This window comes from Streptomyces sp. NPDC055506, from assembly GCF_053643595.1.
On sequence record NZ_JBSHKH010000053.1, the window covers coordinates 1 to 52,393 of the forward strand.

Below are 52,393 nucleotides of genomic sequence, written 5' to 3' on the forward strand. Positions count from 1 at the left end.
CTCTTATGGCTTCGGGCGCCGCTTCTCGTGGTGCGGTGTCAAGCGTGGGCGGAAGCGATGTAGCGCCGGGCGGTGACCAGGAGGCCGAAGGCCACGGCTAGGCCGGCCAGACAGGAGCCGCCGAGGACGGTCAGCATCGAAAGGGCCCTGCCTTCAGGTGCGTACACCGGGAAGCTCACCGCGGGACACGAACTCCGGATCCCGTTCAGCAGTTGCGGATCGACCCCGAACCGACATCGACGTTGCCGGAGTAGATCCAGCCATTCCGCCAAGTGGAGTCGGCCGGGTCGACGTAGTACCAGGTGTTGCCCGAATCGGGGTTGCGGTACTTGCACACAGCCCACAGTTGCGTGGGCACGCCCATGTCGCTCCACCCGATGAAACCGCAGCGCGCAGCCGGCCCATACCTCAGTCGAATCTCCTTGGTGGTCACAAGGCTCACGCTGCCGCCCGACCCGCTGGGGTCCCAGTTGCAGTTCACGGCTGCGGGAGCCTGGGGGGCGGAGACGGTGTCCGCCTGAGCGGTTGCTGACGCTGCCGGCAGCATCGCGAAGGCTGCCGCGGTCGCAGCGATGGTCACTCCGAGTCCTTTGAACAGTTGCAAGGTTCCTCCTTCATGGTCCTGCTGAGCGTCCGCTGAGCAGGACAAAACGGATGTCATCCACACGTCGCAGTTCGACGCTTGTAGTTCAGGAGCAGCTCGCTGTGCGGAGAGTGATTCATCGACGCAGCGGGCTGTGCCGTGGCGACCGTTCGGCCGGCCAGACACCACACAGGCTGCTGACCATCGACAGGTGAAGCAATGAGAGCCGGCTGTCCCGGACAGCTCGCCGACTGTCCGGACCGATCCGGGCCTTGTCCGGACCCTGTCCCGGACAGGGCTGCCGCAGTAAATGCCGGATCCACTCGGCAGGGCCTCGCCGTGATCATCGCGACCTGTGGCGGCCGATCCGGTCGGGGGGGGTGAGGCGTACGCACTTAGAACCCCTAACGAAATGATCTTCGAGGAGGTTGGATCACTCTGGGACTGATGAACCGGGGGTGCGGGGTGGCGCGGCCGAAGCCGTGGGAAGTCGACGACGAGCTGTGGGCGGTAATCAAGCCGCTGCTCCCCAAGGTCGAGCGTCGAACCCGACACCCGGGGCGCAAGCGGCATCCGGACCGGCTGGTCTTCCAGGGCATTCTGTTTGTCCTGCACACCGGGATCTCGTGGGAGCATCTGCCGCAGGAACTCGGCTTCGGGTCGGGCATGACCTGCTGGCGCCGCCTGGCCGAGTGGTTGGAGGCCGGGGTGTGGCTCCGGCTGCACGAGGTCCTCCTCAACCTCCGCAGCGCGAACGCCCTGGACTTCTCCCGAGCGTCCGTCAATGGCTCCCACATCCGGGCCTTGAAAGGGGGTTCCAAGACGGGCCGAAGTCCTGTTGACCGGGGCAGAACCGGTAGCAAGCACCGTTTGATCACCGACGCCACTGGCATCCCGCTTGCAGCGACGCTGAGTGGCGGCAACCGCAACGACGTTACCCAGCTCATCCCGCTACTCGAAGCGGTGCCGCCGGTGCGGGGCAAGCGCGGCCGACCTCGACGCCGCCCGGACGTGGTGCTGGGCGACCGCGGCTACGACCGTGACGAGTACCGCCGCCTCGTCTGGGGTCTCGGTGTTAAGCCGCTGATCGCCCGCCGGGCACCGAGCACGGCTCCGGACTGGGTGCCCAACGCTGAGTTGTTGAGCGCCATTCGCCCACCTGCATTGGTTCCGCCGCCTGCGGATCCGCTGGGAGATCCGCGACGACATCCACGAAGCCTTCCTCACCCTGGGATGCGCACTCATCCGCTGGCGACGTCTGCGCTCACGCTGTTGACCCGTCTAGCAAGTTGGATGAGGGGACTGCGATTCAGGAACGCATGCTGCTTCCTGGGCGGCCATAACCTCATCGCCGTGCTCGAAGGCCCAGGCGCCGACAGCGTCGATGGGCGCCAGCAAGGTCCGGCCCAGAGCGGTGAGCTGGTACTCGACCCGTGATGGTGCGTCGGGGCCTGCCAGCCGGTCGACGAGTCCGTTGAACTGCAGCCGGCGCAAAGTCTCGGTGAGGACTTTGGGGCTGATGCCCCCGATCCGCTCCCGTAGTTCGACCGGGCGCATGGGGCCATCGCGCAGTGCCCAGAGCACCACGGCGTTCCAGGTGTTGGAGAGCAGGTCGAAGGCCAGGCGGGCGCGGCAGTCGGCGAGGAAGGCGTCGGTCGGCACGTACCAAATGGTGCCCGAACCGCCTTCTAGCGTCGGTGTGAACCGCGAAGCCGGCACCGAGAGGGAACATGTGATGAGAATCGGCGTACTGGGAACGGGCAACATGGCCGACGCGCTCGCCACCCACTGGGTGCGGGCCGGGCACCAAGTGACCATCGGGGGACGGGACGCACACAGGGCGGAGCGGCTCGCGACGCGCATTGGAAGCCGCGTGAAGCCTGCCAGTCTGCGCGCCGCGGCCGAATTCGGTGAGGTGGTGTTGGCCGCGCTGCCCTTCGGGGCGGGAGCGGACGTGGCACGGGACCTGCACGCGGCCCTGGAGGGCAAGGTGCTGCTGGACTGCTCCAATCCGGTCGGCGCGGGCTTCCGGCTGCTGACAGAAGGAGGCCCCTCAGCCGCGCAGCGACTTGCCGCGGTGGCACCGGGAGCCCACGTGGTCAAGGCTTTCAACCTCTGCCACGAGGACGTGTGGCGCATGCGGCCGCCCGTCTTCGATGGACGGCCACTGGCCGTGCCGGTCTGCGGAGATGATGAGACGGCCCTCGCGTGTGTACGCGAGTTGGTGCGGGATGTGGGCTGTGACCCCGTGGCCGGTGGCGGTCTCGAGCGTGCGGGACTCCTGGAAGCGACCGCCGCGCTATTCATCGCCCTGTGGGTCGGTGAGGGGGCGGATGCGCAAGCAATCGCACCTCCGCTGGCCAATTCGGCCGGACCAAGCCACCTGGAAACGGAAGGTGGCACGGGGGCTCTCCGTTAGGAGTTCTTATTGCGGCAGGACCGGAAGGGCGGGACGGGTGTGGCGATCGAACCGGTCACCGAACTCGGGAGCGGGCGCGAAGCCGCCCGTTCTCCCTGCCGCCGCGATCGACGGCCCGGCGCTGCCGCCGGAAGTGTTGGCCGAGTTGGCGGCAACGCGCCGGGCGGACGAGATGGACGCCGACACCGTCAACGCGAACGGTGGCGTGGAGTGCCGGAGAGCGTTGAATTCTCCGGCACCCCGCTCGGTCTCACACCGAAGTCAGATCATGAGCAGCAGCCGAGTATGGGGGACGAGTTTCCGGTTGACGCTGGTGCTCTGCACAAAGATGGTGAAGTGATCGTTGTGATCCGGCTTGACGCGAACTTCCGTGTCGGGCAAGCCGAGCAGAGCCCGGGCTTCGGGTCCCGAATACACACGGTCCGTCTTCTTCTCCAGGACCGCGATCTTCTTCTGCGCCTGGATCTTCTCCGATTTGCTCAGCTGGTAGAACGCCCCACCGGTCCGGTAGGCGTGTCCGCATTCGATGACCCATTCCCTGATGGCCGCGTCGCGAGAGACCGGGATCAATTGGTATTTCGACGGATCGACCGGGGTGAGGCCGGCCGCCTTGATGGTGTTCTCATTGACCGCGTCCGCGCCGGTGGAGAACACCGCGCGCGATCCCCGAATGCCCTGGGCGCGGCCCATCATGAAGTTCTCCGTGGCCTGCCGGATGACCTGCCCGGCCTCCTCCAGGCCCTGGGTGCTGGTGGCGTCCCATATGGCGATGTTGTCCTTGGGGAAACCGCACTGCATGGCCTCGCGCTTGCCCATCTGGTCGGGCACCAGGACGGCCAGCGTCCAGTTGTCCTGCTGCGTCGCGATCATCTCGGCCACGGCCTGGACGAGTTGGCGTGGATCCTGGGCGGAGAAATCCCGGCAGCGGTGGCTTGCGTTCTCCTGGCCGTCGGTGAGTACAAACGTCAAAAAGCTGTGGTCGCCGTACAGTTGCGCGGTCTGCGCCAGCTCCCGCTGCGACTTCAGTGCGGCCGCCAGGAGCGCGGTCATTCCGCCGGTACGGTACAGCTGCTTCAGTGACGGCATGCGCAGCACGTCCTTGTCGTAGATGACGCACTCCACCTTGTCGGCGAAGACGTACACCGTGACGCGGGTTTCCTGGTCCAATTCCCTCGAACGGCGCGCGAGATAGGCGATCTGCTGGTCGGCGACCTCGACAACCTTTCGGCTCAGGTGCGACATGGACGAGCTGGCATCCAGCACTAGAGCAACGTGGTTGATGTAATTCTGGCTTCCGGTCATCACAGCTCCCCCTTGTTCCGACTTGATGCTCCGATCCTCTCACCCACCACTGACAATCGATCTTGGTCCGACCGGCCTCACGACAGCAGCATGCGCGTCCAGACCACGGCCAGCAGCGTGCAGACGAGGGTGAACAGGCTCTGCACGACGGCGGTGACGGGCATCCGCAGACGGGCGTGCACAACGGCGCCTGCCGCCGCCACGGCCGGAACGCCCCAGATGACGAGCCACGCCAGGACGGGGACGTCCCGGGAGCGGGCGGGCTGTACCGAGTGCGGCGGCTCCGCGCTCCCCATGCCGACCATGACGAACAGCAGCCCGGCGGCGACGACGATGACCGCGTCCGCGACCAGGAAGAGCAGGCCGACGGCGATGTCGATCAGCAGGGAAGGGCGTTCGCGTCCGGGAGGCGCACCGGAGTCCTGGTCGTCCGTGGACGGTGAGGCCATGTCCCGACTGCACCACGGAATGACGGGTTCAGTACCGCCCGGGGCCGTGAAGGAGCCCGACTGTGACCATCGGCCTCCTCGACTCTGCGCTGTACGGCGCACGACCGGGTGTGCGCGTACTGAACCTAGTAGCCGGGGTTGTCGCGACTGCCGGGTGAGCAGGTCGATGTCGAGGTCGATCATGGCGTCCCCCCCTGGCCCGTGCGAGCGCGTACCGTGCCGCGTCGACACCGACGGCCTCGACCAGGTCGTCCAGAGTGAGGACCGTGCCCGTCCGCTTGCTCATGCGGACCGGTGCCCCGTCCCTGACCAGGTTGACCAGTTGCCCGATGAGGATCTCCAGACGCGTGTCCGGGTCATCTCCGAAGCAGGCCGCCATGGCACGCAACCGGCCCACGTAGCCAGCGTGGTCGGCGCCGAGAATGATGACGACTCGCTCGAACCCCCGGACCCTCTTGTTGAGGTAGTACGCGCAGTCCGCGGTGAAGTAAGCCTGGTGATCACTTGCTGGTTGTTATCGATGGTCTCGGGCAGGAGTGTTTGGCCGGCGGGTGGTGACAGTAGCGGCGGCGGGCAATGGGTCTTCTCATGGTGGGGACGCCGTCCTCGAGGGGCCGCTGCGGGCTGGCTGCCTGCGCCGTTGGGTGTCGTGTGCGGTGGCGGCCGGCCGATCGCCCGCGCACTCTGTCGGGGCTGCGGAGAGGCTGAGGGGAAAACACGGCCCCTGTTGACTGTTGTCGACTTTCCATGGCTCTGGGATGCGACTTCCATCCATACCGTCCTTGCGTGTTGCTGACGCGGTGACAGCTGGTCAGGGTGTGCGGGGGTTGGGGTGCGGTTTCTCTCTGCCAAGCCGCGCCGCGAGGGATGGGGCCGTCACCCGAAGGTGAGTATCAGCGGTCTGGTCGCGGAGGGCTCGGGTTCTGGTCCTGTTTGCGGAGCGGCCGGGAGCTTGTGCGATGCGTGTGTGGTTGCTGTTGATGAGCATCGAGCATCGTTGTCCGGGCCGGCCCTGCGTGGTGACCATGAAGATCAGACGGCGGGGTGACCGTAGGAGGCGCCGTCCGGTCTGTACCCAGGGAACAGGCACCGGACCGTGAGCGCGTTGCCAGGTCGCCGGCGCGGCTAGTACAGCCGGTAGCGACACCAGTTTCATGGGCGTGCACGTCACTGTCGATGAGGAGACCGCCTACGGGGCAGTGCTGCCGGCCTGCGCCGACCGGTCCGTCCTGCCCGTCGGAGTCCCACTGCGCTGCGGAGCTGGGATGGGCACCCCCGTTGTTACTGCCCGTTTCAGTGAGTTACGGCTGTCAGCACATACGCCGGTCCGGGCCCGTCCAGTCGGAGAGCCGCGTGCGTGATTCGGGTGTGTAGCGCTGCGCCGGCGGTCGTCGGAGCGTGTTGGTGACGTGCTGGAAAAAGGGGACGCGGCTGCGGTGCCGGCTGTGCCAGGCTGGCGATCGCCCGGGATCAGTTCGGCACAGGAGCATCCGTTGACGGCACCCTCCCGCTTGTCTGCGTTACTGGAGCAGTTCGACTTCGCACGTGAGCGCCTCTCCTGCCGCATGGCGGGGCCCGTGATGGACAGCGGCGACGGTAGGGACACCCAAGTCGATCCCATGAGCGACGAGGAGTATCTCTGGGAGCCGGTGCCCGGCTGCTGGTCGGTCCGGCGGCGTGTGAACGGGCCGGGGCCGCGTGCGACTTTCCTTGCCGGCACGGGCGAATGGGGACGCGACGCCGCCGCCTACCCGCACCCCTGGCCCCCGCCCTTCACCACTCTCGCGTGGCGCCTGAGCCACCTCAGCGAGATGCTCACCCTGCGCGCCGACCACACTGCTGGCACCCACATGCTGACCCGCGACAACCATCCCGTCACCGGGGACGCCACAGGGGCCGTCACCGCCTTTGACGCCGGTGCCGCGGCTTGGCGCAACGCGCTGCTGAGCGCAGACGAGGCAGCGCTCGACACCGTGGGGTACTGCACCTACCCGCACGGCAGCGACCCGGGCGAGCCGTTCATCGACATTGTGTGGTGGGTCAACCAGGAACTGCTGCACCATGGAGCCGAGATCGCCCTGCTGCGCGACCTCTATCGCGCCCGGCATCACTGATTCCCGCCCCCAGTCGGCTCCTGTCCCACGGAAGACGCTGTGAGGCGGCGGACTTCCGTACCGGAGTGCCTCGACAAGTCCCGCGCGCACACCGGCCTTGGTGGGCGTACGCACGCGCAGACCATCCGACGGCGGTGTTCCGGGCGAGCCCTCAAAGGGCCGTACCGCGCGCGGGGCCAAGCATCAGTGATCAGCTGCTGGCGAGAGGCCCCCGTGAAGGAGCTGTGCTGTGAGTTCCATGCACCGTGTCCGGGCGGGGGAGAAGCCGTAGGGCATTTTGGTGACGGCTTCGAGGGCGCTCATCCGGGCGTCCTCCTCGCCGCTCGCCTCGGCGTCGTGGATCTCGAGGAGCTTGTCCTCGGCCGCGTCCAGTCCGGCCGCTTCCATGGCCTGGAGCAGGGCGTTGTGGTGGGCGCAGTGCTGGGCGGCGAGTGCGTCGACCTGCGGATCGTGGGGGTCGACGGTGTCGTCGAGGGCGGCGTCGGCCGCGTCGAGGCGGTCTGCCTCGGCCCGTAGGTCGGGGTGGGTGGCCAGGGTGATGAACACGCTGGCCTGAATTGCGGCTCCCAGCGGCCCGAAGATCCGTTCCGTGACCAGCAGGGTGTCCAGGTCGGAGGGTCGCAGTGCGCCGGGAGGCAGGTGGTTGAGCCGGTCTGTGACCATTGGGGAGAGCAGGCCCAGTGGGTTGCCCACGTCCCGCAGGCGCTGGACTGCCGCGCGCTGACGCTTGATGTCGGCCTCCTGGGCGGCCAGGGTCTCCTCCAGCCGGCCCAGGACGTCCTCGATGTCCCGGGCTTCGTCGAAGGCGGCCCGCATGTCGTCCAGGCTGATGCCGGCCTCGGACATCCTGCGGATCCACAGCAGGCGGATCATGTCGTCGTAGCCGTAGCGTCGGCGTCCGTCTCCGCCTCGCCCGGGCTCCGGCAGCAGACCGATCTGGTGGTAGTGGCGGATGGCGCGCGGGGTGGTCCCGGCGAAGGCGGCGGCATCACCGATCTTGACCTCGCGGGGAGGCGTGAGGGAGGGGTACATCGAAGACAGGGCCTTTCGTGCTGTGGTGCCCTCGACGACACCACATGCCGCTACGGCATGTGCAACTACACACCACCCCGATCCTGACGGAATATCGGACGGTCCCTCGCGATGGGTGCGTGCTCCGCCCCAGGGCAGGCCCGGAATTGGGTGGGGAGATCCGCCGAGCAGGTCTGATGGCGCCCCGAGCAGGGGTTGGGGATTCTCAGGGAGCCCCGTCACTTCACTTGCCGTGCTGCGCGCCGCTGCCTGGCCTTCCTCTTCGGCATCCACCGCCTGAAGGTTCCCATCGAGGGCGCGCTGGGGCGCGATTCGGGTCGTGCCCATGAGCATCGCAGCGTGCGGGGCGGGTGCCCGTTGGGGTGCGGGGCCCGGCGCTCTGCGGCTGCGCCGTCGTGGGGGCGAGTGACCGGAAGCGATGGCGCAGGCAGGCAGCGGCGGGGCCTGGGGGCCCCGGCTGCGTGCCCGCCGGGAGGGTGTGTCAGACCATGGCGAGCCGGTCCACCAGCAGCTCCACCCTCGGCTCGATGTACTGCGGCGGCAGCCGTCCCGCCCGGGTCAGGGTCGCCAGGCCGTGCAGGGACGCCCAGAACACCTCGGTGAACAGCCCCGGGCCGACGCCGTCCCCGGCGACCTCGCCCAGGTTCTCCAGCAGCGCGGCGAAGGCGTCCTTCAGGGGCTCTGGGGTGTCCTCGTGCGCGAACGCCAGGCCGCCGTCGAGCTGGAACAAGGCGTCGTAGACCGCGGGGTTGCGTGCGGCGAAGTCGAGGTAGGCACGGGCGAGGGCGGCGACCCGCTCGCGCGGGCTGTTCGCTCCGGAGGCCGCGGCACGCACCGCCACGGCCATCTCGGCGGCGCCCTCGAGAGCGACGGCGCCTATGATCTCGCGCTTGCCGCGGAAGTGGCTGTAGAGGACGGGCTGGCTGTACTCGATGCGCTCGGCGAGCCGGCGGGTGGTGACCGCGTCCCAGCCCTGCTGCTCGGCGAGTTCGCGGGCCGTCGCCACGATGAGGCGCTCGCGCTCCGCCCGCTCGCGCTCCTTGCGTTCCTGTACCGACATGTTCCGATCCTAGCATCGCTAGACAGGCGAGCAGCAGTAGAACTAGCGTTGCCTCAACAGCTAGCAACGCTAGATTCTGGAGGGGGCGTCATGCTCAACACACTCGAGGTCGTCACCACCGTCGTCGTCGGCGTAATGGTGGGAGTGGAGTTCTACGTCGCCTTCGTCCTCAACCCGATCCTCAACGCACTCCCCGAAGGCAGCAGCCAACGCGGCCACGCCCACGGGGGCCGGATGCTCGGCGCCCTGATGCCCTTCTGGTACATCGGCTCGCTGGCCCTCGTCGCGGTCTGGGCCATCGCCGGCTGGCACCACCACGGCACCGGCCTCGTCGTCACCGCCGGCGCGCTGCTGATCCTCAGCGTGATCATGTCGCTTCTGCTGCTCGTTCCGATCAACAACCGGAACAAGACGTGGACCCCTGACAACCGGCCCGCCGACTGGAAGCAGCAGCTGAACCGCTGGATGCGCTTCCACTACGTCCGCGTCGCCGTCATCATCGCCGCCTTCACCCTGCTCGTCGCCGCCCTCGCCTGAGTGTTCAGCAGCGAGGACAGCCGGGGCGAGCAGAGCGGTAAAGCCCTTGCAGCGCGCATGCGGCACCAGCAGCCGCGAAAGAAAAGAGGGGGGCGATGCCCCCGATCGCGGATGCGGCGGCGAAGCCGGCCCCGCGCCGAAGAGGAAGGCCTGCTCACGACCGAACAGGTCGGCCAGGCGCCCGCCCAGCAGGGCAGCCCGGCGAAGGCGAGCGCGTTCACCGCGATGACCTTCCCGGAGCCGCGGGAGAAGCCGAGGCCGCACTGGACGGAGGACGGGGCGATGTCCACCCTGGCAGCGCCCAGGACCACCATCAGCCAGGCCAGGCCAGGCCAGGCCAGGCCAGGCCAGGCCCAGCACGGCAAAGACACGCCCGCGACACGGCGGCGCGACCGGGCCCAGCGGCCGGATGCGGCGCTCCTGAAGTCCTCCAGAAACGAGGCAGGAACGAAAGACGAAGACGGCAGGCAACAGCGGAGACCGGCCGGCCTAGGGCCGGCGGGCGATCCAGACCGTCCGCGTTGCGCGGACGGTCAGGTCACCGCGGCGCACGATGCCGAGCGGATGGGGCTCGTCCAAGAGGGCATCGAAAACGGACCCCTGTCCGCCCAGGGGGAGCCGTACGAGGGCGAAAAACCCCGCCCACGCTGCCGTTGAGGACGTTCTCCGGCTGGTCAGCCGGCCACCGGATCAAGCCGCCTCGCACAGGGCGAACCACTCCGGACGCAGGGCCGGCCGGCCGCCATCCCCTGACGTGTAGGCGGATGCCGCCCGGCAGCAGCGCTCCCGCCTTCCCCAGACGGGCCAGGACGATGCCTTCCCACAAACGCACGGACGCTCCCCAGCCGCCCCGGTCGCATACATCGACAGACAACGGCGCCCCCGGTGCACGCCGAAGGGGGTTCGCTGCAAGCCATGACGGGAAAGCGGGACGAGTTTCAGGAACGTTTGTCGTTCAGCGCGGGCAACGCCGGGAGTTCGCGGGGAACAGTGTTGACGAATTCCAGCAACGCCTGGGGGGCTTGCGGTGGGAGCATGGGGGTGCTCCATACCGCTGGGGGCCGCCGATGACGTCGAAGTCGAGGACCGAGCTGTACGCGGCGATCCGCCGTGACCATCGTGCCGGGCTGGGCAAGCGTGCTCTGATGCGCAAGTACGGGGTGGGACATCCCACGGTGCAGAAGGCGTTGGAGTCCGTGTGGCCGCAGCCGCGCAAGATGCTCCCGCCCCGCTGATCCGGCTCGATCCGTTCAGTCGCTGGTGGACGGGATGCTGCGGGCGGTGTGCCGCGCAAGCAGCGGCACACCGCCAAGCGTGTCTTCGACCGGCTGGTCGACGAGCATCACGCGGACGGGATCTCCTATGGCATGGTCCGCGCTTATGTCGCGGTGCGCCCGGGTGAGATCCGGGCCGAGGCCGGACACGGCAGCGCGGAGGTGTTCGTGCCGCAGTCCCACCGTCCCGGGCAGGAAGCAGAGGTCGACTTCGGGGACGTCACCGTGCGCCTGGCCGGGCAGACCTACCCTGGTCTGCAGTCTGTTCAGCCTGCGCCTGTCCTGCTCCGGCACGGTGCACCGCGTCTTCGCCACCAGCGTGCAGGAGGCGTTTCTTGGAGGGGCACGTCCACGCCTGCAGCGTGCGCTGGGCGGGGTGCCCAGGGGCAAGGTCCGCTACGACAACTTGAAGGCCGCGGTCGCCAAGGTGATCGCGTCACGCCCGGGAACGCAAGGAGAGCGCACGATGGCTCGCCTTCCGTGAACACTATGGCGTCGACAGCTTCTGTTGCCGCCCGGGCCTGGCCGGCGCCCACGAGAAGGGCGAGGTCGAGGGCGACATCGGCCGCTTCCGCCGCAACCACTTCGTCCCCGTCCCGGAGGTCGGCTCGCTGGCCGAGCTGAACACGCTGGTCGAGCGGTGGGACGAGGAGGACGAGGCCCGCCGGATCCGGATGTGACCGCGCACGGTCGGGGAGTACTTCGCCGTCGAGCAGCCGCTGCTGGCGCCGGTGCCCACCGAGCCGTTCGACGCCGGACAGGTCATCGAGACCCGGGTGGACCGGCACAGCCGCGGCTGGGCGCGCGCCGGTTTCTACTCGGTGCCTGCCCGGTACATCGAGCCCAGGGTCCGCATCGTGCTGCACACCAACGAGCTGGCCGTCTACGACGGGGCCACCGAGATCGCCCGCCACGAGCGGCTGGTCGCCAAGGTCGGCGAGCGTCTCGAACTCGACCACTACCTGGAAACGCTGCTGCGCAAGCCTGGTGCCCTGCCCCGGGGCGACCGCGCTGGAACAGGCCCGCCAGACGGGCAGGTTCACCCCGATCCACGACGCGTGGTGGTCCGCGGCTCGCAAGGCCCGCGGGGACGAGGAGGGCACGAAGGCCCTGATCGAAGTGCTGCTGTTGCACCGTCGTATCCCGCACGAACACCTGATGGCTGGGCTCGCCGCGTCCTTACGCGTGGGTGCGCTGGCCGCGGACGCGGTCGCCCTGGAGGCCCGCAAGGCCGCCGAATCCGATGAAGGCGATCTCGACGACGGCCACCGGCCCGCCCCCCCCCGGGCGCGCCCACGATGGTGTCGACAGCCCGGCCCACTCGTGCGCCAGCGTCACCACGCGAGTCGGAGCAGCAAGGACTCGCCACGTCCCCGGCGGCGGCGGACATGGCCGCGCCAGCCCGCCAGTACCGCGATCAGCGTCCAGCCCACCGTGCCGGCGATCAGGCCCTCCAGCCGACCCGCGGCGTCCACACCGTCTGCTTGGTCCATGGGCACAACTCCCTCTGGATCAGACACGACGTCGAGCCGGTCACCCACAGAATCAGTGCCACGGCGAAGGCGAGGCACAGCACCTCCCCGACGGTGATGGGGATCCATGCCGACCTCGACGTCAGGTAGGCGAGGCCGGCAGTGCCAGCGGCGGTCGCCCAGCCGAAGAACACCACCGCGACGGTACGCCGCACCGACTTCCACGGTGGCACCCCCTCGACGGGCTGCTCCTCCGCCCTACCCGCCGCTGCAGTCATGCCGCCGTGTATGCCACCTGGCATTGTCGCTCCTGTGCTGCTGGTTCGGCTGCCTGATCCGATCGGCACGCACGCTACAGGCAGTCAGTGATCGTCACGGCCTCACGCGTAGGCGCTGCTCACGCCGCCCCTGGGCAGCGGCACTAGGCCTCCGCCAGGACCACGTCCGGCCTGGTGCGTGGACGACCACGTCGTCGGGGAGCGCGCAGGCGAGCCATGACTTCGGTGAAGGCGAGCCCTTTGCCGGCCTGCCCGGCTGAGCGGGGCGAGGCGTCAGGCGTGATCGGTGAGAACGGCCAGTCCGGCGACGAGTCCCACGAAGGCCACCACCGCGAGCAAGCAGAGGAACAACACCAGCCAGCCTGCCAGGAGGCTGGCCAAGGCCAGCCCGCAGCCTTCGCCGTCCATCCGGCGTCCCCGGAAGCGGCCTACGTGCCCGGCGGGGATGGCGATCAGAGCGCACAGCGTGGCCAGGCCGACGAAGATGCCAGGGTTTATCCAGGCGATGCCGGTAGCGAAGTTCGCCAGGAACGCGACTCCACCCACCGCGAAGAACGCACTGACCTTCGCCGCCCGGTTTCGTCCCGCGAGTGTCCGCGCCGGTGCTCCGGCTGCCGACCGCGTGCTGTTGGTGCCGCTCATGCCCAGTTCCCCGAGGTATCCGTGTCCTGCATGTGTACAGGGCAATGAATGTTATGGCCAGGCGGACTCCGGGAGACCCGCTCTTCCTCACCACGCTCGAAGTCTTCGCCACCAGCCGGTTCCCCATCTGGGAACCGGCCTTGACCACCCATACCGACGACACCGGCGTACCGCAGTTCACCGGGAGACTCCACAACACTTCACGGGACGCCCACGCTCCAAGAGCCACGTTTCAGCAGGTCAGCGAATTCCGTGGGTTGGCCTAGGTGCCGTCGTCGGTGAGACGTCCCAGGACCGCGCCGACCGGGCGGGCTGTGCGATGCGGTTCGAGTTCAGCCGCGAGGTCGGACAGCAGGGTGGTGCACCGGCCGGATTCGACTGTGGCGGCGATGTCCATTGCGGTGGTGGCGGTCTGTGCGGCGGCGTCGAGTTCGCGGCGGCGGGCTTGCGCCGTGGCGATCCATACGAGGTACAGGACTCTGTCGCGCTTGCGGCGGGATCCAGGGCGGCCACGCCGTCGGTGAGCAGTTCTACGGCGGTGGCCGGGCCGCCGAGGTCATCGCCGCTCAGGGCGCTGTGCCGGGCCTGCAGCTCTCCCACGCCGGCCGTAAAGCCTCCCGAAGCCGCCCGTGGGGTGAGGGCTCAGACGCCCCGCTCACCGAGGCCGACGGCGGCTGGAGTCCCTTGGGTCCCTCGCCGCTGCCATTCGCCGATGGCTACCGCGATCCCGCCAAGATGACGCACCAGCAGATCGCCGCCGCCGTCGGGCAGTTAACCGCGGCCGCCGCGCTGGCAGTCACCGCCGGATTCCGCGCCGTGGAACTCCACGCCGGCCACGGCCGCCTCCTGCACAGCTTCCTGTCGCCGATCGCCAACCAGCGCACCGACACCTACGGCAGCACCTACGGCGGCCGCACCCTTGGGGTGCCGCTGGCCGTGACCGGCTGGCTCGGCCACCACGAAAGCGATGGTGGCGAACGCTGGATCATCGACCCCACGTTCGCGGAAGGTCACGGCGCCACCGGCCACCGGCGGCTCATGGCGCTGCTCGCGGCACCCAACTGGGGCCTGCCCCTCACCCCTTTGGACAGCCACTGCAACTGCCATCTGCCGCCCGGCTACAGTGACCAGTGCACCACCATCACCGCCGGCGCGGCCCGGCAGCGAGGAGTGCTGGAAGTTCGCACCATCCACCGCAGCGGCGGGCGACTGAAATGGATCCAGCAGCACCGCCCGACGATCTACGCGGCCCAGCAGCAGCTTGCCCTCCCCGTGCCTGCCTGGGTCCACGGTTGGCTCGATCACGGTGGATTTCCTGCTCCGGACGTACCGGTCGACGCGACGAGGGCTGGCTCACCCGGGCATGTCCGGTGATCGCCTGCCCACCGGCTGCAGCCGAGAGGCGCTCACCATCTGTGAAGGGCAGCGAGGGAACAAGGCCGATGAGTGACTGCGCTGGCCCCAGGAATCACGCACCCCTCTCAGGCTGATCACCGCGGAGCAGCCGGCCCTCCTGCTCGAGCCCTGGCTGGTAGCACGGGGGGCATCGCCAAGAGGGCGTCGGCGTACCGTCCGGGTCCAAGCCGTACGGCCACAGCCAGCTCAGAATTTTCCCAGCTGACCTGTGAGCGCCGGTGTCGCCGTGGTCGGCGGCCTGCCGGCCAGAGTTTCGGCGCCCTCCCGGTCCCCGCATCGGCCAATGACGGCACGGTTTCCCCTGGTGAGACTGGCATGCGGCGGATCAGGACGGACGAGTACGGACAAGACACGTACGGATGCCCACACAGGGGGCCCACTCGGGGGTGCCGACGCCACCCGTCCAGCCACTTCGTTGTCCGTATGGCGGCGGATAATCACACAGCCGGCCACGGTGGGGTGCGGTGGTGAAGCCTCAGGGGGCTGTCGAACGCTCGGTGCGGGGTCACCTCGGTGACAGACGCCACTGTTGTGGCGCAATCCGTCCTGCACGACCGGTTCAACGACAGACCTTCCACCTCGGCAGCAGTCACCTGGGAGATGGTCAGGGCTCGGCCCAGGGGCGCTCTACGTCTCGCCCTCCTGCTCTTCCCGCACCTTCTTCTCCTCTCGCAGCCTCTGCCACCGCTGCCGCTGACGCTCGCCGTACGCCGCGTTGCGGACAGTCCCGTCGTCTTCGAGTCCGGATCCGAACGCACCCCCGACCATGCCCATGGAGCTGACGAACCAGGCGAGCCCGGCGTAGTCGTCGACCGTTGCCTTGTGCCCGACCACCTTGCCGAAGGCCGAGGGGGCCAGCGTGAGCTGGCAGACGCCGAAGAGGGCGAGGAACAGGACCACGTACAGGGAGAGCACACCGAAGGTGATCGTCACGCAGGTGACTGTGTTGTAGAGGCGGGAGAAGGGGCGGGAGAGTGAATCGTGAGGGCGTTCCCAGAGCTCGTGATCGATGATGATCCATGCGGTGAGGGCGGTGAGGGAGGCAAGAGAGCTCCCGATCAGGCGTCCCGCGTCCATGCCCGAGGAGATGATCCAGGCCGAGGTGTTGATCAGGCCGAAGGCGGCGGTGGCGAAGACACCGGCCAGTGCGCGGGAGAGGGTGGTGAAGAGCCGCCAGGGCCGGTTGGCCCGCACCATGCCGGTGACGAGACGCAGATGGCCGCGCAGGCCGGGCACGATGAAGCGTTCACGCCCGTCCTCGCCGGGCCCCGAAGCTTCGAGCCTGCCGGCTTCCTCCGGGGACGGAGCGAGATCGGCATGTTCCCGGGTGAGCATGCCGACGACGTCCGCGACGACGCGCCGGGCGCGCTGGCGCATCCGCCAGGAGCCGAGCGCCGGCAGGGACACCAGCGCGATGCCGTCCGCAGGGCTCACCTCAACGCTGACCGGCTCCAGGCCGGCTCGCCGAGGCAGATCGGTGAGGAAGACTCCGGCCTCCCAGTCGCCCTCGGGCAGGAATGGGCGTACGACGTCGGTCACGGAGGAGACCTCCAGTTGCTCGTCCGCGACCAGCGGTGCCGTGCGCGCCGTCACCTGCCAGTCGACGTCGGCGCGGACCCGCCGCCTCAGCTGCTGCGGCAGCTCTTCGGCCAGTCCCTGGGCGATCTCCGACGCCACTCCGGGGTCGGCGACCAGCACGATCCGTACCGCCGCAGCGGCAGGCAGGGAATCTGTCATGGTCTCGATCCGGTGGGGTGTGGGCAGGCGCGACGGGTTTCTCGCCCGAGGTCCCGTTGTAACGCCCCCCTATGTGGCGGTCGAGCGCGACAGGCGCCTTGGCGCCCGGCGTCCCCCGATCAGGCCCTGGGTAACCGGCGCGGCCCCAGGAGGGCATTCGGCGGGACCTGCCGGAGCGGTTCGGACCCTGGGGGACGGTTTGCAAACGGCATCGCCGTTGGTCAGCGGACGGAACGTGGAAGATGCTGCTGACTCGAATGCAGGCCGCTGACGACGCCGCGGGCCGAATCGACTGGGACGTGTTGGTGGAGTCGACCGCAGTGCGGGCCTACCAGTAAGCCGCCGGCGCCAGGAAGACGCCAGCATCCGCACATGATTCGAGAAACATCGCCCAGGGGCCTGGGTGCTGATGTCCAGCCGCCCGTCGCCGTCGAAGTCGCCGAAGACGACGTGCACACCTAGTGACCTGAGTCAGAGATTCATCGTTAAGGGCTGTCCCGTAACTGGGCTGCGCCTCCTTGCCGATCCCGGATCCCGCCATGTCAGTGGCTGGTGACAGGATCGAGAGGTGCTGATCAAGGGATACGACGTTGGCCCGCTGGTGCCGGGTGAGTCACTTCTGGTCCACCCGGGCTTCTGGTCGAACTACCTCATGGCGATGTGTAGCGACGGGGGGTGTGCCGAGCGCCCGGTTCCGGAGTGGTTCGGCGAGGACGGCGCCGATGCCGACGCCCTGTCCGAGGTCCTCTTCGATCCTGAACACTGGCCAGTGTTCAGGGTGCCGGTAGAAGACGGCCCCGGAGCCGTGGTGATCTACCGCAACCTGGACGGCGACTACGGCACCGACTACCTCCTCACCCATCCAGGCAGAAGCTACGTCGAGCAGATCGCCAGCTGGGACGGCGACTTCTCGGGCACGGGGCTGACGTGGCTCGAACTGATCCGGATCGCCGACAACCCAGCCTTGGCGGCCGAAGGCGTCCAGGACACAGTCACCCGCCTCCTGCTACTGCTTCCCCTCCTCACCGACCCGGACATGCCGGCAACAGCATCCGCAAGGCTTGTCGCCGCCCTGACCGTAGTCGGCGCGCCGCAAGACACTGCGTCCATCGCGGCGGAGCATCTGCTGGCCCACCTCACAAGGAGATCCCGACACGACCCCACGTGGGCATCTCCGCTGAGCGGCAGCTGACGGGCGGCCGAACCGTTGATCACACCCGTGGAACGATCTTGATATGGCTGGTGCGATCACGGCGTCGGAGTCTTCCTGGATAGCCCCGTCCTCCGGGCTGAGTCCTCGCGCCTTCGGGAAGCTGATGACGGTTCTGCGGCGCGAGGGTGCGGACGCGGTCCGCAACGGCCAGCCCTGGAGCCTTCCGCTGGAAGACCGGGCCCTGCTCGTCGTGGCCTACTGGCGCACCAACAAGTCACGCCACTGCACCCCGGTCCAGAATCCCGTCGATCACCTGCCGGTGATCCCGCCATCTGCCACAACGCCCGTTGCTGACCGGTAGGAACGGGCGAAGCCGCTCCCATTCGGCATCCGTCAGGTCACCTCGCCCCATGACCACGTGAACAATTCGGCAACGGAGTAGTCACATGATCAGCTGGACGGCGACAGCCTTGTCGGCCTCGCTGCCGAGGGCCGCGTGGTCATCGGTCGGAACAGCTGGCGGTCTTCAGTGCGCGGCCCGCGAGCCAGGCAGCGATCCGCTTCTGCAACTCCTTGTCGGCGCGGGGATAGTCCCAATGTGCGTACCATTCCAGGTCTTGCAGGATGTTCTCAGAGCGGGCCGGGTGGGCCACCACCCTCACGTCGACCCCGATCTCGCCCGTCGAGCAGCCCATGTACACGCTGCTGTCGAGCGCCATCATGCTGAAACCCGGGTGGCCCGCACGTATGCCGAGGAACGCCGATGCCGCACCCCGACCCATGATGTCCCAGCGATCAAGGAGCCGGACCCGGGTCCAGACCCGCGATGGGGCACGGCGGCCGTAGTGCAGGTTCTTCGGCAGGACGGCCTGGTGCGTGTAGGTGCCGTGAGGAAGCATGACGAGGAACTCGCGCCGGTGGCCGAAAAGACCCGAGGAGACCGCCAGGCCATGCCAGTCCTCGTTGAGACGCTCGACGAGCCGTGGGGTTTCGTACCGGTGGGAGAAGCCGCCGACGATGTCCTTGGGACCATATCCGGAGACCAACGGCATCGTGCCGTCCGGCACGGCGTCCGGGATCACCTCCAGGCCGGCCCGCCACAGCGGCCGGTACATCTTGCGTTCGCGCTCCTGAATACCCACGGGTCAGTGTTCTACCAGGTGCGGCGCGCCAAGAATCCCCGGCCCGGCGCGTCTCCCGTTCCCGGCCTCCCGGATCGGACCGGTGCTCGGATCAGATGCATGATCGGCCGGACAGGGCCTAGCCCTAGGACTTATCCGGACGATCATGTGTATAACGGGGATGACCGCGTTTTGCCGCGGTGGCGGTATCGAGGAACGCATGACCGCGTCTGCCATAACGGGAGTCGGCCCGGGCGCGGAGCCGAGCACCGCCCTGCCCCGTGTGCTGATCGGCGGAGACGGCATGATGGGGATCATGAAGTCTCTCGCCGTAGCCGGTCTGCGCATCGTGGAGGGCTGGACTGCGCCCGACGGGCTCCTTCCGCCCACCGTCACCAGCCAGGCACCGAGCGTCCCGTCTGAGGACGGGCGCGTCGAGGCCATGCTGGACTTCCTCGATCCGCAGCTGCACGAAAAGGCGAACGCCGACTGGTACCGGCTGTCGGTCGAAGGAGGACTCTTCTCCGAGACCGACTGCAGGTTCCTGATCGCGCTCCACCCCGGCCAGGACCGCCTCGCACGGTGGCACTGCGTCGAGCTGCAGAGCGAGTGGGACATCATGGGCAAGGGTGCTGACGGACTGCTAGGCAGTGCCCCCTACCGCCCCGAGTTCAGCATGCTTTCCCTCGACGGGAACGTGCTGTGCTTCGCCACGACGTGGGAGCACGCCATCAGCACCTCGGTGCTGAAGGCGCCGCATCGTTCGCAGGTCCTCCGCGAGTGGGCCGAGGATCTGACGGACGGCACCATGGACGACATGGGCGATCCGGACGAGGCACCGCTGAGCCTGGCGGCACATCGCTGGCTCGACAGCCACTAGCTAGGAGGGCCGCCGATCCTGTGACGCAGTGCGCTTGCTCTCGGGCTTCGGACAGGTCACACCTCCACCCACGACCTACGGTATGTGCATGAAGGAACGTTCAAGCGAAGTGTCGACCGACCTCTATCCAGAGTTGGCTGTGCCGGGCGGCTTGGGAGAAGCGTTGGCTCGCGAAGTGGCTCGCCGCGGGCGCGCTATCGGCCCCATGGAACCCGTTGAGGGGTTCGCCCCAGCGGTAGCCGCTTGCCGTGTTCGTGGAAAGGCGCGGTTCGCGGTCTATGCGACCAACGACGACGAACGCGAGTTCCGTATCGAGATCTCCGCGGACTCCGGATGGCTCTGGGGCGCCTTCGGCAGCACCGATAGCCTCGCGGTGGTGGCCGCCATCCTGCACGAATGGTGTGAGGGCGCATCGATCGGTCAGCTGCGCCGCGAGTGGACGCTCCTCGCGGATGACCCGTTGAAGGCGGCACCGCCTGGAAGGGTCGTGTCGACCGCCTGGCGACTGACCTTGGAACGCTCGCCGGTGATCAGGCTGGGCGACGCCGAACTTGCCGAGGCTCTGTATGCCCAGCCAGCCCTGCGTGTCTTCTTCCCGTGGCCGTCGCACGGCCAGTTCAGCCTGCTCAGCAGCACCGCTGCTCCGTTCCATGAGGAGCTTCCGCGTGTGATTCCGACAATAGACGGGCTGTGGGATGTGGTCGCAGAGCGATCTGCGCAGACACCGTCACGTGTGCTCGGTGCCCGCCTCAGCGCCGGCGAAGCCGCAGCGCTGGTGGCGGCGAACATTCCCGCAGGCAGCGGCCCGGCCGTCGAGGGTGGTTGGCCGGAGCGCGAGAGCACCGCCTGATCTTCGATCGTACGAACGCCTGGTTGGCCGCCATCTCGTCGGTGACCCCGGGCGCCGTGGCGTTCAGGTAGCGGCGGACTTTCGGGCTTTGCTCCGGGTGTGGGCGAGTCGGTAGGAGTCGGTGCCGGCCTCGATGATCGTGCCGTTGAAGGTGAGCCGGTCGACGATCGCGGTGCAGAGCCTGGGGTCGGTGAAGGTTTTGGTCCAGCCGCCGAAGGATTCGTTGGAGAGGCAGAGCGGCTGTGCCTTCTTCGCCCACTCGCAGGTGGCCAGGGTGTGGATCACGGCGGGGTCGATGTTGGGGTTGGCGTCAAAGTCGAACTCCCGCAGCGACTTCTGCCTCGAAAGCGCGGCGGCTTTGATCCGGCGCTCGGAGCGACGTCGTGCCCGGTCATCGCACTCGGCCAGCAGGAGTGGCGTTAACGGTCTGAACTGGCCCCACTTTTCCGGCCCGAACTGGCCCCACTTCGGGGCTGGTGCGGCGATTCTTCCGGCTTGAAGTGGCCCCGGCTTCCGGTCTGCACCGGGGGCCACCCGCCCAGCTTCGCCGGGACGTCTGTCCGGGTAACTCGCTGTGGGAGAGAATGCTGGGCATGACGACTTGAAGAGCACCGGCCGGGCGGCAGCACTGGCGCAAGGTCGGGACCTGGAACACGATCTCCGACGGGGACCGTCGGATCTGTGCCGCCTGCAGTACGCCCGTCCGCTCGTACCAGTACCGCTTCTATCCGCCCGAGTCCTCCATGTTCGAGCGGTGCATCGGACTCGCCTGGTGTTCCAGTTGCCGGATCTACTCCGGCAACATGGTGCACGTCCCGCGAAAGCGGGTCCTGGTCGACGCCCTCGCTTCGCTTCCTGGCGAACAACGGGAGAGGCTTGCACGTTCGGAAACACGGCTGATTGAGTTCCTGGACCGCCAGGCCCGAGGCAGCAGAGATTAAAGGCTGTCCCGTAAGTGATCTTGGGGGTCGACGGAGGATACGGGTGGCGGCGGTGCGACCTCGTCTATCCCCTGAGGGCGAGGTTGTGCAGGCGGGCGATGCCGAGCATCGCGTGGTGGACGCCGTCGCCTTTCAAGCGGCAGTCGCGGAGGATCTTCCAGCTCTTCATGCGGGCGAAGGTGTGCTCAACGCGGGCCCGCACTCTCTTGTGGGAGCGGTGGTGTTCCTCCTTCCCGGCCGGCAGTTCCTCACCCTTGGTGCGGCGGTGCGGGATGACGAGTCCGGTTCCCTGGTAACCGCCGTCAGCGGTGGTCATGGCGGAGCTGACGGCGTCCTTGGCTCCGGACTCCTCCCAGCCGCGTGAGTCGTGCCGGTTGCTGGGCAGGGGGCGGCCGACCACGACAACAAGGCGGGTGTCCGCGTCGATGACGACCTGATGCACCGTGGAATAGCGATAGTTCTTCGACTGCGCGGCGATCGAACGGTCGCGGGTGGGGACCAGAGTGCCGTCCACGATCAACACGGCGTCCTTCGCGAACCGCTTGCGTGGTTTGAGAGTGAGCTTCGGGCCGAGGTGGTCAATTACACGACTGGCCGCGGACTTCGACACACCGAACGGTGGCGCCAGTTGCCGCAACGTCAGGTTGGTCCGCCAATACGCGGCGACCAGCAGCACCCGGTCCACCAGCGGCAGCCTCCACGGCCGTCCGCGACTCGGAGCGTCGGCACCCTCCTGACGCAGTTGGGCCACCAACTTGCTCAAGGCGCGTGGGCCCAGCCCACTGAACGGGGCTATCCAACTCGGCTCCACTGCCGTGATCACACCAGCCACCTGGAGATCATTTCAGTTGCCGATGCCCCTTCTCGCGACTGATCCTGGGCACCGAGCGAGGGAGTCGAGATGGGACTGATGCTCTTCCCAGGCGACGACGACGTGGCGAGCCCTGACGTCTCCTGGTCCTACACCGGCTTCAGCATGTTCAGGATGTGGCTGGCCCAGGCCGAGGGGTTCACACTCGCCGAGATGGACGGCTTCGGCGGAGATCGTCAGTGGTGCAGCGTCTCGACCACGCTGGCGCCACTACTCAACCACCCAGATGACGATGGCCCCGACCTCACGCCGACTCAATGCGCGGCCATGTTGCCCCGGCTGGAAGCACTTCTCGACCAGCATCAGCCTGATGACAGCGACGCCGTCCTCCGACGGCGGATCGAAGACGTCAGCCAGTTGGTCACTGTCCTGCGGTTCTGCGTGGACAAGGGCGTTGAGCTCATCTTCGGCTAACCACCGGAACGCATAGCGACCTGCCACCTGAGGGAGCGGCCCGCGATGACGGGACATCCTTTAGACTGCCATATTGGCGCCGTGACAGATCCCGGTGTAACGCGGCGGCGCTGACACGACGCAGAACTATGCGGATACCGGCCACAAGCGGGGGCGAATCGCCGCCCAGGTCGCCGTGACCGAAAGGACAGCGTCAGGTCGGAAATTGTTGTGAACAACGTTGATCCTGCTTCCGGGTACCAGACGTACGACCAAGCCCCGCACCAGGTGCACGGCCAGTCCCCGCACCAGGTGCACGGCCGGCCCTCCGGGCCCGACCGCACCAGGCGCAATGAGGCCACTGCGCGGGGTGTCGCCGTAACGGTCTGCACGATCGCCGATGTTGCGGCAGGTTTGATCGGCTTGTGGATCGTGCTCTACCTGCTTGACGCGGACCAGGGGGAATCCCTTTGTTGTGTTCGTGCACGGAACAGCGGACTGGCTGTCCGGCTGGGCGCGAGACATTTTCACTATGGACACAGAAGGCCTGCGCGTTGTCCTCAATTACGGACTCCCGGCCGTCATCTATTTGCTGATCGGTCACGGAATCGCTGCCCGGATCAACAGGGCCTGACCACAGCGGAGGGACCAACGCAGTGATGCCCACTCCCAGCGAAAGCCATCACGTGCCGATCTATGAGGACTTGGTGCAGGAACGCGGTGACGTCGTGGCGGAGGCTCAGATAGCCGCCGAGCACACGCAGCACCAGGCAGCGGAACTGCTGGGCGGACAGCATGCCGACCCACCGCACCCCGTCGGGGGGTGACACGTTGCGTGTGTCTGGGCTGCCGAACTGTGCCGCCGCTGCCCGTCTCCCGGAGGCACCTGACCGTTTCGGTCACAGCACGGGCCCCGGGGGAGGAGAGGCATCCCCGGGGCCCGGCATATGGAGTCGTGCTGTTCCACGACGACGCGATCTGCACGTCAAGGGGCGTGCGCCCGTCTCCGCGTTCAGCCCGCCTCGGGCTGTGAAGGCTGCACCTGACGCAGGCAGTACACACACCTGGACGCCGAGTCGACGCGGCCCATGCACCGCCGGAAAGTGACTCTTCAGAGAGCGGTCGGCTCCCTCGCGTGTTGCTCCCGGCCGGGCACCAGGCGAGGAACCAGGAGGACATAGGCGACCATGCCGAGCATCTCGACCAGCGTCTGGGCGACCACGACGACCGCGGCCACGGCCAGGTCGCCGGGCAGGACAGGGGCCAGCGGCAGGACAACGAGAGAGTTACCGGTAGCCCCAGTGAAGACGACCGCTCGCCCCGCGGGCGCGTCCAGGCGGAACAGGCTGGTCACGGCCTTGCCTGCGCTCGCCATCACCACCAGGAACACCGTGTAGAACGGGACGACCGCGGCGACGTCGGCCAGGCTGTCGCCGAGCTTGGGCACTTGGGAAGCGGCCACGACCAGCAGCGTGGCCGCCATCAGCGGCACCATCGTGGTGGTCGCCGCGGCGGAGACCTTTTGGCCGGCCGGACGGCACGCGGCCCACGCCTGCGGGGCCCACGCCTGGGCGAGCGGGATGACGATCAGGACGACGAACGCCTCGATGAACGGGCTCACCTCGACGATGTCGGCGAGCCCTGAGCCCATGAGCAGGTACAGGAACCCCGGAAGGAGCGGCATCTGCGCGACCAGTTGGACCGGGGTGGCGGCCAGCAGGCGGCGGCTGGAGCCGCCGGCGAGCCCGCAGAAGACGATCATGTGGTCCACGCACGGGCCACGGGCACAGCAGCACACCGAGCCGCACCGCCTGGTCGGCCGGCAGGAACGCGAACATCGCGGCCACCACCAGAGGCACGACCACGTAGTTCACCACGACCGCGGCAGACAGGAACCGCCTTCGCGCAGCGAGCGCACCAGCTCGGCGGCGGGGACCTGGAGGAAGGTGACGAACAGCAGCCCCCCGAGCACCGGGTTGATCGCGTGCTCCAGCCCCGGCCCGAGGCCAGGGGCCTGTCCAGCCGAGCAGGCCGCCGGTGGCCATGGCCGCCAGGTAGATCGCGACCTGGTGGTGTTCCATCTGCTCGACCAGGCCCTGCGGTCCCTGCTGCGACACCCGAACTGCTCCCTCTGCTGTGCCGGTCGCCTCGTGGCAGCCGCGCGCTTCGATCCTCACAGGCCACCGTGCGCGGCCTGGCCTGCGGCTCCCGCTCAGTGAGAGGTCTTGTTGCCGTCCGGTTCCTGAGGTGGGCCGGGGATTGGCATGCCGAGGTCGGCCGGCGCCGCGACCGTACGGCAGGACGTCATCCGGCGTCGCCGCCGTACCACTAGAACGCCGGGTCCGGTGGCCTTGGTCGTTTTTGCTGGGGTGGGTGTCTGCGGGGCGTTGGTCGGGGGTGGGGTGCGGGTGGGGCTGAGGACGGCGAGGTGTGGGCCCGGGCAGTTCATTGTGCGTGACTGTGGTGGTCCTGGCGTCGAGCGTGCCTCGGGGCGGGGATGAATGGGAGGAGGAGGTGATGGGGTTGGTCCGAAGGGGTCGGCCGGTATCCCGGCGGGGGACTGGGGTGCTCTGACTTCCAGTTGGAGTGCGGTCGGGGTCAGGTGCGGTGGGCGGGGTTCATGGCGTAGGGACTGTGGAGCATGGTGGGTAGGGCGGTGGTCGCGGCCCTGGGCGGTGATCTTGCGTATGTCCTCGTTCTGGTTGGCGGTGACGTGCGTGGGGTGGGTCTTGTGGGCCTTGTGGGTGGAGTCGAGGAGGGCGTCGAAGGCGAGTCGCGTGAAGGAGCCTGTCGGATCCGGACCCGGGCGGGGTGGAGGCGTGGTGGGCTGTGGCTATGGGTGGAGGCGGGCCTTGCCTGTGATGCGGATGCCTGTTTCTTGACCCGGGTGGACGGTGGGGGGGCCTGCGGCGCGGATGTTGACTGGGGTGTGGTGGCCTTGGATGGTGACGGTGACCATGGTGTGGTGGCCGTAGTAGGAGACGTCGGTCACTGTGCCTGTGATGGAGTCTTCGGAGTCTGTGTCGGTCAGCAGGAGTTGTTCGGGGCGGAGCAGGACCGTGCCGGTGCGGAGTCCTTGGGGCGGGGCGGCGAGGGGTACGGTGCCGAGGGCGGTGTGGGCTGTGTGGTTGCCTTCGACGGTGGCGGGCAGGTGGACGGCGTCGCCGACGAAGTCGGCGATCCAGGGGTCGGCGGGGTGGCGGTAGAGGTTTTGCGGGGTGGTGCACTGGGTGATCTGTCCGTCTCGTACGACGGCGACGAGGTCGGCGGTGGACAGGGCCTCTTGTTGGTCGTGGGTGACCAGGACGGCTGTGGCGCCGGTTGCCCGCAGTGCGGATCGTACGTCCGCGCGCACACCGGTGCGCAGTGCGCTGTCGAGGGCGTTGAACGGCTCGTCGAGCAGGACAAGTTCGGGGCGCGGGGCGAGCGCGCGGGCGAGGGCGACGCGCTGTTGCTGGCCGCCGGACAGTTCGTGCGGCATGCGGTCGCCGTAGCCGGCCAGTCCGACCAGTTCGAGCATCTCCTGGGTGCGGCTGGGCCGTTCGGCTCGGTCGGCGCCGGTCAGCCCGAAGGCGACGTTGCGGGCTACGCTCAAGTGCGGGAAGAGGGCTCCTTCCTGGGGCACGATGCCGATGCGGCGCCGCTCCGGCGGGAGGTGGACGCCGGGTCCGTTCAGGAGCCGGTCGCCGAGGCGGACGGTGCCGGCGTCGGCGCGCAGGAATCCGGCGATGATCCGCAGCATGGTGGTCTTGCCGCAGCCGGAGGGGCCGAGGACCGCTGCCAACGCGCCTGGGGGGACGGTGAGTTCGAGGCTGTGCAGGACCGGCTCTCCGGCTTGGTAGGACTTGGTGAGTCCTTCGATGTGCAGTGCGTTCGTGTCGTTGGTGTCGTTCATGTCCGGTGCCTGCCTAGGAGGTAGGAGGGGACGGCGGCCAGCACGATCAGCGCGGCGGCGTAGGGGGCGGCGGCGGCGAAGGAGCCGGCACCGGTCTCGGTCCACAGCCGGGTGGCGAGGGTGTCCGTGCCGGTGGGGCGCAGGAGGAGGGTGGCGGGGAGTTCCTTCATGCAGACCACGAAGGTGAGTGCCGCCCCGGCCGCGACGCCCGGCGCGGCCAGCGGCACGGTGATCTCGCGCAGCACCTGCCACGGCCGTCGTCCGAGCGAGCGGGCCACGTCTTCCAGGACGGGCGGCGCCTGGAGCACGGCCGCGCGGGTGGCGGCCACCGCGACCGGCAGGAAGAGGACGGCGTAGGCGCAGACCAGCAGCGGGAGTTGCTGGTACAAGGGGTAGGCGTAGCGAACGGTGAAGAACACCAGCGCGAGCGCGACCGTGATGCCGGGCAGGGCGTGGCCGGCGTACGCCGCCTGTTCCAGCAGCCGTGCTCCGGGGCCCTTGTGCCGGGCGGCGATCACCCCGACCGGCAGGGCGAGGAGTGTGGTGAGGCTCGCGCCTGCCGCCGCCACTGCGAAGGTGGCCCAGGCGGTCTCCGCGAGCCCGCCGAGGTCCCAGGTGGCCGAGCTGCCGACGGCCAGCCAGTAGCCGAGGCTGCTCAGCGGGAAGGCGACGGCGATGGCCGTCACCGCCCCGCACCACAGCAGGGCGAGCGGCCGCCATCGGCCGAGGGTGAGCGCAGTGGCCGGGCGGGCGGTGCCCGTTCCGGTCCTGGCGTGGCTGGCCGGGCCGCGTGTGCGGGTTTCGGCGGCGACGAGCGCGATCGTCATGACCACCAGGACGACGCTGAGCGCGGCGGCCGGGGTGCGGTCGAAGGAGGCCCGGTAGGAGGTGTGGATGGCCCGGGTGAAGGTGTCGTAGCGCATCAGTGAGACCGCGCCGAAGTCGGAGAGCACGTACAGCGCGACGAGCAGTGCCCCGCCCGCGGCCGCCGGCCGCAGTTGCGGGAGCGTGACGCGGACGAAGGTCCGCAGCGGTCCGTGCCCGAGGGAACGTGCGACCTCCTCCTGTGCCGGGTCGATGCCGCGCAGTGCGGCGGCGACCGGCAGATGCACGTAGGGGAAGCTGACCAGTGTCAGGGCGAGGGCGGCGCCGCCGAAGCCGGTGAGGTCCGGCTCGGCCGACAGCCAGGCGAAGGCGGCGACGTAACTCGGTACGGCCAGCGGCATCGTGGCCAGCACCGACCAGACGCGGGCCCCTGGCAGTGCGGTGCGCACGGTCAGCCAGGCCAGGGAGACACCCAGCACCAGGCAGGCCGCCACGACCACGGCGGCCAGGCCAAGGCTGCGGCCGAGGAGGTCGAGCGTCCGCTCGTTGGCGATGACCTCCCAGGCGAAGGCAGGGCCGCGTTCCAGGGCGCGGATGGCGAGGTAGCCGAGGGGCAGCAGGGCGAAGAGGGCGGCGGCGCAGGCGGGGACCAGCAGGATCAGGGCTGGTCGGCGATCGGGTCTGCGGGCCTTGCCCGGCTGGCGCGATATCCTGAGCCGCGTGCGGATGGAGCGGACCGTGCCGCTTCCGCTTGCGGCGTGCACGCGCTCGCGCCCGGGTGGGGCCGGGTCTCCGGTCGGGCGCGAGGCGGAGGGTGAGATGCGCACGGTGGGTCAGACCAGTCCGACGTCCTGGAGCATGGCCAGCGTCTCCTGGAGGGACTCCAGCTTGCCGAGGTCGATGTCGGGGGACTCGAGCGAGTCGAACGCCGGCAGGCCTTCCACGGTGCTGGTGACTCCCGCGGCCAGCGGGTACTCCTTGGTGTTGTCCGCGAAGTGGGTCTGTGCCTCCTTCGACAGCAGGTAGTCCACGGCCTTCTGGGCGGTGTCGCTCTGCCCGCTGTCCTTGAGGATGCCGGCGCCGGCGACGTTGATCAGTGCGCCGGGGTCCTTGCCGGGCAGGAAGTTCAGCTTGGAGTTGACCTTGTCCTCGCCCTTCTCGGCGACCCGCTCGTACCAGTAGTAGTGGTTGACCAGGCCGAGTTCGGCCTCGCCGGCCTCGACGGCGTCCAGGGTGGCGAGGTTGTGGGCGTAGGTCTTGGCGCCGTTCGCCTTCAGGTCCTCAAGCCACTTGCGGGTGATGTCGTCGCCCTTGAGGACCCGCATGCCGGTGACGAAGGCCTGGAAGGAGGCGTTGGTGGGGGCGAAGCCGACCTTGCCCTTCCACTCGGGCTTGACGACGTCGAAGACGCTGTCCGGGACCTCGTCCTCGGCGACCTTGTCCGGGTTGTAGGCGATGACGCGGACGCGCCCTGAGAGGCCCACCCAGTCACCTTCGGAGCCGCGGTACGCCTTGTCGACCTTGTCGAGGGTGGCCGTGGGCAGCTTCCGCAGCATGCCCTGCCTGGACAGGGCGCCCAGCGCGCCGGCGTCCTGGGAGAAGAACAGCCCGGCCTTGGTGCGGTCGCCCTCCTCCAGGATCTGCGCGGCCAGTTCCGCGCTTTCGCCGTAGCGCACCTCGACCTTGGTGCCGACGGCCTTCTCCAGCTTGTCGAGGATCGGCTTGACCAGCTTCTCGTTGCGGCCGGAGTAGATGACGAGGCCGGAGTCGCCACCCGCGCCCGCGCTGTCCTTGTCGTCGGAGCCGCATGCCGCGAGGGCGGGGAGCAGCAGGCCGGCCGCGAGCAGCGCGGTGATCCGGCGAACCGAGGGGCGTCGCATGGTGTGTGCCTTCCTGCGGGGCTCGCCGTCACGCCGCCGGTCATGTCGGTGCAGAGCGAGGGGCGAAGCCATCCTGTGGCTTTGCTGTGGCTTGATTATGACCATGCTATGAATAAGGTAAAGCTTACCTAATCGTCAAGGCTTCTGTGTTAACAGCGGACGTTGCCGCGGAAAGGGAGCGCCCCGTGCTCCAGATCTCCGGATCCCTCCCGGCACCTGCCGCCCCCGACTCACCCTCAGCACCGTGGCCGAAAACCGTGCCCTTCACGCGCGGACTGGCGGCGTACGGCGACCGCGTCGCGCTCATCACGCCGGACGCCGAGCTGACGTATCGCCGGCTGGGTGAGCGCGTGGCCGCCACCGCCGAGCGCCTCGGGCCCGTACGGCGGCTGGTGCTGCTGGCCGGGGCCAACCGCTCCGACGCGCTCGTCACCTACCTGGCCGCCCTGTCCGCCGGTCACCCCGTCCTGCTCGTCCCCGGCGACAGCGAGAGCACGATCCGCTCGCTGACCGAGGCGTACGCCCCCGACGTCGTCGCCCGCCCGCACACGGACGGGACGTGGGCCCTCGACGAACGGCACCCCGAGAGCGCCCATACCCTCCACCCGGACCTCGCCCTGCTGCTGAGCACCTCCGGTTCGACCGGCTCGCCCAAGCTGGTGCGGCTCTCGCACGGGAACCTCCAGGCCAACGCCGAGTCCATCGCCACCTATCTGGGTATCGACGACACCGACCGGGCGGCCACCACGCTGCCCATGCACTACTGCTACGGCCTCTCCGTCATCCACAGCCACCTGCTGCGCGGCGCCGGGCTGATCCTCACCGAGCGGTCGGTGTCCGAGGCTGCCTTCTGGCAGGAGTTCCGTGCCGCGCGCGGCACCTCGCTCGCCGGGGTGCCGTACACCTTCGACCTGCTCGACCGGATCGGCTTCGAGCGGATGGACCTGCCGCACCTGCGCCGCGTCACCCAGGCCGGGGGTCGTCTGGCCTCCGAACGTATCGCACAGTACGCCGAGTTGGGGCGCCACTGCGACTGGGAGCTGTTCGTCATGTACGGCCAGACCGAGGCCACGGCCCGCATGGCCTACCTCCCGCCACACCTTGCCGCCGAACGCCCCGAGGCCATCGGCGTGCCGATACCCGGCGGCTCCTTCCGGCTGCAACCGGTCGACGGCCACGGTCCAGATGTCGGCGAGCTCGTCTACTCGGGGCCGAACGTGATGCTCGGCTACGCAGAGAGCCCGGCCGACCTCGCACTCGGCCGGACCGTGGAGGAACTGCACACCGGGGACCTCGCCCGGCGCGCATCCGACGGGCTGTACGAGATCGTGGGCCGCCGCAGCCGCTTCGCGAAGATCCTCGGACTGCGGATCGACCCGCAGCAGGTGGAGACGCTGCTGGAAGTTCACGGAGTCACCGCGTTCTGCGCGGGCGACGGGGAGGCACTCGCGGTGGCCGCGCTCGGCGGCGCCGGCGATGAGGCACGGATCCGGCGGCTGGTCGCGAAACAGTGCGGGCTCCCGGCCCGTGCGATAGGGGTCCGGGCCCTGTCCGAACTGCCCCGCCTGGCCACGGGAAAGCCCGACTACGAGGCCGTAAGACACTTGACGCGCCCAGCTCAGGACGAGGCGCCCGGCACTGGTGAGGATCTCCGCAACCTCTTTGCGGAGATCCTCGACCGCACCGACGCCACCGAGGACAGCAGCTTCGCCGGCCTGGGCGGCGACTCCCTGTGCTACGTCGAGATGTCCCTGCGCCTGGAGGAGGCACTGGGCCACCTGCCCACCGACTGGCACAGGTCGACCATCCGCGAACTGCGGGCCCTGGCAAAACCGGTGGCAAAGACGCCGGAGGGACAGGACGGGCGGACAGAGCCGCGGCGGGCCCGTCCGGTTCCGGGACTCGGCAAAGCCGCCTCCTGGGCCACCCCGCAGTCCTGGCGGACGCGCCGCACCCTGGAAACCGGCATCGCCCTGCGCGCGGTCGGGATCGTCCTCATCGTCGGCTCACACGTCCAGGTCTTCGACATCAAGGGCTTCGCCCACATCCTCATCGGCATCGCGGGCTACAACTTCGCCCGCTTCCAGCTGACCGACGCCGCGCGCCGCGAGCGCGTACGGCACCTGCGGCGCAGCATCGCCCGCATCGCGGTACCGAGCATGGTGTGGATCACCGGCGCAGTGGTCCTGACCGACTTCTACGACCCGGCCAACGCCCTGCTGCTCAACACCCTGCTCTCCCAGGGGAACGACCGCTTCGACTGGGCCTACTGGTTCGTCGAGGCCCTGGTCTACTACCTGGTCGTCCTCGCCGCCCTCATGGCCGTACCGCTGCTGGACCGGCTGGAGCGGCGGTACACGTTCGGCATGCCGCTGGCGCTCCTGGCCGTCGGTCTGGTCGGCCGCTACGACGTTCTGGGCCTGGCATCCGCCCGCCCCCAACTGAGCCCCTCGGTGGTCTTCTGGCTGTTCGCACTCGGGTGGGCGGCCGCACGGGCAGCCACCGCGCGGCAACGGGCCCTGCTCACGGCCGTCCTGCTGCTCACCGTGCCCGGCCTGTTCCAGGACCAGCCCCTGCGCACCGCCCTCGTGATCGCCGGGCTGGCGCTGATGATCTGGGTACCGACCCTGCCCAGCATCGGCCCGCTCAGCGCGCTCGCCGGCGTCCTGGCGAGCAGTTCCCTCTACATCTACCTGACGCACTACCAGGTCTACCCCTACCTCCAGGAGGACTTCCCCCTCACCGCCGTGCTCGCCTCCCTCGTGCTCGGCGTCGGCTACGCGGCGGTCGTGACGCGGGCCGCGCGGACGATCCGGTGGCTGTGACCGGAGCACGCAGGCACGAGCAGCCCGCTCTGGGACAGCTCATAGTGATAGCGCACGTCCGTTGTGCGGCGCGTCGTGGCCTGCACGTACTGTGAGGGCAGCCGGCTGGCGCCAAGGCGCGTGGGCTGGCCGGGAGCCGGGTCAGCCGAGGCGATGAAGCGGAAGGGCCGATCTGCGCACTGGCCGCCTGTGGCGCCGGTGGTGATCGTGACCTGTCCGGTTGTGGGTTCGACGATGTGGACGTTGTCCGTCAGGTACCGGTTGGCGCCGTCGATGCTCGCGACCACCGACGGTGTTTCCGCGAAGTCGCTGTTGAAGGTGATGAGGTACTTGCCGGTTGGCTTCGGCCCATTTGAAGCCGGCGCCGGCGGTCCGCTTGCCCTCAGCCGAGACGGTCCCCCGGATGATCTGCAGGGTTTCGGCCGTGATGAGCTCGTGAGGCACTTCCGTACTCCCTTGTTGGGTCCGCCCCAGTCGTCACGTGTGTGCCGAGCGGGCCGCGGGACGCGGAGCGGCCTGATCGCGGTCCGAGTGTGGTGGACGGCTGATGCAGCGGGGTCAGGGCAGGGGGGTGTAGGTGACGGGGGTGTGAGGGCAGCCGGCTGGCACGGCCCCGGGCTCCAGCCGGTCGGAGGGACGCTGCACGATGCGACGTTGGCCCTCTCTCGCAGCTACGAAGGCGCTGCGGTGCAGCAGGTTCGAAGGAGCGCTCTTGAGCGGCAGCTGGAGCTGCGTTGCGGGACGACGGAGACGGCGAGTAGGTGCGCAACGGTCAGTTGAATCATGCCCGGCCAGCGTTGACAACGCTCGTGATCAATACAGCTGGGGTCCTTGGCCGGGTGATCGACCACCGTGAAGGGCCCGGTGCAGACTGGTGCTCGCCAACCGGGTCGCCGGGCCGGCGACAGGCGTGGTGGGCTGCCGTTGTCGGCGCTTGTCAGCCCGACGGGGTTCGGGTGTGGCTGGTCGCCCATTCGAGCGCGTAATCGGCCACCTGTTCCCAGCCGGGCTCGACACCGGTGAAGTGTGAGCGGTCCGGGAACTCGTAGGTCTCGGTCACTGCCTCGGAGTTGCGGTACTTCTTCGCGTTCGAGCGGATCACCGAGGGCGGCATCAGGTGGTCCTTGCCACCCATGATGAACAGCAGCGGCGCCCGGTCGTCCAGGTCGTAGTCGACCCAGGTCTCCTGGTGGCCGGGCTTCCAGTTGGCTATCAGGCCGTAGGCCCATACCCAGCTGCCGGGCGCCGGGATGTGGAGGCGGTCGTAGGCCGCGTCGGACTCCTCCCGGCTGCACGTGTTGGCGAACGCGTAGTGGAACTGCTCCCTGGTGAAGCCCACCGCGCGGTGCCGGTTGGCCGGGTTGGCGAGGACCGGGAACAGGGACTTGATCTGGGACGGCGGGTTCACCCGCACACCCTCGGGCGGCGCCGAGTCGATCGTCACGGCGGAGGCGCCCAACCCTCGGTTGACCAGCAGTTGGGTGAAGGTCCCGCCGAAGGAGTGGCCCATGATGATCGGCGGACGGTCCAGGCTCTCGACCACGTCGCTGAGATGGCCGAGGGTCTCGGGGACGGATGCCGCGGCGATGATCTCGGGCTTCTCGCGCAGCGCCTCCACCTCGATCTCGAACCCTGGGTACGTCGGCACGACCACCTCGTAGCCCTTCGCCCGGTAGTACCGCGCCCAGCGATCCCAGCTTCTGGCGGTCATCCAAAGCCCGTGGATCAGCACGATCGGCGGGGCATCGGTCGTCGGCTCGCTCATGGTCCTCCTTCCGATTGCGGGTTGTAACAATCGTCGACCTCGAACATCGGCCGTACAACCGCAGCGATGAAGCGGCGGCCGACCGGCGCACGCTGTGCACCGCCGCCCCTCCGGGGGCGCCGATCGCTTCCGTGACTTCCTGGCCGTCCGGGATGAGGGGTGAAACCGAACCGATCCTGGGCCTCACGACGTGGACCTGGACCGTTGCCCCAAACAGTCGCTTCGACAACGGGGCCTACCCAGGCTGAGCCCGTGACGGAGGCAGATCCGCCGGAAGGGGCCGCCTGGCGAATGGTGGTCGGAAGACTCGCATCCGATGATCTGCCCGAGATCGCGACCGAGGGGCCTGACCCGATCTGGGCCCCGCAGCCGGCCCTCCACCTGCTTCGGCCTCGGCTCGGGCCGTACCAGCGCAGTGGCGGCACGGACCCCGGCCGCGCGGACGCACGGATGCGATCACGACACGGAGGGACGACGCTGGAGTCGTCGCAACGCTGCGCTGCCTGCCCAGTGGCGGGGCGCATCGACGCTCCCCGGTCAGGCCGCGCACGGGCCCTCAGCATCTCTCTCAGCCACGTGCACCACCCCCAGACCTCACGGAGATCGTCATGACCGCTCCCTCCGGCACCGTCGTTCCGGAGCCCGCAGCCCAGCAATTCGCGGATGCCACGTCCCAGCCGCCGTTCCTGTACGAACTGGGGCCCGACAAAGCCCGCAGGGTGCTGGACGACCTCCAGGCAGAACCGATCGAGAAGCTCGATGCCGACTCGGAGTGGATCACCGTTCCTGCCGAGGCCGGCGATGTACGCGTCCGCATCGTCCGGCCGCGCGGCTCCGCGCCACCTCTCCCCGTGGTCCTCTCCATGCATGACGGTGGCTGGATTCTGGGCAACGCCGACACCCATGACCGACTGGTGCGCGAGCTTGCGGACGGGGCGCAGGCCGCAGTCGTGTTCGTCGAGTACACCCGCTCTCCCGAGGCGCACTACCCGGTGGCGATCGAGCAGGGCTACGCCGCCGCTCAGCGGATCGTCCGAGAAGGCGCTGCCCTGGCCTCGATCCGGACCGCATGGCGGTGGCGGGCGACTCGGTCGGCGGAAAACATGACAGCTGCTCTCGCCCTGATGGCCAAGGAGCGCGGCGACGTCCGCTTCGTGCACCAGTCCATGTATGACCCGGTCACCGACGCCGAAATGAACACCAGGTCCTACGCCGATCTCGCCACCGGCTCCTTCCTCACCGCCCAGGACCATGGAGTGGTTCTGGAACGCCTACAAGCCCGACCGCGCGCAGCGCAGCGACATCACCGCCTCCCCCCCCCGAAAGCCAGCCTCGATCAGCTCGCCGATCTGCCACCCGCCTTCCTCCTTGTCGACGAGGCAGACGTCCTGCGCGACAAGGGCGAGGCGTACGCGGCCAAGCTCCGCGCCGCGGGCGTCGACATCACCACGGTCCGTTACGACGGCACCACCCACGACTTCATGATGCTCAACCCGCCCAGCGACACCAACGCCACCCGTGCGGCCCTCGCCCAGGCCGCCGCAGTGCTGCGCGACACCCTGAGAAGTGGTGTCGCTTCTCCTTGATCTGTGACGTTCCATGACTCGGCCGGTGCTTCGTAGGCCGACGGCCGTTCTCCAGGGGCCAACTGCCCCTTTTGACAGGCTCGGCATGGCATCCGATTCCATCTGGCGATCCGCAGCGCGGCAGTTGCCGCTCAGGCTCCCCGTCGGCACGTTCTTCCTGAACTCCGCGATGTCGAAACGCGGCGCGGACCAGGCCACAGCTGCGAGGGGCGTCCGCCCCAGCGGATGCCTTTCTCGCTGCGGATGCGGGCGCGTTCCTTGCGCTCGGCGGCCAGGACGCCGCGATGGCGGGCGTTGGCGTTGCGCCGGCGCAGGTAGGCGTGCAGGGCCCCGGTCTGCACGGTGTGGTCGGGGTGGTGGAGTTGGCGATGGTGAACTGCCGTAGCGCTCCGAAGCGGGATTCGATCGGGTTCGCCCAGGAGCCCTAGGTCGGCGTGAAGCACAGCTCGACCTTGTCCTTCTTCGCCCAGCGGCGGAGGTCGGTGCCTTTGTGGGCGGACAGGTTGTCCAGGATCACGTAGATCGGTGCGCCGTCGGGCCGGGCGGCGCGGATCGACTTCAGCGCGGCCAGCGTTCGCAGCCCCTTTCTTGCGGCAGTTGATGCCCCACAGGCGGTCATCGCCGAGCGAGTAGCAGCCGTGGAAGTAGCGCACCCCGTGAGCGCGGTGGTAGCTGGCCGGCACCCGATCGGGGGGCTTCCGTTCGGCCCAGCCCGAGCCCGCGATGGGCCGGATCCCGAGCGGGCCGACCTCGTCGAAGGCGAACACCCGGTCCGGGAAGCGGTCAATGACCTCCTCGATTCGGTCCAGCTTCGCCTCACGGCCGGGGTCGGGGGATTCCTTCCCTGTCTTGGTGCGCTGGAAGGTGACACCGCGGCGGGCGAGCCGGCCGCGTAATGCCTCGCGGCCGATGCGGATGATCCGGTCGTGGACCGTCCGCAGGTAGGCGACGAGCGAAGATCACCCCATCAGGAACCCTGCTCGACCTGCATGCTCCACGATCGGTTGAGATTCGGATTGGCAGAACGTCACAAACGGCGGCGAAGCCCGCTGACTGAACGGCCCCGGCTGCGCAGCCGGACCTTCTCTGCCGGCTCATCGGCGATCGGAGCGGATCAGGCCTCCGGCAGCCGCCACAACTGCGGGAACGCAAGCATGTCGTCGAAGAGGTTGAACGCCGGGTGTTCCATGGTCACGGTGGCGGCGTCGCCGGTGAAGAGTGCCGAGCACTCCGCGGACAGTCGTTCCATGGGCGGCACGTCGGATGCCAGCGGCTTGACCAGGCGGTAACCCTGCGTCGAGTGGAACTGGTAGGTCTCGAAGTTGGACGCCCTGATCTCCAGCAGAGCGCTCAGCTCGCGTCGGATCGTCCAGAGTGTGTTGAACGTGGCGTCGTCGGCGGGGGTGAGGTCCATCGTGAAGTTGGCGTCGAAGGGACGGTACCCCTTGACCTTCATCGTGATCGGCCCGACCGGGGTCAGCGTCGACTCCTGGAGGCGTGCGAGGATCCGCTGCGACACCTCGGAGACATCCGTGCAGTCGGCGAGCCAGGCCGGGAGCCGCTTGTTGCTGATGTCGTCCTTCGACGTGGCGTCGAAGACCGTCATGTGCATGCTCTGGTGCGGCAGGCAGACGTACTGCTCGGCGATGGAGGACCGCCGCATGATCTTCATCGCCTCGGTCTCGGCGTGGAAGAAGGCCGAGTCCTGGGGCACGGGACAGACAAACGTGTTGCCGCGGAAGCGCTGCGCGTTGCCGTCGAGGTCCCACTTCTTGCCGGGTCCGGCGGCGAGCGGCTCGCGCTGCTTGGGGCGCTGTGAGGCGGCAGCCGCGGTGGCCGGGACAATCGCGAGACCGGCAGCAGCGCCGGCAGCGCCGAAGAGGACGCCTCGACGGTCGGGGATAGACATGTCACTCCTGGTGAGTTGGTGGCCCAGACACGCGAAGGGTGCCGGGCCGACCTGAACGTCGAATGGACCCAGGGCTACGCCCATACGGATGCACCGGCCCCAAGGCACCGTCTGTACATGAGCCTCGAAGCGAGGCCGTAGCAGGCAGCAAACCACCACGATGTGCGCGGCGATCGGCGAGCGCTCCCGTGCCGGGAAACGATCTCCCCGAGCGCGGGAAATGATGTGCACCGGCTACGGAACCAGCGCTGGCCCTGGACTTCCGTCGGTGCCCCTAGGTCGTGTCCGCAAAGTGGCGGCGTCGTTGGTCTGTCCGTGGTGCGACGTCATGAGCTGACCGATGAGTCATGGACGGTGATCGAGCCGTTGCTGGCTCCGTCTCGGATGGGCCGTCCGGTCCGGGACCGCCGTCAGGTGGTCAACGGCATTCTCTGGAAGCTGTCCACCGGTGCGCCCTGGCGGGACCTGCCCGAACGCTACGGGCCGTGGAAGACGGTCTACGAACGCTTCCGCCGCTGGTCATCCGACGGCACCTGGGACCGGCTCCTGGCCCACGTCCAGCAGTCTTGCGACGCCGTCGGCGCCGTGGACTGGACGGTGGTGTGCGTGGACTCCACGACCGTGCGGGCTCACCAGCACGCGGCCGGGGCCCGAAAAGGGGGCCTGGCCGGGCGAGGCGATCGGCCGGTCCCGCGGCGGGCTGACCACGAAGATCCACCTTGCCTGCGACAGGCAGGGCCGACCGCTCGCCTTCACCATCACCGCCGGGAACGTCAACGACTGCACCCAGTTCGAGCAGGTCACGGCCCGCATCAGCGTCAGCCGCTGCGGACCCGGCCGGCCCAGGACCCGGCCCGAGCGGGTCGTCGCGGACAAGGGCTACTCGTCCACGAAGATCCGCTCCTACCTGCGCCAGCGGGGCATCAAAGCGGCGATCCCGGAACGCATCGACCAGATCAACGGCCGCATCCGCAGAGGCGAAAGCCACTGCCGGCTCGACCGGCCCGCCTACCGGCGCCGCAATGTCGTCGAGCGTTGCTTCAACAAGCTCAAGCACAACAAAGCCCTGGCCACCCGCTACGACAAACTCGCCCGCCACTACCAAGCCATGGTCACCCTCGCCTGCCTACAACTCTGGCTCCCGTGACATTGCAGACACGACCTAGGCCACCATTAGCCGAATCCGGTCCCGGCACGAGTCAGCGACCCGAGCCTAAGAGCCGAGAGCCCGGCGGCAGCACGCCCCAGCGCCTGCTGCTGCCAGGCGCGGGCAGGGCTGGTGCCAGCAGGCCACGTGGCCCCGCCTGGCCTGCCGGCACGCGGGCGAGGCTGAGCGGCCCGCCGACGGACCGACCCACGGCCTCCCTCAGGGCCCTGCGAATCCCGGGGCCGCCGGTCGCCGGCCGGTCAACCGGAGAAGGGCGCGGTCCGGCGGGAGCAGGCCCTGGACTGTGCACGCGTTGCCAGTGTCGCCGGTCCGACGAGCACAACCCCGCAACGACAGGAAGCCCTCCAGAGACACGCTCAAGGGATGGACGTCGGCCGCAACAGGGCCAGTTCGTGTCCTCACCCGTCACGGCGGTCACCTCCGGGCGTCATCCGAATGGCCTACACGGGTGGCCTCATGCAGTTGTCTTCATGAGGCTGGTCCAGGGGCTACCCGAATGGAGGCAACTATGGGTATCGGCGACAAGCTCGGTGACGCGGCCAAGAAAGCACGGGAGACCGGCGGCAACCTGATCGGGGTTCCGGTGACGCCTACTGCTGACGCCAAGGAGGAGGAGCCTGACTCGACGCAGACACAATCGGAGGACGACACCGATAAGGAATGACGCGAACATCAACGCATCATCCTTCCGGCCGCCAGCACCACGAAGCGCGCCTTCCGGCCATGAGCGGTGGAGAAGAAGCCCCACGCTCACCCATGCCTTACGGCCGGGAGATCACATGGAGTGCCCGACGGGCCTTTGAGGAGCGGCCAACGGCGAGCTTCCCGGCGTCCCAATGCCTACACGCACGCCAGTGCGATGCCGCTGGTCCGGGGCAGCGAAAGACCCCGGGCCGTACAGTGCGCCCGGGGTCCGCCCAACAGCGTCAGGATGCCGCCCACTCCAGCCCGAGGCCGGCGAGCGCAGCTGTCCAGGGGCGGTTTTTCTGATCAGTAGGTTGTGGGTTTGCCTGGGTTGATCAGTTTGCTGCCTGGTGGTGGTAGCGCTTCAAGCCCCGGTTGCTGCGGCTCGGCGACGGAGGGAATGGGGGCTTGGGCTGTGTGCTGAGCTGGCGCTTTGTCAGGTGGAGTGAGTGTTGGTCAGCTGTGGTCACTTTCTCCGCGTGGTGATCAGGCTCGTTGAGTGTTGGTATGCGCTGGTTGTGTTGTTGGTGGGGTGGTTGATCCAGTACAGGGCGGTGTCCATGTCTCGTGCGGTCCAGTTGTGGATCGGGGCTGGGGCGTCGGCCAGGAGCTGATCGATCGCTTCTATGTAACGGCTGTACCGGCCGGGTGCGTGGCTGAGGGTGATGCCGAGGGTCCGTAGTCCGCTGTGGGCTCGGCGGTCGTAGACGGCCATGCGGTCTGGTGCGGCTGCTGTGAGGACGGCGGAGGCGAGGGCGTCACCCGTGCGGAAGCCGGGTAGTGAGGCCAGGGCTGCTCGGCCGGCTTGTGCTGCCGAGCTGCGGCTGAGAGTGGTGTCCCGGGCGGCGGTCGTGGCCGCGGCGGTTGCGCGGCGTACGTCGGCGTCGGCGAGTGCCAGGAGGTCGGCGGCCCAGGGTGTATCGGCTCTGAGCCGTTTCCACATCAGCAGTGCTCCGATGTCGGCTTTGCCGATGTTCCCGCTGTCGCGTGCGCGTTGGGCCACGTGTTGCAGCGTTTCGTCGTAGTACGGGCTGACGGTGTCGGTGTAGGTCTGGCGGGCGGAGACGAGGCGCTGCCATTGCTCGGGTGCGAGGGCGAACGGTCTGTTTGTCACGGCTTGCTGCTCCGTCTTGTCCGGAGGGATGGGGCAGGGGGTGGTCAGCCGCTGACAGGGGTGTTGCCGCGGTGTTCGCGCAGTGCTTGGAGGATGCGGGCCCGGTGTTCTTCCGGGGAGTTGTCGGGGTCGGCCGCGGGGGTGTCGAGGAGTGGGCCGAGGCGGCTGTACAGCGCTTCGAGGCCGATGAGCGCGTCGAGGCTTTGCAGGGTGGCGTCGTCGATGACCGGAAGCGGGGCCCGGTCGGGCGGTAGGAGCGTGGCGAGGAGGTCAAGCGAGTTCCACCCCTGGTCGAAACGTTGGTTGATCCAGGTCCGGCAGATCTCGGAGTCGGTGTGACGCCACGCCCAGATGAGGGTGATCTCCTGTTCGGTGAGTCCGTGTACGGGCCGGCTCGCGGCGGGGGTGAGGTGCCGGGCGATCTCGTGGCTGATCAGTGAGCGGGCCTCACCTACCCAGTCGAGGGTGGCTGCTGCCTGTGGGCGGTCCGGGGTGTCGGAGTCGTTGCGGCTTGTGACGCGTTGGAGGGTGCGAGCAGCCAGGACGGCTCCGTCAGGGGTCTCGGCCATGGTCTTGAAGATTGCGGACCGGTCGGGATCGGCAAGGTCGGTCAGGAGGTCTTTCGCGAGGAAGTCCATGGCGCGGTCCGCAGTGAACAGGCCGAGGGCCCCTTGAGGGGCGGCGGTGAGGTGGCCGTAGTGCGGAGCTGCGGCTTTGAGGAGCGCGGCCGCCGGCAGGGGGGCACCGGCGTCGCGTTTGTAACCGATGCGGCGGGTGATGCGCTGGGTGTCGTCGCGCAGGCGCAGGAGGAGTTCGTCTGCTTCGGTGCCTGGGGTGTTGTCGGCCAGTTGCTGCAGGGCGGTGTCGAAGGTGTGCTCGGGAAGGTCGTCGTCGGGGACGCCGAAGACCATGTACCGGTCGAAGTAGTCGATGCTGCCGATGCCGCGCCGCCGCGCGATGGCCTGAAAGTTGATGCCATGGCCGAGAGCCTGCCGGACTGGTGCGAACAACATCCCCATCAGGCCGATCACGCCGTCCAGGTGCTGCTCGGCGACGCCCGCCTCCTGCAGCCTGGCACGCCAGCGCTCGATGCTCTGTTCGGGCCGCTCGTCGCGGCGCGAGGGCAGGTTCATGCTGGTGCCGGTGAGTTCGGCTCGGTGCTGCCACAGCAACTGGTAGGCACGGGGCTCGCTGGTGCGCAGGAAGGTGACGATCAGGAAGTCGACGATGTCGACGTTGCCGGTGAGCTGGCCGAGGGTGGCGTCCACCTGACCGAAGAACCGTTTGATGGCGCGCGGGGTGCGCAGCCGGGCCTGCAGGTGCCGGTAGTAGGCCTCGGAGAGCCGCTGCTGCTCGCCGGGCGTCAAGACCAGGCTGTGCGACGCGAGGACTGCGGCGAGGGAGCGGTCGACCAGGAGGTCGGCGTCGCGCTCGCGGAAGGCGGGAAGATCCAGCCGGACCTGGATGATCTTCTCCAAGAAGTCGCGTGCGCGCGGCTCGCTGTTACCGACGAGCTCACTGCGTTGCAGGACGTCCAGAAGGGTCCGTTCGTCGAAGCTGATCAGGTAGTACACATTGGGCAGATGCCCTACCAGGCGTACCAGCTTGAAGACGACGAGGAGCTCCTCGGGGGTGAGGCGGTCCAAGTCGTCCATGACGACGAGGACCGGGTGGCCCGCTTTGCGCAGGGCTTCCCCGGCTTTGTGTTTGGCGGCGGATGCGCTCGTGTCGCCGCTGATGCGGTTGCTGACCTCCTGGATCAGCCCCTCGGAGTCCAGGCCGAAGAGAGCAGTGACCTTCCCCAGAGGACTGATGGCCTTGCCGAATCCGCCGATCTTCTCTCGCGCCTCGGACCACCGCCCGTTATCTGGGAGGGCTTCGCGGATCTCGCTGAACAGCGCCAGCGTGAGCGACTCCAGATCGGAGTACAGCCACGGGTTGAGTTCCGCGACCAGCCAGCCGTCATCGCTGGCTGCGCCGTCCCGTAGGCGGCGTGTCACCTTGCCCAGGACGCTGGACTTGCCCGAGCCCCAGGGGCCGATCAGCGCGAGGACTCCGGTTTCGGTCTGGTTCCTTACCCGGTCCATCAGGTTGATGACATGTTGGGCGTACTGTCCGTGTCCGAGCAGGTCAGGTCCTTCCTCGTGGTCGAGGAAGGGCTCGTCGTTGAAGAAGCGCGCGTCGGCCATCTGCTCATTGTCGGGACAGGGCTCAGCTCGGGTACGGGCGTTAGCGAATCAGGTCGGGGGCGATGCCGATGCTGACCAGGAGGTGTTGTTGGTCGGGGTGGAGGAGTAGCCAGCCACGGCGCTGGCTGTGGACCCAGTTTCGGGCTGCCGGGTGGCGGGGGTGGGTGTGGGCGTGGTGGTAGGCGCGTTGCCACAGGATGGGCCAGGGCGGGTTCCACCAGGGGTCGATCGTGGCGAGTGCTTGCTGGGTGGGGGAGGGGCTGCTGCGTTTCTTCGCGAGTTCGCGCTGTCGGTTGAGCCATTCGCCGAGGGGGAAGCCGTCGTGGACGGTCTTGATCGGCGGACAGAGATGGCCGTGTTCGCTAGCCCAGGTACGGGCGTGAGTGAGGGCTTCGGCATGGGGCCGGGGGCGGGGGCTGGGCGGCCACTGTCCGGCGGTCTGAGCGGTGATGCCGATCGTGTTCAGCAGGTGCTGCTGGTCCGGGTGGAGCTGGTCGTACTGGAGGCATGCCCGGGTGATCCAGCTGCCCAGGACGGTGCTTGGGGCGGGGATGCGGGCTGCGGGGTCGAAGGGGCAGCCCGCTTTGACGTGGTCGCGGGCGCGGTAGTAGTTGCGCTGCCAGTGCAGATCCCAGGGTGGGTTCCACCAGGGGTCGATCGCGGTGAGCTCGGTCAGGTGGGGTGAGGGCGGCTGTCCTGCTCGGGCGCGTTGTTTGGCTCGGTTGCGTTGGCTGAACAGCCACCAGCCGAGCTGGAAGCCGTTGTAGAGGGTGTCGCGGGGGGCGGCGAGGTGGCCGTGTTCAGCGTGCCAGGCCCGGGCGTGGGCCAGGGCCGCCTCGAAGCCCGGCCTCAGATCGGGGCGGTGCCCCAGATGGCTGCGGGGCTCGCGGGGACGCTTCAACTCGGCGGCACGCCGAGCGTGACGCCGACCGGTCAGAGCCGCAGGGTCTGCAAGCCTTCTGACGCGGCTCGCCGTGTCTTCCATGTCCAAGACCCGATCCACAGCCGATGTCTTCGAGGTCGCGCGCGAGTGTTCCCGGGCCGCGCGGGCTACGCCGGCAGCGATGCCGATGTCGGTCAGGAGTTGCTGCTGTTCGGGGTGGAGCTCGTCGTACGTGGCGCACTGGCGCCATAGCCAGTCTGCGGTCCCAGAGTCGTTGAGGTCATCAAAGCCGTTCTCGGCCCGGAGGAAGCGACTGTCTACGGCGTCGCGGGCGCGGTAGTAGTGGCGCTGCCAGCGCAGGTTCCAAGGCGGACACCACCAGGGGTCGATGGCGTTGAGGTCTTGGGCGCGGCCGACGGGCAGGGGCCGGTTGCCGGTGCGCTGGTAGTTGCGTTGGTTGGCGAGCCACTGTCCCAGGCGGAAACCCTCGTGGACGGTTGCGGAGGTTACGGACGCCAGGCTGCCGTGTTCGGCGGCGTAGGAGCGGGCGTGGGCGAGGGCTTCTTCGGCTCCGGCCTTGAGGTTGCGTCGTCTGGGCCGGGCAGCGGCTGCCGTCGCGGCGTCGATACCGATCTCGGCCAGGAGCCGCTGCTGTTCGGGGTGAAGTGCGGGGTAGCGGGTGCACTGCAGATACAGCCATTCGCCCAGGCTGTAGCTGGTGGAGGGAAAGCCGCGGGCCGGCTTGAGCGGGCCATGGGTTTGGGTGTGGGTGCGGGCTTGGTGCCAGGTGCGCTGCCACAGGGTGCTCCAGGGTGCGTTCCACCATGGGTACAGCGCGTGGAGGGCGGCGGCTTGGTGGGCGGGCATGCGGGTGTGGCGGGTGCGCAGGTTGGACAGCCACGTGCCCAGCGGGTACTCCCCGAAAGCGTCTTCCTTGGGGACGGCCAGGTGCCCGTACTGCTGGTGGTAGACACGGGCGTGGGCAAGGCTTCTCTCGAAGGCACGTTCGGCTTGGAGGCTGTGGCCGCGCAGCCGTTTGACCGGCCGTGGCTCCGGCTGGCCGCTGTCGGCGGCTGATCGCGGTGGGGGCAGAAGGTCGCTGAGAGGGCGGGGCCGGTGTGCCGAGTGCACCCTCCACAGTGTCTTCTGCGCCGCGGGTGTGGGGGCGGCTCGGGTGCGTACGCAGGAGTGGGCCCAGGTGAACAGCGGTCCGTGGGCGACGTCGGCGAGGTGGTGGGCGAGCCAGGGCCGCTGGAGCTGGTCGGCGAGTTCAGCCAGCAGGGCGGGTAGCTCGCCGAGACGGTAGGGGAGATGCCCGCCCGATTCAGTAAGGATGCGTCGCTGCAGGGGGTGGCAGGCCAGCAGGCGTGCGAGGGCGACGGTTTCGGGATAGGTGATCAGGTCGCGGGCGGCCACCTTCCACCAGCCCGGATCGGCGTCGTCCGGTCGCGTGGCGTTGAGACGGGCCGGCCACGCCCGTTCCTCGACCGGCCAAGGCTGGTCCCACCAGGAGTTCGTGACGGCGCGGGCAACCTGGAAGGCCCGCGCTCCGGTGGGGGAGCGACGCAGCAGCCGAACATGCCACCGCTGAGCGTCGATCACCTCCGGGCACTGGCCGAGGGGCACGGGCAGGCCGCTGGTGTGGGGCAGGTACAGCAGCCAGTACCGGTGGCGCGCGCAGACCCGCTCCTCAGGTGCCAGGTACCGCCGGGCAGGTACGCGGCGTCCGGTGCGGGCGGCGGTGCAGGCGGGGCAGGCCGGTCCCCAGGCGGCGACGGCCTCCTCGCCGCGCATCAGCCGCCCGACCGGGCCGGCCCCGTACTTGCCGCACGGCTCTTCCCGCCTCCATGCGGGCAGGGCACGCTCGAGCACCCGCGGTGGAACGCGGCACAGCGTGGCAACGCGGTTACGGGCCTGGGCGTTGAGGTGGATCTCGCTGTCCGGGTACAGCATGCCGGTGAGGTTCTGCAGGCCGCCGAGGTCGGTGACGGCGGCGAGCAGGTCGCGGAGGGTGAGGTGGTAGCGGGCGGCGAGTCTGGTCAGGAACGACAGCGTCAGCTCTCCCCGCTGCGGGGCCACCCGTCCTGCCGCGCCGCCGACCATGGCAGGCACGACCGCGCCGGACGCTGCCGCCCTGCGCGCCGCACGCCCATCCCCGGGCACGCCGCTGGGTGCGGTATTGCTGCGCCGGTGTGCCATGCCGGATGCCCCTACTTCCGCCGTGTGGGCCGGGCCGGCCGGGCCTGGGCTTCAGCGGCGGCGTCGAGCTCGACCTCGCTCAGCAGCTGCTTCGTGATCCGCTCGGTGCCTTCGGTGAGGGCGATCAGGGCGGCTTCGCGGATGAGGTGGGAGAGGCTGCCGATCCGCCCTGCGGTGCGGGCATGGAGGTAGGCGGCGTGCTTGACCAGGGTCCCGGGCCGGTGCGCGCGCAGCCGCAGCAGGTCTTCCATGGCCCGCACGAGGTCGTCCCAGACCGCCCGGTCCTGCTCGGTCGCATACGCCAGCGGCCGGTGGCGGAAGAGCTTGAAGCGGCCGGCGATCTGCGCCCCGCGCACCCCGCTGAGCAGTGAGGAGGTCTCGATGTCGATGGCGGAGTAGACGAAGGTGGCCGGGATGCGTTCGCCGAGGTACTTGAGCTGGTCGGAGGTTTCCGCTCCGGCGCGCCGCTGGGTGTCCAGGAGGTGGACGTCGTCGACGAGGACCAGCTGGGTGCCCAGTTCGCACAGCAGGTCGCACACGGCGCCGGTGATCTGGGTCTGGTTGAGACGGTCGGTGACGGGCATGCCGAGGAACCGGGCGAATTCGCTGACGAGCATCTTCGGGGTGGCGGCCGGCGGCACGCTGATGAACAGCACAGGCCTGCGCTCGGCCTGTCCTGGGTGCTGGCGGGCGTCGGCCAGATGGAAGGAACGCCCGAGCGCCATCATCGTGGTGGTCTTACCCGTCGTGGCCGGGCCGGAGATGATCAGACCGCGTCGGGCACCGGCCTGTTGGCGGCGGTTGACCAGCAGCAGCCGGCGTACGGCGGTGAACACGCTGTCCATGGCGGGGGTGCGCATGACGGCGAGTTCGGAGTGGTAGTCCTCGCGCTCCGTCTGGGACCAGGCGGGATCGTCGGCGTCGCGCACGGGTGCCGGGGGACGGTGGACAAAGGCATTCCACCCCTGCCACACGGTCGGAGGGACCAGCGGGGCGAACCCCGCGGCGTCGTTCGAGAGCGGACTCACCATTGCAGGGATTCCTCGAAGGGGTCGTAGACCGTGACCTTGGCCCGACGCGGAACAGGTACGCCGGCTTCCTGCACTGGAGCCGCTGAGGAGTCGCTCGGCTGTGCGTGTTCAGCCGACCAGGTGCCCACGGCGTCGTCGGTCAGGGGCCCCTCGTCGTCCTCACTGTCGTCGAAGACGTCCTCGTCGGCAGGCTCGAGCGCCCCAGCCTCCGGCTGCTGGCCGTACAGGATCCCCCACACCGCACCGTCGGTTGCGGCGGTGCGGGCGCGGGCAGCGACGACCTTCTCCCGGCGGGTGCCCTGCCCGGCGGCGGCGCGCTCCAGCAGCTCGCGCAGGGCGAGCGCCAGGTCGTGTTCGTGCTGGGCGCGGTCTGCACGGCGGGCGACGGTGCGCTTGATGTGCTGCCACGTGAAGTCGGTGAACGGGGTGCTGATCAGGGTGTGGTGGATCCACGGCACGGCCTCCCACCCGTATCCGCGTGGCTGGTCAGGCTTCGGCAGGCGTACCCAGACCTGGCCGGGCGCGTGGGGGTTGTAGTGGATCTCCCACAGGCCGTCCGCCGCCGGCGAGGGCTCGCCGCGGTAGGGGTTGAGGACCTTGTGGTCGTAGGTGCGGTAGTCGATGCGGATGCCGTAGTCGTTGATCTTCTGCCGCTTGAGGGGCATCAGCTCGATGTAGTCCTCGCGCCCCAGCGGCACCGGCACGTACCCGCACACGGCGACCAGCGCCGCCCACATCTCGTTCGGCGTCAGGGCACAGCGGGGCATCATCGGGTGCCGCAGCCCGTCGTGCTCGCGCTCCTGCCACCCGCAGATGATCCACTCCTGCAGCAGGTCGTCCAGCTGGGCCAGCGTCCACACCGCCTCGCCTTCGGCGTCCTTGCCGCGCTCGCCGGTGTGTGAGCCTGTGTAGCCGGCCACGTGCTGTACGAACAGCGTGTTGATCGAGGAGAAGGTGCGCTCCACGTGTCCCTTGGCGGGCCCGTTGCCCGGCGGCGTGGGCTGCACGGAAATGCCCAGCGACTCGCAGGCGGCGATGAACGAGGAGGAGACGAACACATTGCCCTGGTCGACCACGATGGTCCGCGGGGTGATCACCGGCTGCGCCGCGGCGCCTTCCAGCCGGGCATCCACGCTCAGCAGCCGCTCGTAGGGCACCACCGAGTGTTCCATCGCCAGCGCTTCGGCCCAGCCGGGCCGCATCGGCGCCGGGACCATCATCTGAGCCAGCAGCTGCGCCGCGTCCACGCTGCGGGTCCCTTTCGCACGCAGCACGGCCGCGCAGATGGTGCGGGTGGCCACATCGAGCGCGAGGGTCAGCTCCGGACGCTCCACCACCCCGTCATCGAGCACCACGAAGGCGTCCAGCACGGTGCTGTCCATCATCACCAGCTCACCCGGCGCCATCACCGTCGTCGGCACGAACGGGGGAGCCGGCCGGGCTGAGCGCCAGCGGCGCTGCCGCGCACTGTCCAGCAGCCCGCGGCCGTCGGCGAGGGCGTGCACGAGCCGGTTGAACGTCGCACTCGACGGCAAGCGCACCACCCCGTCTCCGTACTGCTCGGCCAGCAGCCGCTCGGTGTACATCCGAAGCCGTCCCAGCGTCCCGCTGGAGCGCTCCCGCCCGGCCTCCAACACCTCCCGCAGGGCGGCCACCACCCGCTCGTCCGCACGCCCCAGGACGGACCGCAGCCGGGTGGCCCGGTGATCCACCAGCCCCCACACCCCGTCCTGCCGGTAGCGGGCCCGCATCCGCCGCACCGTCACCGCGCTGGTGGGCATGCCGGCCGCGGACAGCTCCGCCGCCTTCGCCTCCTCGCGCTGCGCTAGCGTCCGCGTCTGCGGGTCGTACTCCGCCCGCGGCGAGCCTGCGGCATCGGGCCCGCCCGGCCGCCCTGTCTCCACCTCCCGCACATGCCGCTCCCAGACAAACGCCCGCTCCCGCACCGCCTCCGGCAACGACTCCAGCAAGCCCAGCGGCGGCACCCTTGAGACTCCCGGAGCATCCAGGACTTCGAACCCCGCATCGGCGAACAGCAGCGCCAGCAAAACCGCCGCTACCTCACCGCCCTCGGCGACCAGCCGCGCCTGACCGTCAGCAAGGGCCGCCACCGTCCAGGTACGCCCCCCGAACCGCACCTGGCTCCCCAGCTCCACCACCGGCCTGCCCGGCATCCCGCTGCCCGCCCTCACTCTGCCGCCTGCGCCCACACCGGCATCCGCTCATGCATCGCCACCCCCAGGTCCGCCGCCAGCCGTCCCGCCCACAAGGCATGGAACAGCGAGGGAAGCACGATCAGCGGATCCCCGATCCCGCGTACGCCCTCCCACAGCGGCGCGGGCTCGGCGAACGCTTCCTGCAGCGCGGCAGCCAGCAACTGACCACCGTGGTGCCGTGGGTGCCGGTACCCGGCCAGCCAGGTCACATTGCGCCGGTAGATCGGGTCGACAGGCCCGAGCACCCAGTACCGCCAGCCCACCGCCGTACAGATCTCTCCGACCACCGCAGCAACAGACCGCTGACGCCGAGACAGCTCTCCCCTCCCTGTGCAGTCGGCGAGCACCCCCTGGCCATCGGCCAGCCGCAGCATCAACTGAGGAGCATGCGCCCGCACCCCGCTCGGCACATGCCACCGCAGTTCAAGCGGCCGGGCGGCCATGCCGCTGACGCGCGGGTCGCGGTCGAGGAGCATCACGTGCAGCCGCATCGCAGCGGATCCGTAATGCACCAGCCGCCCCGTGGTGGACGACCACCACCATCCCGGCGCCAGCCGCTTGCCTTTGCGGGCCGGGAACGGCTTCAGCGGCGGACGATTTTCGAAGACCACCTCGGCGGCGGCTGACGACCATCTCCAACACTCCCTAGCCCCGCCCGCAGCATGGAACAGCACATCCACCGACTCGACTTCGAGCCGCCGTGTCCCCGCTCCGTCCCACCCGGCATCCTGCATACAGAACCAAACGGCTTATCGGCCCATCCGGTAATGGGCATGCCCGTCCATCGGCACATCTCAGCGCCCGGACTGTTCTGCAGCCCAGCTGTAGCCCAACTCGGCGAGGGCGGCGAGCTTGTCGGGGGTGAGCTTGGCGCGCCTGCTCTTGCTGTTACTCAGAAACACCCCAAGCCGGACCTCTGTGCCATCCTCGAGCCGTTCTACATGCCCTCTTGGCACGGTCAGGTGGCCCTCGCGGGTTTTGTACTGGGTGAGGGCCGCAACACCACGCTGGAAGGCGCCGGAGGCCGTCTTGGGGGCCTTGGCGGGCGTCTCTTGCTCCGGCGGGAGCGGTGTGATGCCGAGCTGCTCGAGGAGTTGGCGCTGCTCGTCCTTCAGTCCGTGCCAGACGGTGTGCTGGCGTTGCTTGTGGAGCCACCGGCCGACGTCCATTCCATGGACTGTGACGCCCGGCTCCAGGTACGCGAGCTCGTTCTCTTCGGCGAGCATTTCCCGCACCGCGGCGTAGTGGCGTTGCCAGTCCGCCGGCCACTCCGGGTCCCAGTGCTCATCGACGGCCTCCAGTGCCGCCCTCCACTCGGGGTGCCCGTCCAGCGCCCCGGGCCTGCGCAGGTTGGACAGCCATTGCCCGATGGGCCGGTCGAGCATGGTGGCGGTGCGGGGCGCGCACAGTGTCCAGTGCTGTTCGTAGTAGGCCTTTGCGGCTTCCAGGTTCTCCTGGAACCGCTCGTCGGCCATGGACCAGATCATGCCGAGCCGCTCGAGCCGCCGGGCGCGTTGGCCGCTCATCTCCCCGGCCGCGTAGGCCCTGCGCTGCTCTGCCACCCACTGCCCGAGGGGTGTCGCCTCCTCACGATGCCCGTAGGGCACGCGGGCATGGCCCTCCCGCTCCACGTACGCCTTGAGCTTCGCCCAGCCACGCGCCCAGTCCTGCCGCTCGGTGTCGATCACGTTGAAGGAGACCCAGTTGGCGACCATCACGGGGTCACGTGGGGCCGCGAAACGGAGCAGCAGGCGGGATTCTTCCTCGCCTTCCTCAGGTTCCGTGCCAATATTTACGGACGGCTGCGCCATGTCCTTCCGAGGCTCCTGCGGGATAGCGAGCAGTTCAACGACTTCTTCATCATGAGCCCGCAGCCCTTCAAGAACTTTTACCAAGGGACGGTACGATCCCGATCCGATCATGTCCTCTGGTGTTTCTCCCGGCTGGAGGAATACCGGCACGATCAATGAGGCGAGTTTTCCCTGTCCGGGCTTCTGCCGGAGCGCGCGGCCGATGGCCTGGACGATGTCGTGCGGCGCACCCTTGGGGTCCAGCAGGGCCACACTGTCCACCGCGCGGATGTCCACGCCCTCCCCGAGGACGCGGCAGTTCGAAAGCACCGCCCGCCGCGCCGTAGTACCGAACGAGCCCAGGACTTCCCGCCGGTCCTCGGGGGCGTGCTCGCCGCACAGCCAGTCCGCCCACATCTTCGCCGGGTACTTCTCCGGCTCGTTGGCGTGGAGCTTCGCCGCGACGCGCTCGAGGCCTTCTGCGTAGGCCTGTGCCTCGATGGTCCGGTGGTGGAAGGTGATGCACGTGCTGAGGCCGTGTTGCGCCATGGTGTGCAGGAGTGCGGCCTGGAGAGCCCCGAGCCGCTGTCCGCGGACTTCCTCGGTGTACCGGGCTTCGCCGTAGAGCCGCTCGGGGGTGAGGGCGGGGTCCTGGAGCTCGAGGACGATGATCTGGTACCGCGCCAGCAACCCCCGCGACACGGCCGAGGCGAGTGACAGCTTGTACAGGACAGGCCCGAAGACCTTCTCGTCGTCCATGGAAGCCGCCATCTCCCTCGGCAGCGGATCCCGCACCCCCTCGGCAACCTCCCGACTGAGACGCTCCTCCCAGATCCGCGGGGTGGCCGTCAGGTACAGCCGACGGTAGGCCGGGATGACGGCCTGGTCGTGGATGTCCGCCCACGCCTTACCCATCGACCCGGAAGTCCGGTGCGCCTCATCAACGACCGCCAGGTCTACTGGATCAAGCTGCTGGCCGTAGACACCTTCGAAGGCCTCCGCCAGGACACCCAGCGACGCGTACGTCGCGTAGATGGTGACCGGTCCCTGCCCGTGCCACAGCGCCAGCTGCACCGGGTTGGTGGTGGAGCGCACCTTCAGGTTCCACAGCTCCGGATCGTCCTGGAGGGAGCACACAGCAACCGCCGGCCCCCGATGCCCCACCTCGTGCCACGCCTTGACTGTCTGCGCCAGCAGATCCAGCGTCGGCACGAGCACCAGCACCCGCCCGCGGGGCACAATCCGCTTCGCCGACGCCGCAGCAATGATCGTCTTCCCCGTGCCGCACGCGGCGTGCACTTGCCCGCGCAGACCGTTGAAGGGAATACCACCCGGCGGGAGATCGAGACCGCGCACGATGGCGGCAACGGCCTCGACCTGGTGATCACGCAGCTTCACGGCCATGCCCCGTGTTCTCCTTGTCGCGGGATGTCGCACGTAATCAGAACCGGGATTCCGACTGTGGCGGATGCGGCTCGGGGGAGCAGTGTCTCATCCCAGATACTACACAGCGCATCACAGTGATGCAGCACCTTGGGTCCACTTCTACCTTCAAGGTGATACCCGGTCGAATGCCATCCGGGAACGGCCGGTTGTCCTGTACGCTGAGATTTCCGTGGAGCTTGGCCACGATGGACTTGGGGGAGTTGAGGAAGCGTCAGGGTGGAGCGAAGCGGAGCCCGTATCCGGCGGAGGAGGTGCCCCGATCCAGCCCCGATGGGCCGTCACCTCCGTTATGGGGGTGGTGATCTGGTTTCCCAGTGGCTACACAGACCCGCGCGCGATGCACCCTCCTCTTGTAGCCGGCCCCAGGAATCCCGCTTGCGGGATTCCTGCAATTCGCGCTTGCGCGAATTGACACGCTTTCAGAATTCCGCTCGCGGAATTCAATTCCCGCGCTTGCGCGGGAA

The 52,393-nt window shown here is 68.8% G+C and carries 40 protein-coding genes and 10 pseudogenes; 19 read left to right on the forward strand and 31 right to left on the reverse strand.

What is annotated here, in order from left to right:
• Positions 1-38 precede the first annotated feature (38 nt).
• A complete protein-coding gene (locus ACWIF2_RS20990; RefSeq protein WP_454362101.1) occupies positions 39-167 on the reverse strand; it encodes a hypothetical protein in 129 nt (42 codons plus the stop codon).
• 38 nt (positions 168-205) lie between these two features.
• Positions 206-580, reverse strand: coding sequence for a hypothetical protein (locus ACWIF2_RS20995; RefSeq protein WP_454362103.1), 375 nt, complete (start codon positions 578-580; stop codon positions 206-208).
• A gap of 450 nt (positions 581-1,030) precedes the next feature.
• Between ACWIF2_RS20995 and ACWIF2_RS21000 the strand changes: the two are divergent.
• Positions 1,031-1,859, forward strand: a pseudogene (locus ACWIF2_RS21000) (IS5 family transposase).
• Positions 1,860-1,864: 5 nt separating this feature from the next.
• Here the strand turns inward: ACWIF2_RS21000 and ACWIF2_RS21005 are convergent.
• Positions 1,865-2,245 (reverse strand): winged helix-turn-helix transcriptional regulator, encoded by a 381-nt coding sequence (locus tag ACWIF2_RS21005; RefSeq protein ID WP_454362105.1) that lies wholly within the window; start codon positions 2,243-2,245, stop codon positions 1,865-1,867.
• A gap of 73 nt (positions 2,246-2,318) precedes the next feature.
• Here ACWIF2_RS21005 and ACWIF2_RS21010 point away from each other — a divergent pair, with 73 nt between their 5' ends.
• Entirely contained in the window at positions 2,319-3,002 is a 684-nt protein-coding gene (locus ACWIF2_RS21010; protein WP_454362162.1) for an NADPH-dependent F420 reductase, read from the forward strand.
• Positions 3,003-3,263: 261 nt separating this feature from the next.
• On the opposite strand, the gene ACWIF2_RS21015 is transcribed toward ACWIF2_RS21010, so the two are convergent.
• On the reverse strand, positions 3,264-4,304 hold the full coding sequence (locus ACWIF2_RS21015; RefSeq protein ID WP_454362106.1) for a VWA domain-containing protein: 1,041 nt from the start codon (positions 4,302-4,304) through the stop codon (positions 3,264-3,266).
• Positions 4,305-4,381: 77 nt separating this feature from the next.
• Entirely contained in the window at positions 4,382-4,753 is a 372-nt protein-coding gene (locus ACWIF2_RS21020; RefSeq protein WP_454362108.1) for a hypothetical protein, read from the reverse strand.
• Positions 4,754-6,246: 1,493 nt separating this feature from the next.
• On the opposite strand from ACWIF2_RS21020, the gene ACWIF2_RS21025 reads away from it, so the two are divergent.
• A complete protein-coding gene (locus ACWIF2_RS21025) occupies positions 6,247-6,867 on the forward strand; it encodes a DinB family protein (RefSeq protein WP_454362110.1) in 621 nt (206 codons plus the stop codon).
• Positions 6,868-7,050: 183 nt separating this feature from the next.
• Here the strand turns inward: ACWIF2_RS21025 and ACWIF2_RS21030 are convergent, their stop codons facing one another.
• Positions 7,051-7,899: a MerR family transcriptional regulator gene (locus tag ACWIF2_RS21030; protein WP_454362111.1), complete on the reverse strand. Its 849-nt coding sequence runs from the start codon at positions 7,897-7,899 to the stop codon at positions 7,051-7,053.
• Between the two features lie 481 nt (positions 7,900-8,380).
• The gene (locus tag ACWIF2_RS21035; protein ID WP_454362112.1) at positions 8,381-8,959 is read right to left on the reverse strand and encodes a TetR/AcrR family transcriptional regulator; all 579 of its coding nucleotides are present in this window, start codon (positions 8,957-8,959) and stop codon (positions 8,381-8,383) included.
• Between the two features lie 90 nt (positions 8,960-9,049).
• Here ACWIF2_RS21035 and ACWIF2_RS21040 point away from each other — a divergent pair, with 90 nt between their 5' ends.
• Positions 9,050-9,496, forward strand: coding sequence for an anthrone oxygenase family protein (locus ACWIF2_RS21040; protein ID WP_454362114.1), 447 nt, complete (start codon positions 9,050-9,052; stop codon positions 9,494-9,496).
• A 1,067-nt stretch (positions 9,497-10,563) separates the two neighbouring features.
• Entirely contained in the window at positions 10,564-10,731 is a 168-nt protein-coding gene (locus ACWIF2_RS21045) for a hypothetical protein (protein ID WP_454362115.1), read from the forward strand.
• A 15-nt stretch (positions 10,732-10,746) separates the two neighbouring features.
• On the opposite strand, the gene ACWIF2_RS21050 is transcribed toward ACWIF2_RS21045, so the two are convergent.
• Positions 10,747-11,085, reverse strand: a complete 339-nt coding sequence (locus ACWIF2_RS21050) for a hypothetical protein (protein WP_454362117.1) — start codon at positions 11,083-11,085, stop codon at positions 10,747-10,749.
• A gap of 461 nt (positions 11,086-11,546) precedes the next feature.
• Here ACWIF2_RS21050 and ACWIF2_RS21055 point away from each other — a divergent pair.
• Positions 11,547-11,642 (forward strand): annotated as a pseudogene (locus ACWIF2_RS21055) (hypothetical protein); the annotation flags it as partial.
• A 462-nt stretch (positions 11,643-12,104) separates the two neighbouring features.
• Here ACWIF2_RS21055 and ACWIF2_RS21060 read toward each other — a convergent pair.
• The 3 genes and pseudogenes from ACWIF2_RS21060 to ACWIF2_RS21070 form a co-directional block, all read right to left on the reverse strand.
• Positions 12,105-12,263 carry a hypothetical protein gene (locus tag ACWIF2_RS21060; protein ID WP_454362119.1) on the reverse strand — a complete coding sequence of 53 codons (159 nt, stop codon included), beginning with the start codon at positions 12,261-12,263 and terminating at the stop codon, positions 12,105-12,107.
• Between the two features lie 406 nt (positions 12,264-12,669).
• Positions 12,670-12,780 (reverse strand): annotated as a pseudogene (locus tag ACWIF2_RS21065) (IS5/IS1182 family transposase); the annotation flags it as partial.
• A gap of 13 nt (positions 12,781-12,793) precedes the next feature.
• The gene (locus ACWIF2_RS21070) at positions 12,794-13,162 is read right to left on the reverse strand and encodes a DUF4190 domain-containing protein (RefSeq protein WP_454362121.1); all 369 of its coding nucleotides are present in this window, start codon (positions 13,160-13,162) and stop codon (positions 12,794-12,796) included.
• 576 nt (positions 13,163-13,738) lie between these two features.
• Here ACWIF2_RS21070 and ACWIF2_RS21075 point away from each other — a divergent pair.
• Positions 13,739-14,536 (forward strand): oxidoreductase, encoded by a 798-nt coding sequence (locus ACWIF2_RS21075; protein WP_454362123.1) that lies wholly within the window; start codon positions 13,739-13,741, stop codon positions 14,534-14,536.
• 669 nt (positions 14,537-15,205) lie between these two features.
• On the opposite strand, the gene ACWIF2_RS21080 is transcribed toward ACWIF2_RS21075, so the two are convergent.
• Positions 15,206-16,315, reverse strand: coding sequence for a hypothetical protein (locus tag ACWIF2_RS21080; RefSeq protein ID WP_454362124.1), 1,110 nt, complete (start codon positions 16,313-16,315; stop codon positions 15,206-15,208).
• 161 nt (positions 16,316-16,476) lie between these two features.
• Between ACWIF2_RS21080 and ACWIF2_RS21085 the strand changes: the two are divergent.
• The 3 genes and pseudogenes from ACWIF2_RS21085 to ACWIF2_RS21095 all read left to right on the forward strand — a co-directional run.
• Positions 16,477-16,650 (forward strand): annotated as a pseudogene (locus ACWIF2_RS21085) (transposase); the annotation flags it as partial.
• A gap of 233 nt (positions 16,651-16,883) precedes the next feature.
• Entirely contained in the window at positions 16,884-17,507 is a 624-nt protein-coding gene (locus ACWIF2_RS21090) for a hypothetical protein (protein WP_454362125.1), read from the forward strand.
• A gap of 43 nt (positions 17,508-17,550) precedes the next feature.
• A pseudogene (locus ACWIF2_RS21095) lies at positions 17,551-17,739 on the forward strand (IS5/IS1182 family transposase); the annotation flags it as partial.
• Here the strand turns inward: ACWIF2_RS21095 and ACWIF2_RS21100 are convergent.
• Together ACWIF2_RS21100 and ACWIF2_RS21105 are read right to left on the reverse strand one after the other, a co-directional pair.
• Positions 17,739-17,880, reverse strand: a pseudogene (locus ACWIF2_RS21100) (transposase); the annotation flags it as partial. The pseudogenes ACWIF2_RS21095 and ACWIF2_RS21100 sit on opposite strands and share 1 nt — an antisense overlap.
• A gap of 88 nt (positions 17,881-17,968) precedes the next feature.
• Positions 17,969-18,610 (reverse strand): hypothetical protein, encoded by a 642-nt coding sequence (locus ACWIF2_RS21105; RefSeq protein WP_454362126.1) that lies wholly within the window; start codon positions 18,608-18,610, stop codon positions 17,969-17,971.
• 199 nt (positions 18,611-18,809) lie between these two features.
• Here ACWIF2_RS21105 and ACWIF2_RS21110 point away from each other — a divergent pair, with 199 nt between their 5' ends.
• Together ACWIF2_RS21110 and ACWIF2_RS21115 are read left to right on the forward strand one after the other, a co-directional pair.
• Complete coding sequence (locus tag ACWIF2_RS21110) at positions 18,810-19,469, forward strand: hypothetical protein (RefSeq protein WP_454362128.1); 660 nt, start codon at positions 18,810-18,812, stop codon at positions 19,467-19,469.
• 88 nt (positions 19,470-19,557) lie between these two features.
• Positions 19,558-20,319 carry a DUF6193 family natural product biosynthesis protein gene (locus ACWIF2_RS21115; RefSeq protein WP_454362130.1) on the forward strand — a complete coding sequence of 254 codons (762 nt, stop codon included), beginning with the start codon at positions 19,558-19,560 and terminating at the stop codon, positions 20,317-20,319.
• Between the two features lie 63 nt (positions 20,320-20,382).
• On the opposite strand, the gene ACWIF2_RS21120 is transcribed toward ACWIF2_RS21115, so the two are convergent.
• Positions 20,383-20,853: an ATP-binding protein gene (locus tag ACWIF2_RS21120; protein ID WP_454362132.1), complete on the reverse strand. Its 471-nt coding sequence runs from the start codon at positions 20,851-20,853 to the stop codon at positions 20,383-20,385.
• 471 nt (positions 20,854-21,324) lie between these two features.
• The gene (locus ACWIF2_RS21125) at positions 21,325-22,092 is read right to left on the reverse strand and encodes a transposase (RefSeq protein ID WP_454362133.1); all 768 of its coding nucleotides are present in this window, start codon (positions 22,090-22,092) and stop codon (positions 21,325-21,327) included.
• A 69-nt stretch (positions 22,093-22,161) separates the two neighbouring features.
• Here ACWIF2_RS21125 and ACWIF2_RS21130 point away from each other — a divergent pair, with 69 nt between their 5' ends.
• The 3 genes and pseudogenes from ACWIF2_RS21130 to ACWIF2_RS21140 all read left to right on the forward strand — a co-directional run bounded on the left by ACWIF2_RS21130 (position 22,162) and on the right by ACWIF2_RS21140 (position 23,351).
• Positions 22,162-22,545: a hypothetical protein gene (locus ACWIF2_RS21130; protein WP_454362134.1), complete on the forward strand. Its 384-nt coding sequence runs from the start codon at positions 22,162-22,164 to the stop codon at positions 22,543-22,545.
• 210 nt (positions 22,546-22,755) lie between these two features.
• A pseudogene (locus tag ACWIF2_RS21135) lies at positions 22,756-23,158 on the forward strand (hypothetical protein).
• A gap of 25 nt (positions 23,159-23,183) precedes the next feature.
• Entirely contained in the window at positions 23,184-23,351 is a 168-nt protein-coding gene (locus tag ACWIF2_RS21140; protein ID WP_454362136.1) for a hypothetical protein, read from the forward strand.
• Between the two features lie 284 nt (positions 23,352-23,635).
• Here ACWIF2_RS21140 and ACWIF2_RS21145 read toward each other — a convergent pair.
• The 4 genes and pseudogenes from ACWIF2_RS21145 to ACWIF2_RS21160 form a co-directional block, all read right to left on the reverse strand.
• A pseudogene (locus tag ACWIF2_RS21145) lies at positions 23,636-24,605 on the reverse strand (bile acid:sodium symporter).
• Positions 24,606-25,357: 752 nt separating this feature from the next.
• The gene (locus tag ACWIF2_RS21150; protein ID WP_454362138.1) at positions 25,358-26,419 is read right to left on the reverse strand and encodes an ABC transporter ATP-binding protein; all 1,062 of its coding nucleotides are present in this window, start codon (positions 26,417-26,419) and stop codon (positions 25,358-25,360) included.
• Positions 26,416-28,008 (reverse strand): ABC transporter permease, encoded by a 1,593-nt coding sequence (locus tag ACWIF2_RS21155; protein WP_454362139.1) that lies wholly within the window; start codon positions 28,006-28,008, stop codon positions 26,416-26,418. The genes ACWIF2_RS21150 and ACWIF2_RS21155 overlap by 4 nt, the downstream gene beginning before the upstream one ends.
• 69 nt (positions 28,009-28,077) lie before the next feature.
• Positions 28,078-29,124: an iron ABC transporter substrate-binding protein gene (locus tag ACWIF2_RS21160; protein ID WP_454362141.1), complete on the reverse strand. Its 1,047-nt coding sequence runs from the start codon at positions 29,122-29,124 to the stop codon at positions 28,078-28,080.
• 257 nt (positions 29,125-29,381) lie between these two features.
• Between ACWIF2_RS21160 and ACWIF2_RS21165 the strand changes: the two genes are divergently transcribed.
• Complete coding sequence (locus ACWIF2_RS21165) at positions 29,382-31,949, forward strand: AMP-binding protein (protein WP_454362143.1); 2,568 nt, start codon at positions 29,382-29,384, stop codon at positions 31,947-31,949.
• Here ACWIF2_RS21165 and ACWIF2_RS21170 read toward each other — a convergent pair.
• Together ACWIF2_RS21170 and ACWIF2_RS21175 are read right to left on the reverse strand one after the other, a co-directional pair.
• Positions 31,901-32,236, reverse strand: coding sequence for a hypothetical protein (locus ACWIF2_RS21170; protein ID WP_454362144.1), 336 nt, complete (start codon positions 32,234-32,236; stop codon positions 31,901-31,903). The genes ACWIF2_RS21165 and ACWIF2_RS21170 overlap by 49 nt on opposite strands.
• Before the next feature lie 650 nt (positions 32,237-32,886).
• On the reverse strand, positions 32,887-33,714 hold the full coding sequence (locus ACWIF2_RS21175) for an alpha/beta hydrolase (RefSeq protein WP_454362145.1): 828 nt from the start codon (positions 33,712-33,714) through the stop codon (positions 32,887-32,889).
• 608 nt (positions 33,715-34,322) lie between these two features.
• On the opposite strand from ACWIF2_RS21175, the gene ACWIF2_RS21180 reads away from it, so the two are divergent.
• Complete coding sequence (locus tag ACWIF2_RS21180) at positions 34,323-35,300, forward strand: alpha/beta hydrolase (protein ID WP_454362147.1); 978 nt, start codon at positions 34,323-34,325, stop codon at positions 35,298-35,300.
• Positions 35,301-35,506: 206 nt separating this feature from the next.
• Here the strand turns inward: ACWIF2_RS21180 and ACWIF2_RS21185 are convergent.
• Both ACWIF2_RS21185 and ACWIF2_RS21190 read right to left on the reverse strand, forming a co-directional pair.
• Positions 35,507-36,253: pseudogene (locus ACWIF2_RS21185) on the reverse strand (transposase); the annotation flags it as partial.
• Positions 36,254-36,414: 161 nt separating this feature from the next.
• On the reverse strand, positions 36,415-37,209 hold the full coding sequence (locus tag ACWIF2_RS21190) for a DUF1868 domain-containing protein (protein WP_454362149.1): 795 nt from the start codon (positions 37,207-37,209) through the stop codon (positions 36,415-36,417).
• Positions 37,210-37,527: 318 nt separating this feature from the next.
• On the opposite strand from ACWIF2_RS21190, the pseudogene ACWIF2_RS21195 reads away from it, so the two are divergent.
• Positions 37,528-38,356 (forward strand): annotated as a pseudogene (locus ACWIF2_RS21195) (IS5 family transposase).
• Between the two features lie 529 nt (positions 38,357-38,885).
• The gene (locus ACWIF2_RS21200) at positions 38,886-39,041 is read left to right on the forward strand and encodes a hypothetical protein (RefSeq protein WP_454362150.1); all 156 of its coding nucleotides are present in this window, start codon (positions 38,886-38,888) and stop codon (positions 39,039-39,041) included.
• A gap of 486 nt (positions 39,042-39,527) precedes the next feature.
• Here ACWIF2_RS21200 and ACWIF2_RS21205 read toward each other — a convergent pair whose 3' ends face one another.
• The 7 genes from ACWIF2_RS21205 to ACWIF2_RS21235 all read right to left on the reverse strand — a co-directional run bounded on the left by ACWIF2_RS21205 (position 39,528) and on the right by ACWIF2_RS21235 (position 51,887).
• Positions 39,528-40,175 (reverse strand): hypothetical protein, encoded by a 648-nt coding sequence (locus tag ACWIF2_RS21205; protein ID WP_454362151.1) that lies wholly within the window; start codon positions 40,173-40,175, stop codon positions 39,528-39,530.
• Between the two features lie 44 nt (positions 40,176-40,219).
• On the reverse strand, positions 40,220-42,364 hold the full coding sequence (locus ACWIF2_RS21210) for a KAP family P-loop NTPase fold protein (protein ID WP_454362153.1): 2,145 nt from the start codon (positions 42,362-42,364) through the stop codon (positions 40,220-40,222).
• Positions 42,365-42,404: 40 nt separating this feature from the next.
• Positions 42,405-45,350: a Helicase associated domain protein gene (locus ACWIF2_RS21215; protein WP_454362164.1), complete on the reverse strand. Its 2,946-nt coding sequence runs from the start codon at positions 45,348-45,350 to the stop codon at positions 42,405-42,407.
• 107 nt (positions 45,351-45,457) lie between these two features.
• A complete protein-coding gene (locus ACWIF2_RS21220) occupies positions 45,458-46,477 on the reverse strand; it encodes a TniB family NTP-binding protein (protein ID WP_454362155.1) in 1,020 nt (339 codons plus the stop codon).
• Positions 46,471-48,651 carry a Mu transposase C-terminal domain-containing protein gene (locus tag ACWIF2_RS21225; RefSeq protein WP_454362157.1) on the reverse strand — a complete coding sequence of 727 codons (2,181 nt, stop codon included), beginning with the start codon at positions 48,649-48,651 and terminating at the stop codon, positions 46,471-46,473. Before ACWIF2_RS21225 ends, ACWIF2_RS21220 begins: the two co-directional genes overlap by 7 nt.
• 14 nt (positions 48,652-48,665) lie before the next feature.
• A complete protein-coding gene (locus ACWIF2_RS21230; protein WP_454362159.1) occupies positions 48,666-49,373 on the reverse strand; it encodes a TnsA-like heteromeric transposase endonuclease subunit in 708 nt (235 codons plus the stop codon).
• A gap of 114 nt (positions 49,374-49,487) precedes the next feature.
• Positions 49,488-51,887, reverse strand: a complete 2,400-nt coding sequence (locus ACWIF2_RS21235; RefSeq protein WP_454362161.1) for a Helicase associated domain protein — start codon at positions 51,885-51,887, stop codon at positions 49,488-49,490.
• Positions 51,888-52,393: the final 506 nt, after the last annotated feature.

Excerpts from the sequence above, each read along its gene's own strand:
- ACWIF2_RS21010 (WP_454362162.1), top strand. The coding sequence starts at position 2,319 with ATGAGAATCGGCGTACTGGGAACGGGCAACATGGCCGACGCGCTCGCC.
- ACWIF2_RS21015 (WP_454362106.1), bottom strand. The coding sequence starts at position 4,304 with ATGACCGGAAGCCAGAATTACATCAACCACGTTGCTCTAGTGCTGGAT.
- ACWIF2_RS21020 (WP_454362108.1), bottom strand. The coding sequence starts at position 4,753 with ATGGCCTCACCGTCCACGGACGACCAGGACTCCGGTGCGCCTCCCGGA.
- ACWIF2_RS21030 (WP_454362111.1), bottom strand. The coding sequence starts at position 7,899 with ATGTACCCCTCCCTCACGCCTCCCCGCGAGGTCAAGATCGGTGATGCC.
- ACWIF2_RS21035 (WP_454362112.1), bottom strand. The coding sequence starts at position 8,959 with ATGTCGGTACAGGAACGCAAGGAGCGCGAGCGGGCGGAGCGCGAGCGC.
- ACWIF2_RS21040 (WP_454362114.1), top strand. The coding sequence starts at position 9,050 with ATGCTCAACACACTCGAGGTCGTCACCACCGTCGTCGTCGGCGTAATG.
- ACWIF2_RS21045 (WP_454362115.1), top strand. The coding sequence starts at position 10,564 with ATGACGTCGAAGTCGAGGACCGAGCTGTACGCGGCGATCCGCCGTGAC.
- ACWIF2_RS21060 (WP_454362119.1), bottom strand. The coding sequence starts at position 12,263 with ATGGACCAAGCAGACGGTGTGGACGCCGCGGGTCGGCTGGAGGGCCTG.
- ACWIF2_RS21070 (WP_454362121.1), bottom strand. The coding sequence starts at position 13,162 with ATGAGCGGCACCAACAGCACGCGGTCGGCAGCCGGAGCACCGGCGCGG.
- ACWIF2_RS21080 (WP_454362124.1), bottom strand. The coding sequence starts at position 16,315 with ATGACAGATTCCCTGCCTGCCGCTGCGGCGGTACGGATCGTGCTGGTC.
- ACWIF2_RS21110 (WP_454362128.1), top strand. The coding sequence starts at position 18,810 with ATGACCGCGTCTGCCATAACGGGAGTCGGCCCGGGCGCGGAGCCGAGC.
- ACWIF2_RS21115 (WP_454362130.1), top strand. The coding sequence starts at position 19,558 with ATGAAGGAACGTTCAAGCGAAGTGTCGACCGACCTCTATCCAGAGTTG.
- ACWIF2_RS21130 (WP_454362134.1), top strand. The coding sequence starts at position 22,162 with ATGGGACTGATGCTCTTCCCAGGCGACGACGACGTGGCGAGCCCTGAC.
- ACWIF2_RS21140 (WP_454362136.1), top strand. The coding sequence starts at position 23,184 with ATGCCCACTCCCAGCGAAAGCCATCACGTGCCGATCTATGAGGACTTG.
- ACWIF2_RS21150 (WP_454362138.1), bottom strand. The coding sequence starts at position 26,419 with ATGAACGACACCAACGACACGAACGCACTGCACATCGAAGGACTCACC.
- ACWIF2_RS21160 (WP_454362141.1), bottom strand. The coding sequence starts at position 29,124 with ATGCGACGCCCCTCGGTTCGCCGGATCACCGCGCTGCTCGCGGCCGGC.
- ACWIF2_RS21175 (WP_454362145.1), bottom strand. The coding sequence starts at position 33,714 with ATGAGCGAGCCGACGACCGATGCCCCGCCGATCGTGCTGATCCACGGG.
- ACWIF2_RS21180 (WP_454362147.1), top strand. The coding sequence starts at position 34,323 with ATGACCGCTCCCTCCGGCACCGTCGTTCCGGAGCCCGCAGCCCAGCAA.
- ACWIF2_RS21190 (WP_454362149.1), bottom strand. The coding sequence starts at position 37,209 with ATGTCTATCCCCGACCGTCGAGGCGTCCTCTTCGGCGCTGCCGGCGCT.
- ACWIF2_RS21200 (WP_454362150.1), top strand. The coding sequence starts at position 38,886 with ATGGGTATCGGCGACAAGCTCGGTGACGCGGCCAAGAAAGCACGGGAG.
- ACWIF2_RS21210 (WP_454362153.1), bottom strand. The coding sequence starts at position 42,364 with ATGGCCGACGCGCGCTTCTTCAACGACGAGCCCTTCCTCGACCACGAG.
- ACWIF2_RS21215 (WP_454362164.1), bottom strand. The coding sequence starts at position 45,350 with ATGGTCGGCGGCGCGGCAGGACGGGTGGCCCCGCAGCGGGGAGAGCTG.
- ACWIF2_RS21220 (WP_454362155.1), bottom strand. The coding sequence starts at position 46,477 with ATGGTGAGTCCGCTCTCGAACGACGCCGCGGGGTTCGCCCCGCTGGTC.
- ACWIF2_RS21225 (WP_454362157.1), bottom strand. The coding sequence starts at position 48,651 with ATGCCGGGCAGGCCGGTGGTGGAGCTGGGGAGCCAGGTGCGGTTCGGG.
- ACWIF2_RS21235 (WP_454362161.1), bottom strand. The coding sequence starts at position 51,887 with ATGGCCGTGAAGCTGCGTGATCACCAGGTCGAGGCCGTTGCCGCCATC.